Source organism: Sporosarcina sp. NCCP-2331, from assembly GCF_023707945.1.
In the GTDB taxonomy this organism is placed as follows: domain Bacteria; phylum Bacillota; class Bacilli; order Bacillales_A; family Planococcaceae; genus Sporosarcina; species Sporosarcina cascadiensis.
Map to the genome: position 1 here is coordinate 1 of NZ_BRCD01000016.1, position 57,671 is coordinate 57,671.

Genomic DNA, 57,671 nt, shown 5'->3' on the forward strand with positions numbered 1-57,671 from the left:
CCACCCTCCGCTTCAATCCTACTTTTGTTTGTGTAAGTATTTAGTAGGCTCACTGCCATCTTCTAAAATCTGAGAAGTTATGTGTTTTACGTAGTATATAAAGTATTCATGTCTTATTGGCTTGGTTTAAAGCAGGTTTGTATCCATAAGTATGACATGCTGTTTTTGCAGGGTGTGGATCTAGTCTGGTGTTGTTCTGATTTCTTGACTTTGCAGAATGATAAGTATTTCATGAAACGCAACATCTATCGTAAAAAAACTCAAATAGCATGCTCATACTCTCACTCAAATAAAAAGTATTGAAAAACCAGCCAGTGTACCGGAGTGGAAGGCGGCGACTCTGGGAGGATCAGCCCGACAGGTGAGACAACTTGCGGGAGCGAAGCGACCAAGTTGGCTCACCGCGGGCCCTCCAGAACGCGTCCGCCTGGAACGCAGGGTAACGGTCTCTCTCTACTTAACCGTATGCTGGATCACCATGGCCCTCCGGAAAGAGTACTGGCTGAAGCAAGCAATTCACAGGATTGCCGTATTTACAGTTGAGGGCTGAGTAAATGAGAAGAAAGAATGGCGCGGGGTTCTGGCGTTTGATAAACTGATAAAAGAGTTTGCGTAAGGAGGATTTACTAAATTGAAACGAATCACCGGACTACTGGCAGCTTGCATGCTCGCCCTATCTATAGCACAACCGGTCACTTATGCAGAAACAGAAAAGACCTTCAGCGATGAAAGTATTTATGATCTGCTCGTCGACCGTTTCAACAACGGCCTGGGAACCAATGATTTTGACGTCAATGCCCAGGACCCCCATGCTTTTAACGGCGGAGACTTTGCCGGTATCAGCAACAGGCTGCAGCACTTGATTGATATGCATTTCACCATGATCTCCATGGGGCCTGTTTTCAAAACTGCTACATATGACGGCAATCAAGTACTCGATTACACAGAGCTTGAACCGCATTTTGGCACGTCAGAAGAATTCACACAACTGCTTTCAGAAATGCATGAGGCAGACTTTAAAGTCATGGCGGATTTCCCCCTTGGAAACGTCAGTGCCGATCACATCTGGGCTGATAAACTCGCTTCTGCTCCAGCTGAAGAAGGTACCATTGACTGGGACTTGGGCAACACAGAAGTGCAGGATCAGCTGATCGGTGCAGCTGTACAATTTGTCAAAGAGTACAAGCTGGACGGACTCCGTCTGACGAAGCTGAAGCAAGCGGACACAGCATTCCTGGACCGGATGATCGAAGCGCTTAAAAATGAGCGTGAAGGTCTCTATGTCATTACCAATGAAGCAAGTGACGCTTCATTCGACAGCATGCCTGCTGCAGAACGCAGTGACGCGATACAAGAGTCATTCGTTCAGGTAGACCCGGACTCTTCCGCAATGGATCAGTTCTCCAATGAAAATGCGAATAAATTACTTCAATTCGATGATTTGACAGGGCCGCGTTTCACTTACAAAATGGTGGAATTGCGACAGTTCCCGCCAACACGCTGGAAAGTGGCGACTGCAGCACAATTCATGCTGCCGGGTGTGCCGCTTGTGCCGTATGCGACAGAAATTGCTGTAAACGGCAAAGAAGCGCCTGAGTCACATCCTTTCTTTAATTTTAAGACGGATATGGAATTGCATGAGTGGATCGGGGATCTCAATACGCTTCGGAATGATTCGGATACGCTGCGCAACGGGGACTTCCGTATGTTGCACAATGAAGGCGGGTTCACGGTATTTGAGCGTTCATCCGAAAAAGAAAAATGGATTATTGCCATCAATAATACTTCCGAAGTGCAGAGCTTAGAAATTGATCCGGCTGAAATCGGGGAGAAGAAAAAGCTTCGCGGTGTTCTCGGTCAAGATTTAGTAAAAGAGACAAAAGACCATGTGTTCCACGTTGTGCTGGATCGTGAGCTGGCAGAGATTTATATCGTAGAAGAGGATGAAGGGTTCAACACACCCTATTTAATCGCTTCTATTTTAGTATATGTATTCTTCCTGTCATTCCTGTTTGCCATCTTCCGTAAAGGCAGACAGCGCAAAAAAGATGAGAAACTAAAAAGACAGCAGGAAACTAAATAACAATGAGAAAAGCCAGTCCACATAGTAATTTTTGTGGACCGGCTTTTTTTATTGGCTTACTTTATTTAAGAAGAACAGTGCAATGGTGCCGGGTCCTGCATGTGAACCGATAACTGAGCCGATTTGATGAATTTCAATCGCTTTTGGCTGAATGACTTCTTCAATCATTGCTTTGAATTCCAGCGCAGTTGCCTCGTCGTCACCGTGGCTGATGGCGAGTGTCTGCTCCTCGAGATTGCTGCCGCGTTCTTCCATCACTTCGATCATGCGGCGCAGTACTTTTTTTCGTCCGCGGTGTTTTTCGATCGGCACGAGTTTTCCGCCTTCGACGTGAAGCAAGGGTTTAATATTGAGCAATCCACCAAAAAATGCGCTCGCTTTTGAAACGCGTCCGCCTTTTGCCAGGTAATCCAAATCTTCTACGGTAAATAAATGTTCCATATGTGAGGCCATCGCACGAATCTTTCGTTCGATTTCCCGTACATTCAATCCCTCTTCACGCAGACGGACCGCTTCTTTTACGAGAAGTCCATAGCCGAGTGAAGCACAGCGCGAATCAATGAGCACCAGATTCATCGACGGATTGCCTTCTTTTACCTGATCGCTCGTCATGACGGCTGTCTGGTAAGTTCCCGAAAGCTGTGAGGAGAAAGCAATATAGATGCCGTCTTCTCCAGACGCTGCAAGCTCTTTCCATGTTTTCATCAGCAAATCAGGTGAGACTTGTGAAGTTTTCGGCTGCTGTCCCTGGCGGATGGCATCAAACACTTCTTTAGAATTAATTTCCACGATATCATCATATTCTTTTCCGTCGAGCAGGACACTCAGCGGAAACAGTTCTACATCGTTTTCTTCAAAGTAAGATTGAGGCAGGTCACTGGCGCTGTCAGCAAAAATTTTCATTGGAATTCCCCCTTGGACAAATATTCTATTGATTAAGTATGGATTTCTTCAAATTAAGACGCTCTTCGAGAATTAAAGAGATGCCGTCCTGATTATTTGTATCGGTTACTTCATTTGCTATAGATTTGAGACGGTCGATGCCGTTGCCCATTGCGACGCCTACTCCTGCATAGTCGATCATTTCCAAGTCATTATCTTCGTCGCCAAACGCGATAATCCGCTCTTTCGGGATATTCATCCACTTGGAAACCGCGTCAATGCCAACTGCCTTGTTCAGACCATGGCGAACGATTTCGACGATATTGAATGGCGCTCCCCAGCGTCTGTGGTCAATCACTTCCGCATGTATATTTTCCAAATGGCGGCGGATCGGATCGACTGTCTGATCATTGGCCTGGATCAGCAGACTGGTAGGATCCGTTTTTAATGATGTTCGAATATCGCCTTCTGTGATGATTGGATTGCCGAAGCTGAGGATATCGAGGAAACGTTCATCATGATACTGTGCGTAGACATCGTCCATTACTTCCGCCACAATGTTTTCCACTGAAAAATCCTGCATGGCTTCGACCACTTCTTTGACAATCGGCAGTGCAATCGTTTCGTGCATCGTTTTCCATGACGTATCTGTCGGATGATGAACGAATGCTCCATTGAAATTGACAATCGGTGTAGTCAGGCCAAGCTGACGGTAGTATATTTCACTCGCACGGTATGGCCGGCCTGTTGCAATCATGACATGATGTCCCTGCGAAACAGCAAGCTGCAGCGTTTTTTCCGTTTTAGGAGAAATTACTTTTTCATCAGTTAATAATGTTCCATCTAAGTCCAAAACAATCAAATGTGGTTTCAAAGTATCCTCTCCTATTGCTTTATAATATGTTTCAGTCTGCTCATTATATCTTCATAGTTTAGCGCTAATGAGGCGGGTAAGTCAAAAAAACGCGAACAAGGCGAACTTTTTGTTTTCTGGCTGAATTGTTGCTATCCTAAAATAACACTAAAGATCGCAGGAAAAGGGGAATTCGTATGATTATTCGTTCGGAACATTGGCAGCATATCCCGGTGCTTCATATCGTGGAGGAATCCAAAGAGCAGGAACAGCTTCCGGTGGTGCTGTTTTTTCATGGGTTTACGAGTGCGAAAGAGCATAACTTGCATTACGCCTATAATTTGGCGAAACAAGGAATCCGTGTAATTCTGCCGGATAGCATGCTTCATGGAGAACGGGCAGAGGATCTGGATGAATTTCATTTGGCGCTGAAGTTTTGGGAAATTGTTTTGTCCAACATTAAAGAAGCAGGAATTCTGTATGAAGAGCTGAGAACCAGAAACCTGATTGATGGCAGTACGCCAGTTGGTATGGGCGGCACTTCGATGGGCGGACTGACAACATTCGGCTGCCTTGCGAGCTATGAATGGATCAGTGCGGCTTCCGTCATGATGGGTTCACCGGCATTCGTCAAACTGGCGAAAGGACAGATTTCCTATGCAGAACGAGGCGGACGGGAATTGCCGGTTACGCCGGAAGAACGCGAACAGCTTTTTGCGGCTCTTGGCCGAGTCGATCTGTCAGAAAATCCGGATAGACTGAATGAACGCCCGCTGTTCATGTGGCATGGGGAGCAAGATACATTGGTGCCGTTTGAATTAACGAAGAAATTTTATTTGGAGATTCAAAAAAATTATGCAGGTCATCCGGAGCGTCTGAAGTGGATGCCTGATGACGAGGCGGGACATTCTGTTTCGCGTCCCGGGATGCTGGCTTCTGTGGATTGGCTTGCGCAGCATTTGCTTGCAGGAGTGTAAGTTGGTAAGATGAAATCAGAACATAACAGAGAGGAGCATTCCGATGAGCGAAGAAGAAATCAAAGAGTACCTGTTTGGCGCGTTGGAGAATGTTATTGATCCCGAGCTGGGTATTGATATTGTGAACTTAGGTTTAGTCTATAACGCAGAGCTGCTTGACGAAGGTGTGGCTAAGATTACGATGACGCTGACTTCCATGGGCTGTCCGATGGGGCCGCAGATTGTAGCGAATATCAAGCAGGAACTGATGGAGCTGCCTGAGGTGAAAGATACAGAAGTAGATATCGTCTGGAACCCGCCATGGTCCAGAGAAAATATGTCACGCTATGCTAAAATGGCGCTCGGCGTACGATAATAAGCAATCCAAACCATACTCAATGTAGTATGGTTTTTTGTTTTAATGAAGTGAAAAGGCTACGTTGTGTTGGTCATGGGATTTTCGCTTCAGGCGGGGACGCTTTCCGCGGGCATGGCCTCAGCCGCTTCCCTCGCTTCGCTCAGTCTAGGGTCTTCGGCTCGTGCTGTTCCCGCAGGAAAAGCCGTAACGAAGAACGGCTTTTGCGAGCATAAGCGAAGCGTTGGGAGCACATCTTTGCATTTCGCCCCGCCCTCCGCTTCAATCCTACTTTTTTATGCAAGTACAAAGTAAACTCATTGGCGTTATCTAAAATCTGAGAAGCTTTGTGGTTCACGTAGTATATAAAGTATTCATGTCTCATTGGCAAAGTTGAAAACTAGTAGCAACTTATTATCCCTTACTGGTTCAGAGATTAATGCAATAATATCTTTCAGATTTTAAGGGGCTGCACCAAAATCTATTCTTGACAACCTGTCACGTATGTATTGCGAAAATCATGTTGCAGTTTGGAAGGGAGTGGATTTAGTATGTGCGGATTTTCGTTGCTCGATTTTGCAAACGCATTAATCAAAAGAATTTAAGCCTTTGCAGGATCATAAGTAATGCATGAAATACCACGCCTATCAAATAACCTCAGATACTATGCTCATACTGCCTGCTCACACAAGAATATTTGAAAAACTAGCCAGTGTACCGGAGTGGAAGGCGGCGACTCCGGGAGGATCAGCCCGATAGGATGAGACAACTAAAGGGAGCGAAGCGACCAGTTGGCTCACCGAGGGCCCTCCGGAACGCGTCCGCCTGGAACGCAGGGAAACGTTATCCTTACACTTACAAGTTCTCCACTTAATAAAGAAGGAAATGCCAAACTTTGTCGAATAGTATGAATGTGAAGTGTAACCATACGTACTAGGGGGAATAGGAAAATGTCAGTTAAAACAGCGGATTTATGTGATGATTTCATTGAGGAACTGCAGGTGTGCACGGTGGAGTTCAAATCGTACGGCAAGCACAAGCGGTTCTCGGGGCCGATCTCAACCGTCAAAGTTTTCGAAGACAACGTACTCGTCAAAGAAGCTTTGCAGATCATCCCGGAAGGCAACGTGCTGGTGGTGGACGGAGGAGGTTCGAAGCGCTGTGCATTGATGGGGGATATGCTCGGCGAAATCGCGCAGGACCGAAAACTTGCGGGTATTATTATTTATGGGTGCGCCCGGGATACAGCGGATCTCGGAACGCAGGAGATCGGTGTGATGGCGATTGGCAGCATGCCGGTGAAAAGTATTAAGCGCGGGGAAGGTCAAACAAACGAAGTGCTTCATTTCGGAAACGTGGAATGGGTGCCGGGTTACTACGTCTATGCAGATGAAGACGGGGTAGTCCTAGCACCGCGAAAATTAGTCTGAGCCTTACAGCCACTTGCCTTGTGTGAGTGGTTTTTTGCAGGAAACCATCCCATTATATCCGAAGCAAAACAATTTACTTTCATCTGAGGATGAATTATAATTGAATTAATCAAAGATAGTCAAAGTCAAATAAATGAAAGGTGGATGTTTATGCGTATGGACGGAATGCAGGAAGACCAGCGCTCGCCTCTGGAGCAATTTGGACGTAATCTTGTAGATGAAGTAAAGAATGGAAAAATGGATCCGGTCATTGGTCGGGATGAAGAAATACGGAATGTCATTCGGATTTTATCGAGAAAAACAAAAAATAATCCCGTATTGATCGGGGAGCCGGGTGTCGGTAAAACGGCCATCGTGGAAGGACTCGCGCAGCGTATTGTCAAAGGTGATGTGCCGGAAGGATTGAAGGACCGCCAGATTTTTGAATTGGATATGAGTGCTTTGATCGCGGGCGCCAAGTATCGGGGAGAATTTGAAGAGCGGCTGAAAGGCGTATTGAAACAAGTGAAAGAGAGTAATGGAGAAATCATTTTATTCATTGATGAAATCCATACAATAGTCGGAGCGGGGAAAACGGAAGGCGCGATGGATGCGGGGAATATGCTGAAGCCGATGCTTGCCAGAGGGGAATTGTACTGTATCGGTGCGACAACGCTTGATGAGTACCGGATGTATATCGAGAAAGATGCAGCGCTTGAACGCCGGTTCCAGCAAGTATTGGTGCGTGAGCCGTCTGTGGAAGATACGATTTCGATTTTGCGCGGATTGAAAGAACGTTTTGAACTGCACCACGGCGTACGGATTCATGACAGGGCGTTAGTTGCGGCGGCAACACTGTCGGACCGCTATTTAACAGAACGTTTCATGCCGGATAAAGCGATTGACTTGATTGACGAAGCAAGTGCAATGATCCGGACGGAAATTGATTCGATGCCGCAGGAGCTGGACGCGGTGACACGGCGCATCATGCAGCTTGAGATTGAAGAGCAGGCGCTGCGCAAAGAGAAAGATACGATGAGTCAGACCCGTCTTGCAGCTTTGCGTGAAGAATTGCAGGAACTGAAAGATTCTTCGAAAGATATGCGCGAGCAGTGGGACAGTGAAAAAGCTTCATTAAAAGAAGTGCAGAGCAAGCGGGAAGAACTGGACCGTTACCGCAGAGAACTGGAAGAAGCGGAAGGCCGTTTTGATTTGAATAAAGCCGCTGAATTGCAGTACGGCAAGATTCCTGTTTTGGAAAAAGAGTTGAAAGCATTGGAAAGTCCGCTGGAAGACAGTAAAGAACTGCGGTTATTGCGTGAAGAAGTGACAGAGGAAGAAATTGCTTCAATTGTGGCACGCTGGACAGGCATTCCGGTGACGAAATTGGTGGAAGGCGAGCGGGAGAAATTGCTTCGTTTGCATGAAACGTTGAAAGAACGTGTCATTGGGCAGGACAATGCGGTACAGCTGGTGACTGAAGCAGTCTGGCGTGCACGTGCAGGAATTCAGGATCCTAATAAACCGATCGGCTCGTTTCTGTTTCTGGGGCCGACGGGTGTCGGTAAGACGGAACTTGCGAAGACATTGGCTGCGACGCTGTTTGATTCGGAAGATCATTTTGTGAGGATCGATATGTCGGAGTATATGGAGAAACACAGTGTGTCGCGTCTCGTCGGGGCACCTCCCGGATACATCGGCTATGAAGAAGGCGGTCAGCTGACGGAAGCAGTTCGGCGCAATCCATACGCTGTTGTGTTATTGGATGAAATCGAAAAAGCGCATCCGGATGTCGCAAATATTCTGCTCCAGATTTTAGACGACGGACGGATTACAGACAGTCAGGGACGATTGGTGAACTTTACGAATACGGTCATCATTATGACATCAAATATCGGCTCGGCTTATTTATTGGAAGGGAATCTGGATGAGGAAGACCATGCAAAAGAAGATTTGATCATGGCGGAACTGCGCCGTCATTTCAAACCGGAGCTGCTGAACCGGATGGATGATATCATTATCTTCCACTCTTTGACGAATGATTCATTTAAAGCCATCACTCGGAAAATGCTTGGCGATTTGGTTGCGCGCCTGGCCGAACAAGATGTGCTGTTAGTGTATGACGATGAGGTGCTTGACTGGATTGTCAAAGAAGGAGCGGATGCAGATTTTGGTGCACGTCCGCTGAAACGTTTCATCCAGCGCCATGTGGAAACGAAAGTGGCGAAAGAAGTCATTAAAGGCGGCATGCAGGAAGGCGAACAAATTCATTTACTGATGAAAGACGGGGAATTAGTTGTTCAGGTTGGACAAGTGTAACCATATAAAAAAGCGTAGGCACATAGGTGCTTACGCTTTTTGGCCGTCTATTACACGTCTGCCGGTGACTCGTCTGGAATAACTGCTGTGATAATCAGAACCAATACAGCTAATACGATGGAGACGGTAACGCCCGCCATGAAGTCGAATTCAGTACCTACAATTGAACCAGCAACATAGTTCAACATGGAAACTAATAAGAACGACCAAACAAATGTCATAATATATTGCATGATTTTCACCTCGGTTAGTCTATTTCAAAGTACATCATACCATAGCCCATCCAAACGATGAAATGATAATATGATCTATTTTTGACGAAAAAGTGTCCTTGTATTGAAAAACGTCCGATTTTCTTCTATAATTAACACCAGGTACTAATAATAGATGATAAGGAACGGAGTAGATGAGATGAGAGCAGGATTGTTAGGAATGGGAAAATATAATCCGCCGCAGATCGTAACCAATGAAGACTTGGAAAAACGCATAGATACATCTGATGAATGGATTCGTTCACGGACGGGGATAGAGGAACGGCGAATTGCTGATGATATGATAAATACTTCCGACATGGCATTTGAAGCAGCGAAGCAGGCATTGGAATCAGCTGAAATCAGTGCAGATCAGCTTGGCTTGATTCTCGTTGCGACGGTAACGCCCGACTATTCGTTCCCTTCTGTTTCTACGATGATACAAGAACGTTTAGGTGCAAAACATGCGGCGGCAATGGATATATCAGCAGCTTGTGCAGGATTTATGTATGGTGTTGTAACTGCCAAGCAGTTCGTTGAATCTGGCACCTATGATTATGTACTCGTAGTAGGCGTTGAAAAACTATCAAAGATCACAGACTGGGAAGACCGCAATACGGCTGTTCTTTTCGGTGACGGTGCCGGTGCAACAGTTGTCGGTAAAGTGAGCGGAGACAGAGGAATTCTTTCATTTGAGCTGGGTGCAGACGGAACGGGCGGAAAGCATTTGCGCCACGATAAATTCATTGAAATGAACGGCCGTGAAGTATTTAAGTTTGCTGTTCGCCAGATGGGTGAGTCTGCGCTGTCTGTTACAGAGAAAGCAGGTTTGACGAAAGATGATGTGGACTATTTAATTCCTCACCAGGCAAATATCCGTATCATGGAAGCAGCGCGAGAACGACTGGGACTGCCGGTTGAAAAGATGTCAAAGTCCGTTCATAAATACGGCAATACATCTGCTGCATCGATTCCGATTTCATTGGTCGATGATCTGGCGGAAGGCCGCGTCAAAGATGATGATGTAATTGTCATGGTTGGATTCGGCGGCGGCTTGACTTGGGGCGCGCTATGTATAAAATGGGGTAAGTAAAGAAAAATAAACAATAAAGTTAACGATAGAAAGGAAGTTTGAACTTGGAAAAACGACGTGTAGTGGTTACAGGTATCGGCGGTGTGTCACCAGTAGGAAATACAGCTGAGGACTCATGGAATGCAGTAATTGAAGGGAAATCAGGCATCGATATCATGACCCGTCTGGATCAGGAGAAATTCCCGGTGCGTGTGATGGCTGAGGTCAAAGATTTTGATATCGAGCAGTTTGTTACACGTAAAGATGCGCGTAAGATGGACCGCTTTACACACTATGCGGTCGCTGCGTCATTGATGGCAATGAAGGATGCTGATCTGGAGCTGGATGATGAGACTGCACTCCGCACAGGTGTGTGGATCGGTTCCGGAATCGGGGGCATGGAATCACATGAAACACAATTCAACACGTTTCTTGAAAAAGGCTATCGCCGGGTCAGTCCATTTTTCGTTCCGATGATGATCCCGGACATGGCGGCAGGACAAGTATCCATCTTCACCGGTGCAAAAGGAATCAACTCTTGTTCAGTTACGGCATGTGCTTCCGGTACAAATTCTATCGGTGACGCATTTGAAGTTATTCTTCGCGGAGACGCAGATGTGATGATTACAGGCGGGACAGAGGCGCCGATTACGTCACTTGCTGTTGCAGGTTTCATTGCAAGCACTGCGCTTTCATTGAATGAAGATCCCGTGAAAGCATCCCGTCCATTTGATAAGGACCGCGATGGCTTTGTCATGGGGGAAGGCGCCGGGATCTTAATTCTGGAAGAGTATGAACATGCAGTAAAACGCGGGGCAAAGATCTACGCAGAAATCGTAGGCTACGGTTCGACTGGAGACGCGCATCATATTACGGCTCCTGCACCAGGCGGAGAAGGCGGCGCGCGTGCGATGGTCCAGGCGCTGCAGAAAGCGGACATCGAGCCGAATCAAATCGATTATATCAATGCGCACGGAACAAGTACGCCGTATAACGATTTATTCGAAACGATGGCGGCTAAAACAGTATTCGGTGATCATGCCTATAAACTGATGATGAGCTCGACAAAATCGATGACAGGCCATTTGCTTGGCGCTGCCGGCGGAATCGAAGCAATCTTCACCGTGAAAGCTCTTCAGGAAGGCATCATCCCGCCGACCATCCATTATGAAACTCCGGATCCGGAATGTGATTTGGATTACGTCGTAAATGAAGCGCGTAAATCAAATATTACTTATGCGATGAGCAACTCGCTTGGGTTTGGCGGTCATAACGCTTCATTAATATTTAAAAAAATATAATAAAAAACGGAAAGGGCCACTGCGGCTCTTTCCGTTTTTTGCATGCTCGTCTAAAGTGGGCTCCTCCACACATATAATGAAAGAAAACAAGAAAAGGCGAGGATCAGTGTGACACGTTTTCTGGCATTTATCTGCAGTTATTGTGTGATTGTCGTATCAACGGCTAATCTGCTTTTCTACTTAAACTACTCTGCGATGGGCTATACCTATCAACAAATCCTGCTGTTCATGCTGCAATCGGCGGATTTCACTTTCCTGCTGATCGCGAGTTTTATATTGCTGCTTACCGTCTGCGTCCCAAGCCCATTGCGGCTTCCATTCTCTTAAGAGTAGCAGAAGCGATATCGTTGGCTTTTTCAGCTCCGCGGTCCAAAATAGCGTCCAGCTCAGGAGAATCAATCAGCTCGTAATACCGCTTTTGGATCACAGCTAAATGTTCATTAATTGCTTCTGCAACGCCGGCTTTAAACGCTCCATAGCCTACACCCTTATATTTTTCCTCTAATTCAGCGATGGTCTTTCCGCCTAATGAAGATTCGATGATCAACAGATTGGAAACACCCGGTTTGTTTTCCACATCGAACTTCACAACGCCTTCCGAATCTGTCACCGCACTTTTGATTTTCTTTTCTATTTCTTTCGGCGTGTCCAAAATGGTGATCGTTGCCTTTTTATTCGCATCCGATTTACTCATTTTCTTCAGTGGATCTTGTAAAGATTTTATGCGTGCGCCATTTTTAGGAATACGAACGGCTGGAATGGTCAATACTTTTCCGTAGCGGCTGTTAAAACGTTCCGCTAAATCGCGCGTCAGCTCAAGATGCTGCTTCTGGTCTTCGCCGACAGGAACGATGTCGGTGTTGTACAGAAGAATATCAGCAGCCATTAAAGGAGGATACGTAAGCAATGCGGCCGATACACCTTCCGCACCATCTGATTTATCTTTGAACTGTGTCATGCGCTCGAGTTCTCCGATGTAGGAGACGCACTGCATGATCCAGCCGGCCTGTGCGTGTGCCGGAACTTCGGACTGGATGAAGAGTGTGGACTTCTCCGGATCGATGCCGCTGGCAATGTACGTGGCTGCGAGGGCTCTGATTGCTTTCTTCAGCTCATCCGGTTCCTGCTGGACAGTGATAGCATGCTGGTCAACGATGCAGAAGATGCAGTCTTCGTCGTTTTGCAGCTCGACGAATTGACGGAATGCACCGATGTAGTTGCCGAGTGTGATGACGCCTGTAGGCTGAACGCCTGAGAATATAGTTTTCATTTTTGTTTCCTCCTGGTTTTATGTTGTTTTAAAAATGTACGCATATAAGGTTTTGGGCATGGGGATTTTCGCTTCAGACGGTACGCTTTCTGGAGGGCCCGCGGTAAGCCGACTTGGAGAGCAATGACGTGCTCCTAACGCTGCGCTTTTACTCGCAAAAGCCGTTCTTCGTTACGGCTCTCGCTTTGCTCCCCTAAGTTGTCATCACCTGTCGACCTATCCTCCCGGAGTCGACCGTCTTCCGCTTCAATCCCTAATTTTTTGTGGTGAAATACTTAGTTTAGTTCGCTGTAGCTATTATGCATATAAATTCTCAAATCTAAAGATGAAGTTAAAAGTTCGAAATCAATCCAAACTTGCATCGATATGATTCAAGACTGCAAACAAGTTAACTTTTGGATTTAAAATATGCTAATGAGACATGAATACTTTATATACTACGTGATCCACAAAACTTCCCAGATGTTAGACAGCTGCAGTGAGTTCACTACATTCCCTCACAACAAAACATAGGATTGAAGCGGAGGGTGGGGCGACTCCCGGAGGATCAGCGTGCGTCTTGAGACCCCGCAGGCAGCGTCAGCGGACGAGGAGGCTCAAGCCACGCCCTCGGGAAAGCGCCCCACCTGCAGTGAAATCCCAAACTGGATAATAATTAATCCAAACCCGAATTAAGACTGAAAAACGGCATAAAAAAACATCAGTCCTCCCTGTAAATAGGGACGATTGATGTTGGGAACCGTGGTACCACCCGAATTGCTTTTGTAAAAAGCCGCTCTGTTCCGTTAACGCGGAAGACGTGATGGAGTACTTGTGTTCATCCATCAGGCTCGGGATCCCATTCTTTTTGGGCGATTTTGCTTGCTCACACCTTGTACAAGCTCTCTGGAAAAATCGCGGCAAAAATACTTTTTCCTTCAATGCCGTTGTTTTATTACCTAAAAGTATATCGGCTTGCGCTGATAATTGCAACTTCCTGAAAGTATTTCTGATTATAATGAAACCTTTCAGTACATCTGTACGTACTATAAGAGAGAGAAGCAGCAGCAGATGAGAAATCTAAATGAGAATCCTACTAATTTTATTCAGCAGGTTTAATTCAAATCAGTATGGGGTATAAAAAGAGAAGATGTTCATTTATTGCTGAAAACATCTCGATTTATCGAAGGTCCATTAAAAAATATCCAATGCAAAAAATCTTCAAAAGTTTTTTTGAAAAACTATATTAATTGAGAATGAATATGTGTATAATGAGCAGTATCAACATAAATTATAATAATTCTAATTAGAAATTTAAACATATCAAATCTAAATGAGCGTAAGCCGGGAAAGGACGTGTCAGGAATGGGTGTAACACTTTATACATCGCCTAGTTGTACATCTTGCAGAAAAGCAAAAGCATGGTTGGAGGAACACGAGATTCCTTATACAGAGCGTAATATCTTCTCTGAACCATTGAATATTCAGGAAATCAAACAAATTCTTCGCATGACGGAAGACGGGACAGATGAAATTATCTCTACACGATCTAAGATTTTCCAAAAGTTGAATGTCGATGTAGAAAGCCTTCCGTTGCAGCGTTTATATGAATTAATTCAAGAACATCCAGGTCTTTTGAGAAGACCAATCATTCTAGATGAAAAAAGACTTCAAGTAGGGTACAATGAAGATGAGATTCGTCGTTTCCTACCGAGAAAAGTTAGAGCCTATCAGCTGCTCGAAGCGCGGCGTATGGTAAACTAATCTAAATACAAAAGCTGATAGGGATGACACACTGGATACATTTGTGCCTATCAGCTTTTTTGAATTGAATTTCCCTTGGATTCCTCTAGGATTTTCGCTTCAATGCTTAGGCAAATGAAATAAACCCTTTCGAATTCGGTTTGGCAGACATATAGTAGAGTAAGCATTGCATGCGAGTAAATTATATAACAGGGGAAGGCCTGTTTTACAGAAGGGAGAGATAAGGGATGGAAATAGAGAGAATTAATGAGAATACGGTAAAGTTTTATTTATCATATGGAGATATAGAGGACCGCGGCTTCAGCAAAGAGGACGTATGGTACAACCGCGAAAAGAGCGAAGAGCTTTTTTGGGATATGATGGATGAATTAGGGGACGACACAGAGTTTGAAGTGGAAGGTCCGCTATGGATTCAAGTCAATGCGATGAATGAGGGAATTGAAGTGATCGTTACCCGGGCGCATCTGCCGAAGAACGCTGAAAGTTCGCAATTTCCTTTTGGCATTGAAGATCCGGAAGAGTTATTTGATCCAATTTTTGACGCAATCAATGAAACAGAAGAGGAAAATGAAGAAGTGCAGCTGACGGACCGATTGTACATGTTCCATGAATTTGACGAACTGATTCCTCTTGCGGCTAAGATGATCTCTTTAGAAGACGAGTTCGAAACTCAGCTATATGCTTTCGAAAATCGTTACTATCTTAACTTGCGTTTTGATTACTCTCTCATCGAAACGAAACGTGCCAAAGATATTGCCAGCATGATTTCAGAATTCGGTTCACCATCTAAATTGACGATACACCGTTTAGAAGAATACGGTACTTCCGTCATGGCGTCTGATGTATTCAAACAAGTTGATAAATATTTTGCATAATACACTGAAAAGCTACCAATATACTGGTAGCTTTTTTTAGTGAAATAAAATGCTTGCTAAGTAATCTGAAAATTTGTAAGATAAAGTGGAGAGGAGAGTGAAGTCCTTGTTGACAGCTCATACAGCTGAAGGGGAACTAGTCATCCTAACTAGAAGTCAATCCCTGGAAAGCTTGAGAGAACGGCGTAAACAAGAATCCTTTTATTGTCCCCAATGTAAAGAACAGTTGATTTTGAAAGTCGGTGATCTGGTTATTCCGCATTTTGCCCACTATCAGCAGTCATCCTGCCGAAATAGCTTTTCGGAAGGTGAATCTCCGGCACACTTGCTAGGTAAAAGTCAGCTGTATGAATTTTTCTCGCACCATACACCCGCTGTGAAGCTCGAACCGTTTCTGCCAGACATACAGCAGCGGCCGGATTTGCTCGTCGTGTGGGGCGATACAGAAGTTCCGGTTGAATTTCAATGCAGTACCATTTCCCCTTCGCTGGTCCGGCAGCGAAATGCAGGCTATTATCTATTGAATATGCTTCCTGTCTGGATCATTCTGACACCCCAGTCGGTCCAAACTCCTTCAGCTGACATTCTTACTCTTCGATTATCTTCATTTCTTCAATTTTTTATTCGGCAGATCCCTAACCGAATGTCCGTCCTTCTTACCTATCATCCTCAAAGTGAACGATTCCACTATCTCAGCCCGATTATTCATTTACAAGGTTCGACATATGCTGCCCGGCATCTGACATTGTCATTGCATAAACAGACCGTTCCGTTTTCCCTTCCTTCGTCTCCCAGCCAGACAGATATCCGCGAGCTTGCCCTTCATTATCAGTCTGCCCGCCGAAAATATTTGCGTACCGTCATTGCATATAATCAAAAGGGCATACACAATCAGTTTTTACGGGCATGTTATGAAATGCGCATTCAGCCGGTTCAACTGCCTGCCTGGATCGGAGTGCCTGTCCAAGGTCAGGAAGCATTCAGGCAATCGGACTGCGAGTGGCAATTATTATTTGTCGCAGCTGTCCGAGAAACGAGAAAGTCACCTGATCAGCTTAATACGTCATTTTTTCATACATTCATTAAGCAATTCGATGGCGAACCCGACGATCTGCTGGCTGCCTGCCGCTCATATGGAGACTTTTTGCGCGAAGAACGCATAGATATCTACCGTATGGATCGATTTACAGATGGGGATTTTGTTTACGAGGTCCTTTCAGGGCGATTTCTTGCAATGTATGCAAAGAATTGAGAAAATATAATGGATTGGAATTACGTTGAATAGGCTGAAGGAGGAATTTGATTGACGAATGATAATAAGGTATTGACTCGCGATGAAGTGGCAGAGGAAGAAACATGGCGTTTGGAAGATATTTTCAATTCCGATGAAGCATGGGATAAAGAATATCTGAAAGTAGAAGAAATGGTGAATGAAGCCGAAGAATACAAAGGAAAACTCGGTGACGGTGCCAGAACGCTTTTCGAAGCACTTACTTACCGTGACAAATTAGCGGAGCGTCTGCGCAGATTGTACACGTATGCTCATTTGAAGACGGATCAGGATACAACGAATAGCTATTATCAGGCGATGGACGGCCGTATTAAGACATTGGTTGTCAAAGTCTCCACAGCACTTTCTTATTTCACACCCGAATTACTTTCTATTGATGAAGAGCAGCTGAATCAAACGATTGAATCCCATGAAGGTTTGCGTTTATATAAGCAGGAGTTCAAAGAATTGAATGCAGAACGCGCACATATCCTTTCATCAGAACAGGAAGCATTGCTTGCGCAGCTTTCAGAAGTGACGGGAGTGCCCGCTGAAACATTCAGTATGCTGAATAATGCCGATTTGACGTTTGGCATGGTGAAGGACGAAGACGGCAGCGAAGTACAGCTGACGCATGGCCGTTACTCACGTTTCTTGGAAAGCAAAGATCCTAAAGTACGGGAAGCTGCTTTCAAAGAGATGTATTCAAGATATGGAGAGTTCAAAAATACATTCGCTTCTACATTAAGCGGAAATGTCAAAGCGCATAACGTCAACGCAAGAATCCGAAACTACAGCTCTGCACGAGAAGCGGCGTTGTCAGGCAATCATATTCCGGAACAGGTATATGAGAACCTTGTGACAACAATCAATAAAAATCTGGATTCACTGCACCGCTATGTTGCTTTGCGCAAAAAAGTTTTGCAGACCGATACACTTCATATGTGGGATATGTATACGCCGCTCGTAGAAGATACGGAAATCAAATACACCTATGAAGAAGCGAAAGAGACGATGCTTGAGAGCTTCCATCCGCTTGGCGAGAACTATAAGTCCATTGTCAAAGAAGGACTGGAGAATCGCTGGGTGGACGTGCGCGAGAACAAAGGTAAGCGTTCAGGCGCCTATTCTTCAGGTTCATATGGTACGAATCCGTATATCCTCATGAACTGGCAGGATAATGTGAGCAATCTATTTACGCTGGCACATGAATTCGGGCACAGTGTACACAGTTATTATTCCCGTGAGAATCAGCCGTTTATCTACAGCGGTTATTCCATTTTTGTAGCAGAAGTAGCTTCTACAGTGAATGAAGCATTGCTGAACGACCACTTATTGAAAGTGACAACAGATGAAGATCAACGTATTTATCTGCTGAACTATTGGCTGGACGGATTCCGTGCAACCGTATTCCGTCAGACGATGTTTGCAGAGTTTGAACAGTTGATTCATAAGCTGGATCAAGAAGGCGTGCCGTTAACGGCTGAAAAATTAACAGAAGAGTATTATGCTCTGAATAAGAAATATTATGGAGAAGCGATAGTTAGTGATGAGGAAATCGGTCTGGAATGGGCGCGTATCCCTCACTTCTACTATAACTATTATGTCTATCAGTATGCGACTGGTTACAGCGCGGCTGTAGCATTGAGCAAACAGATTCTGGAAGAAGGACAGCCGGCAGTCGACAGATATATCACCAATTTCCTGAAGGCAGGTTCCTCTGATTATCCGATTGAAGTGCTGAAAAAAGCCGGAGTTGATATGACATCTGAGCAGCCGATCGAAGATGCATGCCGTGTATTTGAAGAGCGTTTACATGAACTGGAACAGCTTTTGGCTAGAAGAGGGTAATAGGTTCCGGGGCATTCGCAAGGTCTTGTCGAAAGGTGGGACATGCGAAGGAATACGGGCTTAATTTGTTGAAGTTATATGCAATTTGTGATATGGTATGGGTGTGGAATAAATCACATACCAAACATACACCCCTTTTGTTTGAACGTGAACATTTCTCCCATTCCCTTTGAAAAAGAGCATTCACTCCCCCCCAGGAGTGAGTGCTCTTTTCTTTTGATCCGGAGAATTTATAACATGCTGGTTTGTTTGCAGAGTGTAGAATTAGTTGGTATGGTTTCGTTGCTCGACTTTGTATTATGTTTGAGCGAAGTGTGAGTTTGCAGTATGAATCTGCTTCGGCGTTGAGGGATTGCCTTACGCAGTGAGCCTACTGGCGAAGAGCATGCCAGCAGTCTCACAGCCACGGCCGACCCCGCAGTTGCGCCTACGTTGGTGTAGGGAATGTATGACATACTGCATTTTTACAGAGTGTGAGTTTAGTTAGTGTTGTTCCCGGTTTCTCGACCTTGCAAGAAGTTTGAATGGGGGATGTGTTTGCAGTTTAAATCCGCTTCGGCGCTGGGGGATTGCCTTACGCTGTGAGCCAGCTGGCAAAGACCACGCCAGTTGTCTCACAGCACCGGCTAACCCCGCAGTTGCGCCTTCGCTGGTGTGGGGAATGTATGACTTGCTGCATTTTTACAGAGTGTGAGCTAAGTTAGTTTTGTTCCCGTTTCTCGACTATGCAAATGCATTGATCACAAAAATCTTAGCCTCTGTAGAATGATAAGTAATGCATGAAAACAGTACTTATTATAACAATCTAAGACGGTATGCTCATATTGTCACTCACATAAAAAGTTCTGAAACATCAGCCTAGTGTACCGGAGTGGAAGGCGGCGACTCCGGGAGGATCAGCCCGATAGGATGAGACAACTAAAGGGAGCGAAGCGACCAGTTGGCTCACCGAGGGCCCTCCGGAACGCGTCCGCCTGGAACGCAGGGAAACGGTATTCTACATCACAACCATCCTTTAGACTGCGGCTCTAATTTGATAAATAAATACATATTTTGTAAACAGGACCTACTATCAAACAAAAAAATACCCGGGATAATAAACAAATATTATCCCGGTTTTGAATAAGTGCTATTTAATTAATGAACAATTCGGCTGCTTCTTGCGCCAAAGGGTCCGGTCTTGAAAAGGGATACGTTCAATTTGCTGCTTCAATAAGCGCTTCTTTAACTCACGCTCAGCTTCTTTTTCTGAAATGTGATAGATTTCCGCAACCTCTTTTGTCGTCAGCAGATCAAAGCGATTGAACAATGAACTGATCGGCGGCGGGATATCCGGTAAAATTTGCTGGCCAATTAACTCCTCTAAGATTTGCTCATAGATTGGATAATCGTAAAGACCGCTCACTTTTAAGCCTTCATCTTCAATATTGCTATTAAAGAATACGAAAGTCGGCGCTTCATCCACTTCCATTTCATTTCCTAGAAACATATCGACCTGCAACGCGCGGCGTGTCTCTTCGGATGTAAAATCAACGATAAATTCATCGACATCCAAATTAATTCGTGCTGCTATTTCTACCAGAACAGAAAATGATGCCACATCACGATTCTTCATGAAAGAATACTCCAATAAGCAGGAAAGGTAGCGAAAACCGGCACGCTTTCCCTGAAACTCTGCAGCTTTTACGGCAATGCTTGGAAAGCATGGGTTTGAACGCTTCGATGAAGAAGGATCATTTGTGTCGGCAAGCTGCGGTATATTCAATTTATTCATGGGCGTGCGCAGTGCGATTCTAAGCGTAAAATAATGATCATATTCGACTTGCAGTTTACGCAGAAGCGGTTGGAGCGACCAGCAGTCTTTGCAGTAAGGATCCAAAAATACATAAAGTTCAATCGGTTTAGCTGAAGCAGAATAGTGTAACGTATCATCAATAACAGTTAGATAGTTCACTGGTCTTCCTCCTCGTTCCTATTTACCATATGGTTGGCTGTTAAGACAAGGCGCTGATAATAGACATTTCGAAGCGGTCCCTCCAGTCCCACTTCATCCATTGCTTCTTCCATGCACGCAAGCCAGGCTTGGGAGCGGGCAGGCGTTATGGGGAAAGGCATATGTCGAGCTTTCATCATGGGATGGCCATGTTCATCTGTATATAAGTTAGGGCCGCCTAAATATTGTGTCTGGAATTGTTTTTGTTTCCGAACAGTTTCGGATAAATCGTCAGGAAATATCGGGTAGAGATCCGGATGTACCGCGACTTTTTCGTAAAAGCGATCAATCATTTCATGTAACCTTTTTTCGCCAATCTCTTCGAAAGGGATAACAGGTTTTCGGGTCATTACATTCACACCCTTTCGTTCTTCTGTCTCCTTATTCTATCAACGAACGATTTTCTATACAAATAAAAGAACTTATTCGTGCGCATTGTTATATAGCAGACGCTGGCTGTTTGACGTACAACGATGCCATTACACCATCTGTCCGTAATAGTTCATGACTTTTTTGACGTATTGCTGGGTTTCTTTAAATGGAGGGATACCGCCGTATTTTTTTACGTTTCCCGGACCTGCGTTGTAGGCAGCCAATGCTGTTTCGACATTGCCAAATTGATTCAGCATATTTTTCAGATATTTGGCGCCGCCCATAATATTTTGTTTCGGGTCAAAACGATCCGTTACTCCAATGAATTTCGCCGTGCCAGGCATGAGCTGCATAAGTCCTGCCGCACCTGCGTGACTGGTGACATTATTGTTGAAATTGGATTCTTGCTTGATGACAGCTGCAATCAGTTTTTCCGGCAGCTGATATTTTTCCGCCGCCTGCTTAATAATATCCTCATAACGCCCATTATATGTCCCAGCTGCCGCCGGCTGTGCAGTAATCGCGGACAACGGATTCTGCATAGGAACGGCAGGCATCGAAACAGGCGAATACACTGGATTTGAGCCCTGATAAAGCAGGCTTTCAGGCAGTGCCGCCACTTCAGAGCCGAGTGCTCCGCCACTGTCCACCATAAGCTGCGCGAGCATAGACTGGAACTCATTCGAACTTCCGGAAGATTGTGTACTGAAGGATTGAACCGCTCCGAGAGTTTGAATAGCGTTTATTTCCAGAAGCATCCGCATATTTTGTGTGTCCAGGTTCATACTTTCTCCCCCTATTTTGTATTTCAATTAAAGTTTATTGGTCGATTATATCTATTATAGCAACTTCTAACCCAGAATGTACAATAACAAAATGCAACTGAGTGTGTCATATGGTAGACTGAACGTAAAGACATCAATTAAGGAAGTGATCCCTGTGGATAGTAAAAATAAAATAATAAAAACGGTACAGCAGGACAATGAGATACAGTTCATTTTAGCCCCGGAAACTGAGTGGCCGTTAGGTTCGCCGACTGGAAAAATGCTGACCGACACAGACCGACAATCTTTCGTTTATGTATTTGATCATGAGTCGGGTTATCGTTATGCGTATTTTCAGCAGGACAGCTGGAATGGTCTGGTGGAAATGCTGCTGAATAAGTACGATCCCGTTATCGTATGGAACGATGAGAAAATTCATTTAGATGGTGCGTTTGAAGAATTAGAGGCTTTAGTAATGAATATTGAGGGAAATGATAATTATGGTGAGACATTCAGTGCGGCCGTTGAAGAAGTTTTCCGGCCTGTGCTAGAACAGGTATAATTGCGAATGGTAATGGAATATCAGAAATCACAGAAAAAGAAAGGAAGTGACTTAATGAAATTCACTATTCAGTCGCGAAACGATGAGATTTCGAATAAGTTAATGAAGGAAGCGCGCGTATATTTGCGGGATTTCGGCTTAAAGTATGACGAGGAGGAACCGGATATCGTGCTGTCGATTGGCGGTGACGGAACCTTGTTGCATGCTTTCCATAAATACATACACCGGTTAGACAAAACATCATTCGTAGGGATCCACACAGGGCATCTTGGATTTTACGCGGATTGGAAGCCTTCAGAGATAGAGAAATTAGTCATTTTAATCGCAAGACAGGAGTATGAAGTCATCGAGTATCCGCTGATTGAGGTGACGATCAATTATCGTCATTCCGAAAAAAGTGCTTCTTATCTGGCTTTGAACGAGTCAACAGTTAAATCGCCTGAAGTCACGCTGGTGATGGACGTTGAATTAAACGGCGAGCATTTCGAACGTTTTAGAGGAGATGGTCTGTGCATGTCTACGCCATCGGGTTCTACGGCTTACAGCAAATCGCTTGGCGGCGCGATCATCCATCCGTCATTGCCGTCCATGCAGCTGACTGAAATGGCATCGATCAATAACCGGGTTTTCCGTACGGTCGGTTCTCCGCTGATTTTGCCTGATCATCATATTTGCACGCTGACACCGGTAAAAGGACCGGATTTCATGGTAACAGTCGATCATTTGCAATTGCTTCATAAAGACGTAAAATCGATTGAGTACAAAGTTTCGAATGAAAAAATGGGCTTTGCCCGTTTCAGACCTTTCCCATTCTGGAAGCGCGTCAATGAATCATTCGTGGCGAGTGATCTGCGTTTTGAACGTGAAGACGATGAAGCAAAGAACTGACCGTTTATTTCAACTCGAATTTGAAGCGCGGAAAGAAATGTTGCTGCGTGAATTCCTGTCGAAAAATGATATTTCAAAAACCACATTAACAGCGATAAAATACGAAGGCGGACAGATTTTAGTGAACGGCGAGGTCCGGAACGTCCGCCATTCTTTGCAGCTCGGCGATCGAGTCACGGTACAGTTTCCACCCGAACAACTAAGTGAAGGTCTGAAGCCCGAATACGGAAAACTGTCGATTTTATATGAAGACGAAACGATCTTATTGCTGGATAAGCCAGCAGGCCAGAGTACGATACCTTCTCGTAATCATCCGACGGGGACGCTCGCTAATTTTGTTTGCGGTAAATTTGAATCAGAGGGAATTTTATCGACTGCCCATATGGTGACAAGACTGGATACAGATACTTCTGGTGTAATCTGCGCAGCGAAAAATCGGCATATTCATCATTTATTGAGCAAGCAGATGAATCAGCAGCTGTTTCACCGTAGTTATACAGCATTTGCAGAAGGGGCCGGATTTCCTGCCTGGATGACAATCGAGCAGCCGATCGGCAGAAAAGAAGGCAGTATTATCGAGCGGACAGTACGGCAGGATGGGCAGTATGCAAAAACAGATGTTAAGTTTTTGGGTAATTATGTAAGAGAGTCATTTCCTTTTTCGGCAGTGGAATTAACACTGCATACGGGGAGGACTCATCAAATCCGCGTTCATCTGCAGTGGGCGGGCCATCCCTTAGTCGGCGATAATCTATACGGGGCTGTGAATCACTCATTTCCAAGGCAGGCGCTGCATTGTTCATCAATCAGTTTCCTTCATCCGCTAACGAATGAAAGGATGAAATTTGATAGCGCATTACCGGAAGACATGCAGCATTTTTTACAGAGCAGTGAGAGTATTCAGCTGTAAAAAGAATTAATTTCCCGGGGAATAATAGAAGAATATAGTGTAAACTGTAAATGCGGAAGGGAAGGTGTGCCTCATGACCAATCAACCAGAAGAAATGAAAAACGAAGTGGTCTTTGATGAAGATAGCTTGCGTGAATTACTTTTAAAAGAAGATATCCAGTCATTTAGACAAGAATACTTAGCCCTTCATCCATATGACAGAGCAATTTTTTATGAAGAAGTCAGTCCCGAACTTCGAGAATTGATGTATTTTTACTTATCACCAAAAGAACTTGCTGAGATTTTCGAGACAAGTGAAATTGAAGAAGATGAATACAAAGAGTTCCTTGAGGAGATGGACGCGACTTATGCCGCAGAAATGATCTCGTATATGTTTGTGGATAATGCGGTTGATGTCCTGAAAGAACTTGATAAAAAGCAAGTCGTCAGCTATCTGACACTGATGGATCAAGAGGCGGCAATTCAGATTAAAGCCCTTCTACATTATGAAGAGTACACAGCCGGATCGATCATGACGACAGAATTTGTTACGGTTCCTGAGAATTCAACTGTACGTTCTGCTATGACGATTCTGCGCAGTGAAGCACCCAGTGCGGAGACTATTTACTATGTCTTTGTCGTCGATGATCATCAGCGTCTGAACGGCGTTGTGTCATTGCGTGATCTCATTATTGCAGATGAAGATACGATTATCCGTGATATTATGAGCGACCGAATTGTCAGTGTATCTGTTTCGGATGATCAGGAAGATGTAGCCAGAACAATTCAGGACTATAATTTCCTGGCCGTTCCTGTTGTCGATTTTCAGCAACATATTTTAGGAATCATCACAGTCGATGATATTATTGACGTCATAGACGAAGAAGCTTCCGATGACTATTCCAAACTTGCCGGTGTATCGACAATGGATACATTTGATAAAAACTCTCTTTCCGCAGCAAAGAAAAGGATTCCTTGGCTGATTACATTGATTGTACTCGGCATGCTGACGGCAAATTTAATTGATTTATTTACGGAAACTATTTCTCAAGTAGCTCTGCTGGCAGTCTTTATTCCGCTGATTGCGGGTACTGCAGGGAACAGCGGTACGCAGTCGTTAGCCGTTGCTGTCCGGGGTATTGCTACACGGGATATTGAAGATGAAAGCAAGCTGAAATTACTGATAAGAGAAGCAGGCACCGGGCTGATTACGGGGTTAGTCTGTGCAATATTTGTTGTATTGCTGATATTTGTGTGGAAACATGAATTAGTCATTGCTCTGCTCGTAGGTACAGCTACACTAGTGTCGATCTTTGTTGCTACAATATCGGGATCATTCATTCCGCTGTTCATGCATAAGATCAAAGTTGATCCGGCAGTGGCCTCCGGACCCTTTATCACCACATTGAATGACGTTATCAGTATCATCATCTATTTAGGCCTGGCTACAGCATTTATCAGCTCCTTGTGAGCGGTAAATGCTTTTTTTATGGTGCAGGATTTCGCAACCGGAACGTTAGGCTAATTGCTTACATATGCTAAACGAAAAGGATGTGAATGATATGCGTAAGGAAGAACCGCTGCTGTTTATTCAGAACCCGGTCATTCGAAAATTCATCTATACGCCTGCAGTGGAAGAAGAAAGCACGTCAATTTTTGAAATGGAGAATGTACGGGAGGATGTGCAGGAGGACGTTCGGCCGGAGACTGAAGAGGTAATAGAAGAACAGCCGTCTGCAGTCAATTTGAATATTCAGCACAGCTTGGATTTTTTGAATCATTCATTTCGTAAAGAGCTCTACCAGCCGATTGAAATCGTAACAGAAGAAGGAGTCAATAAAGGGAGGATTCTTGAAATAAAGGATGGATACCTGTCCATGCAGGAAAATGATGAGACAATTTCAATTGAGATCAAGGACATTCAAGAAATAAAATGGAAACAGCAATCATTCGTTATATAACAAGTAAAAGGCGAACCCATTACGGGTTCGCCTTTTGTATCGCATTGCAAGCGGTACTGGTTAAGAATTAATCTTCGTCACAGAAATCAATAAAGACGTCATCTATACATTGGACACCGCAGAAACAGTTCAAGTCGACAGTTAAACAAGTATTAGTTGGTCCGAAACCGTCTACTTGGCAAATTTTCTCATAACAAATTTTTCCGTTGTTAGTGATGTCGAATGGACGATTGTTTTTCAAAGGCTGTAAAACTTGAATCGTAGCACAGCAAGAGTCGAATACTTTCTGCACTCGGAAGAACACAGATACACAGCTTGTTGATGCCGGCTGAGGATTTGGTCTTCTGCCGCCGATTTCATCATCAGCTGAGCCTCTTGGATTTGGAGGATATGGACGATTGCTTTTACCGCCGCGGAATACCGCTTTAAAATAATCTCCATTGCCTGTCAATAAACTGAACACACGCGTATTGACGCGGCCGCGGGCTGGGCTGACTAAACTGCCGAGCGGAGCCATAAAGCAATCCGTATCACATTCTACACAATCCACCTCCGGACTAGTACTCTGGACGCGCTTGATGAAACGTAATACCTCACAAATACAATTGGACTTACTGCAACAGCCGTGATGATCTCTTCCACTTTCTGTTCTTTCACATCCCACTAAATCCACCTCCTGTTTGTCTTTCTCTATACTTTATGCCTGGTGGAGCAGGATGACAGGGCGTTTGCACAGGGATGCATAAATCAACTTGATTTATTCCATACTGTCTGGAAAGGAGGAGATATCCTTGAAACGAATAAATTTACTGCTCATTGTACTCATTTTATTGGCGGGATGCAGTGAACTTGGAACGAAAGTGGAGAATAATACGGATTATCAGAAGGAGCAGCTGGAGAAGATTTTGAAAGCGGATGATCATGTTAAATTGGCGGTTGCCCTTATTCATGAAAAAGAGATTATCGCAGGCATACGGGTGAATACTTTTTCCCGCTTCCAAAAGAAAAAAATTGCCGCTGATTTGAAGAAGAAGATTGAAAAAGCGTACCCTGATTTGAATGTCACTGTTTCCGCAGACAGTAAAGTGCTTCTAGAGACAGAAAAACTGATGGATAAAAAGGAAAAAGATCAATACGGAAAGAAGATAAAGGAAATTAAATCCATTGTAAAGGAGCAAACTTGATGGAACAACAAAAGTATGCCCATTTAGAGAAAGAACTATCACCCAAAACACCTCTTCTTAAAAATATCGTCAGGGCTTTTTTGACAGGCGGATTGATTTGTCTTATCGGCCAATTTATCGCTCTCTTCTATATAACCTATTTTGATTTTACCGAACGCACGGCAAGTAATCCGACTGTAGCGACTATGATCTTTATTTCCATGCTGCTGACCGGGTTTGGTCTGTATAAAAAGATTTCGCAATTTGGCGGAGCGGGCGCAGCTGTCCCTATTACGGGTTTCGGCAATGCTGTCGTCTCTTCTGCGATTGAGCACAAGTCGGAAGGATACGTGCTCGGAGTTGGCGGAAATATGTTCAAACTGGCGGGTTCCGTCATTTTATTCGGCGTATTCTCGGCATTTGTAGTGGCACTGATTAAAACTATTTTAGTGAAATTTGGTGTCGTGTCATGGTGAAGAATGGCACGCTGACTTTTTCAACTAAACCAAGCATTCATTCAGCCGGGGTGACAGCAGGTCCTTTAGAAAATAAGAAAAGCATTTTTGCCAAGCAATTTGATAAAGTTTATGAAGATGAAAGATGTGATTTACCGACCAATGAAGACGGCCACAGTCAATTGATGTACGATGCAGTAATGATTGCGCTGAGCAAAGCTAAAAAAGATGTGCAGAAAATAGACTTCTTTCTGACGGGTGACTTAGTAAACCAGATGACTCCTTCGAATTTCACGGCGCATTCATTGGAAATCCCGTACATAGGATTATTCTCGGCCTGTGCTACGTCTGTTTCTTCCATGATCACAGGCGCGCTGTTCACGGAAGCGCAGCAGGCAAACTGGATAGTGGCCGGTTCTTCAAGCCAGCATAATGCAATCGAAAGGCAGTTTCGCTACCCTTTGGAGTACGGTTCTCAAAAAGGAGCGACTGCCCAGTGGACGGTTACGGCAGCAGGAGCTGTGCTGATCGGTAAAAACAAACCCGGATTGCCGTCAATTACATGTGCAACAGTCGGAAAGGTAGTGGATATGGGAATGACGGATCCCTTGAATATGGGATCGGCGATGGCGCCTGCGGCAATGGCTACATTATCCAGTCATTTGACGGGTCACGGAAAAACCATTGACGATTATGACACGATCATTACAGGTGATTTAGGCAGCAACGGTTTCAAAATCTTTAAAGCTCTGGCGAATGAAGCCGGACTGCCGCATACGAAAAACTTCCGGGATGCCGGAGAAGAGTTTTATGGAAAAGACCCTTCATTTATGGCCGGTGCCAGCGGATCAGGCTGTTCGGCTGCTGTTTTCTTTTCCGATGTCTATGGAAAGCTCTGTGCAGGCGAGTATCAGCGGGCACTTCTGATAGCAACAGGTGCACTGCTGTCCCCGTTGTCCTATCAGCAAGGTGATTCGATTCCTTGCATCGCACATGCAATAGAAATAACTGCAGGCGAGGTGGCGGAATGATATCCATTTATATTACCTCTTTTATAGTAGGAGGCTTAATTTGTGTCATTGGACAGCTGCTGATGGATGTGGGGAAACTCACACCTGCCCATACATTATGTACGCTCGTCGTCACGGGATCGATTCTTGACGGAATTGGCTGGTATGAGCCACTGATTGATTTTGCAGGTGCCGGTGCAACCATTCCTATCACTTCATTTGGCAATGCATTGACACACGGTGCGCTGGCGGAAGCTGAAAAACACGGTTTAATCGGGGTAGTCACCGGCATGTTTGAAGTAACCAGTTCAGGTATCAGCGCAGCGATTATTTTTGGTTTGATCGGCGCCCTGCTTTTTACGTCAAAAGGAAATGTATAAATACAAAACGCCCTCTCCATTTCTTACTTCTCTGCATACGATAGAGAAGAAGGAAGGAGGGGTTTTTATGTTTGGTTGCTATCCATCTTACGGTCCGGGTCAAGGTCCAGGTTATGGCGGCGGAGGCTGTGGAGAACGGTATGGCGGTTCTTCATTCGTTTTAATTGTCGTTTTGTTTATTTTGCTGATCATCGTTGGCAGAAGTTATTTCTGCTGATTATCGCGGACAAAAGCGGTATCTAAGGAGGAGTTCTGAGAATGAATGATTCATTTTTTCGCAAAATAGAATCCAAGACAGGCGTCCCGATGGAAGAAGTATTTGCTTTAGCCAACGCTATTCAATTTGCTGATTTTAAGGATGAACATCAAGTACGAAAGATCGTACAAAAAGTGGGGCAGGTAGCGAGAAAAGATGTACCGCAGCATGTCGAAGATGAATTGGTCAACTCGATCATCCAAAGCGGAAAAGGACTGAATATGAACGATATAACGAAGATGCTGGGCGGCAATTAATTAAATTTTCAAAAACAGGTTTAAGGCCGATATGAAATGGATATACTATAAACAAAGAATACATTCTTAGGAGGTGCACGTCATGGGATATATTTTACCGATCCAGCCGTTTCAGTCACAGCAATACGCCGAACGAATGAATAATGAACGTCATAACTTTGCTTATATCGGCCGGGTAAGTCCGGTACGTCTTCAAAATGAAGAATCAAGCTATTGGGAAGACGTATTAGAAGACGAGGATCGACAGCGTAGAGAACAAATGGAAGAACGGAACATGAAGCGTCGTGTACCTCGACCATTAGTGAAAAAAGGACCCATAGCTCCCAATCCAGCTCAATTATCACCAGAGATTGCTGAAGTGGTCGGAAAAGGTCTAGCCGTAAACGCGTATGTGTGAGAAATCTAAAATACCCCTGTCAGCTGCGTGCTGACAGGGGTATTTTAGTTTCTTTTCAGTCGTATTTCAGAATTTTTTCCATAGCACGATGGGGGATATCAGCATCCATGAACTCCGGTGAGGTCACGGCATATCCTAGTTTTTCATAGAAAGGCACGGCATAGGATTGTGCGTTCAGCAGAAGTTTTTTCATGGAGTTTTCCCTCGCATGTTCTTCCAGTGTATTCATAATCATATTACCGAAATGTTTGCCGCGGTGTTCCGGCAGTACGCATATTCTTTCGATCTTGCCATGTGCATTGACGAGACCCCGCATACGGCCGGCACCAATCGGTTGATCTTCTTCATCATATACGACAAAATGTGTTGCGTCTGTATCATACTCGTCCAATTCTAAATGCAAAGGCACTCCTTGCTCATCCACGAAAACTTTTCTGCGGACAGCGAATGCATCCTGCCTTCCCTGCTCATCTGTAACGATCTTCACTGTGATCAGCAAATCAAGCATCCCGATCCAGTCGGAAAGTTTCATACACTGTCCATGAACCATCCTCCAGTTGATAGAGTAAATGGATCCGGTCGATAACTTCAGAATAATCAACACCAACCATTTTTAACTGGTTGATGACATCATCATGCTCGCCTGAAGTAAGATTTTGTGCAATCGTGACATGCGGTACAAAGGCATAATTGGATTCAGCGTGATAGAAATTGGAGTTTAAGTCTTTGTGTAAATTAAGCAACTCATCGTTCGGCGTAACCTTGAAGTAAATCGTATTTGTAGTCGGAGCGAATGAGCTGACTTTTGTAACATTTAACTCAAAAGGACTGTTTTTAATCGTAATTTCTTTTAAAGCCTTTGCTACTTCTTCAATTTCCTCGTCATTCGCTTCAAACGGTTCTTTCAGCGTCATATGCGGTGTGATGAGTGAGTAATGCGGGTCGTACCGCTTGCGGTAGCCGTTTGCCAAGTCTTGAAGTTTCTTTGTAGGAAATGCAACAATACCGTATTTCATTTAAGATTACCTCCTCGTGAATTGTTTCATTTATAGTCCATCTATTCCATTATATCAGAAAATAGCCTAACTTGTCTTCAATAACTCTAGATACTGTTAATTTGTAAGAGTGCGCGGCGGATGTCAGGCTGCCAGGATTTCCATGTGTGACCGCCTTCAAGTTCCTCATAGAAATAAGGAAATCCCTTCTTTTCGATCAGCTCGTGAAGTTCGCGGTTCGGAGTTAAAAAGTCCAGTCTGCCGTCTGCGGTTGTCGGGACGTAGGTCTCTTCTTTTCCGATTACATGATAAATGGACAGGGCTGCCGGATTTTTTATAGATTCTACTGCTTCGAGTATCTGTTCATTCACAAATGGGGAATGCAGCACAACTTTGCCGAAACAATTAGGATACTTTGCAGCTGTCAGCAGAGAAATGGAAGCGGCCAATGAATCACCGATCAGCATCCGGCCTGCACCCATTTGGTATGTTGGATAGCTTTCATCAATATACTGAATTAACTCATGCGCAAGGAAACGGATATAAGCTTGGTGGCGGTCGCCTTCCGGATGATACATTCGTCTGCGTTCGGCAACTGTTTTATAAGGAATCCCTACGATAATAGCCGGTTCAATCAATTCCTCCTCCATTAATTCATCTGCGACACGTCCGATTCGGCCAAGCTGAAAATAATCCTTTCCGTCAGATGCGATGATGACATTATGCTTGTATAAAGGGGAGTAGCGGGAAGGTAAATACAGCAGCAATTCCATTTCTTCCTGCAGTTCCTTGCTGTAAAAGCGAATTTCTTCTATCTTGCCAGGGTTCATTTTGTACGACCTCCAGAAATAATGTACACTAAGTAGATATCATACCGATAACTAACAGTGAAATGCCAGTGAAAAAAGTTATTGGCAGGAAAGAGAGGGGATATTATATGGTTGCAGGTAAAAATATTGTTCATTCAGATATCGTAACGGCTGCTGCGAAGGATGCGTTGATCCGCCGGGGAGTCAAAATTGAGGATATCGCAAAAATCGTTTATGAAATGCAGGTGCCTTATAATAAAGGGCTGTCTTTGGATCAGTGTATTGATTCGGTTGAAAATGTTTTGCGCAAGCGGGAATTACAGCATGCAATTCTGGTCGGCGTAGAATTGGATGAAATTGCGGAAAGAGGCCAATTATCTGCCCCGCTGCAGCAAATTGTGGAGTCGGATGAAGGTCTGTTCGGAGTAGATGAGACGATTGCGCTGGGAGCGGTTTATACATACGGCTCTATCGCAGTTACGACTTTCGGTCATCTAGATAAGAATAAAATTGGTATCATTAATGAACTGGATACGAAAAAAGGAATTGGTATCCACACATTCCTTGATGATCTGGTGGCAAGTGTAGCAGCGTGTGCAGCTTCAAGAATTGCTCACAGAACCCGCGATTTGCAGGAAGCCGGACTGACTTTCGAAGACGTCCGGAACGGTGACGGTCAATAATCAAATGAACGCACAGGCGCTGCCCAATGCAGATCTGTGCGTTTTTTATATAGGCATCAGTAATAATAATTCTTCAACAGCTGTTCACAGCGTACGTCGATCTATAGCACCGAAGTGAGTTCAAACTGCAAACACACACCTCATTCAAACTTCCTGCAAAGCCGAGCACCGAACCCACGCTAATTAAATCCATACTTAGAAAAAACTGAATGACATTTATTACACTGCGCCTCGAAAGGACAACTGCAAGGAAGTCGAACTTATTAACTATGAAATTATGAAATATATTGACATTCTGAAGCGCTTTCATGGTAGAATGAATTTGTCTATGACGACTACTAGAAAAAAGGGGAGATTGTGACATGAAGAAAAAATCTATTCGCCTTTTGGCACTGGTTTCTATGCTTGCTCTTCTTGTTTTAGCAGCTTGCGGTACCGACAAAGCAGCTGACGGAGACAAGGACACGAGTGCTGGAGATGGAAACAAAGATGAAGGCAAGACCGAACAAGAATACAAATTCCTGAGCTTGTTAACAGGCGGAACACAAGGAACTTATTATCCATTAGGCGGTTCATTTGCTGAATTTATCGGAGAAGAAACAGGCATCAAAACAACAGCTGAAGTTTCTCAGGCATCAGCTGCAAACATGACAGCGCTTAAAGACGGCGACGCTCAAATCGCGTTCGTTCAGACTGATATCGCGTATTATGCTTCAAAAGGTGAAATGATGTTTGATGGAGAAGTAATCGACGAAGTATCTGCAGTCGGTAACTTATATCCTGAGACTGTTCAATTGGTTACATTGAAGAAGAACAACATCACAACATTTGAAGATTTAAAAGGTAAAAGTGTTTCTGTAGGAGCTCCAGGTTCAGGTACTTACGCGAACGCTGAGCAATTACTTGAAATCCACGGTCTTTCAATGGACGACATTAAGCCTCAGAACCTGGACTTCGGTGAGTCACAGGAAAGTCTGCAGGCTGGCCAGATCGACGCTGCATTCATCACTGCAGGTACGCCAACAGGTGCGGTTGAAGGTTTGAACGCAGTTGCTGAAGTATTCATCGTACCAGTTGAAGATGCAAAAGCAGACGAGTTAATCGAAAAATATCCATACTATGCAAAAGAAGTTATCCCGTCCGGAACTTACGGTTCAACGGAAGATACTCCTGCAGTTTCTGTAGGTGCAATGCTTGTCATGCAAAATGATATTTCTGAAGAGCTTGGCTACCAGATCACAAAAGCAATCTATGAGAATGCTTCTAAGATCCAGCACGCTAAAGGCGCTTTGATCAAAGCGGAAAACGGTTTGGACGGTATTGGTATTCCAGTACACCCGGGCGCACAGAAGTACTTTGATGAAGTAAAATAAGCGAACGTATCAGGTGTTTGAGATGAGGGACAGGGACGGTAAAGCAAAATGCTTTGTCCGTCCCCTTCTTCATTCTTAATTGTGAAAATAGGAAGGGATAAGCGGATGAAATCTCTGTTAAATATTCTTCTGCTGGCGGCCCTGCCGGTTGGTGCCGGGTTGATTTTTTTGTTTTATCCATTTAAAGAAGTAATTGTACTTGAAGAAGTACGGAGCGAAAAACCGACATCTTACTTTCTTTCATTACATACAGACCGCCATTTCCAAGTAAATTATATTCACTCCATTCACTTGTCCAATGTGAAAGAGCAATATAAAATAACTGAAAATGAGAAGCTCCGTTTCGAATTTATGCAGTATGAAGACGTAGCCATCGGATTGCCCGGTTACGCAGAAAAAGGCGAAACTTTAGAGGTTGAAGATGGTATTTATACGCTTACATTCGAAGATCGTGTGATTGATTCTTTTGTTCTGTATGTAGGCAGAGTGAATACCGACTTGTCTTTACGCTACGAACAGAGGGATTATCACTTAAAGGATCATCTTCAAAAAGGTCAATCCTATGATTTTCATGTAACAAAAGTATCGAATTTTGAGTGGTTGAGAGGAGTCAGAATAGATGGCGAGAAACAAGGATAGGGAAGAAGAAATTTCGAAAATGTCTGATGAAGAGATGAGTACGCTTTCAGAACAGGAACAGCTGGAAATTCTTCAAAAATATGATCCTGAATCCAATACACGAGATTTAAAAGGAATTTTAAGCAAAATAGTGTTTTTTGGCTTACTGGCATTTTCTATTTTTCAGTTATACACAGCGATCGGTAAACCATTTACTGCGCAAATCCAACGTTCCATTCACTTGGGATTTGCGTTGTCGCTAATCTTTTTATTGTTCCCTGCGAGAAAGAAAATTGGTATACGCCGTGATAAAGTGCCGTTTTACGATATTATTTTATCATTGCTCGCTATTGTTGTGGGCTTATACTGGCCTTTATTTATGGATGATCTAGTTTACCGTGTCGGGCGGGTGTCCGATATTGATTTGATTATAGGTATACTGGCAATACTATTGACACTGGAAGCAGCAAGACGTGCTGTAGGTCTGCCAATCACGATAATTTCCGTTGCATTCTTGATCTATGCTTTCTTCGGTCCGTACTTCCCAGGGTTCCTGGCCCACCGAGGACAAAGTGTAGAAAACCTGGTCCAATTAATGTTCTTTACAACAGACGGAATCCTCGGTACACCGATCAGTGTATCCGCGACCTTCATTTTCGTATTCCTGTTGTTTGGGGCCTTCTTGGTGAAGACGGGAGTAGGGAACTATTTCAATGATTTGGCGGTTGTGTTAGCCGGCCGTCTGACCGGGGGACCTGCAAAAGTTGCCATCTTCTCCAGTGCCCTGCAAGGAACGATTTCGGGTAGTTCTGTAGCGAACGTTGTCGGGTCCGGTTCTTACACGATTCCAATGATGAAAAAGCTTGGTTACCGCAAAGAATTTGCCGGCGGAGTTGAAGCGGCAGCTTCGACAGGCGGACAGATTATGCCGCCGATCATGGGGGCAGCAGCATTCCTGATGGTTGAGTTCATTGGCGGAGTAACATACTGGGAAATTGCGAAAGCAGCAGCGATCCCGGCGTTATTGTACTTTACAGGAATTTGGATTATGACGCACTTTGAAGCGAAACGTGTTGGATTGGCGGGAATGGATGCTTCCCAGATTCCAAATAAGAAAGAAACGCTGAAGAAAATATATCTGCTGCTTCCGATTCTAGGGATTATCGTGTTTTTATTAGCAGGTATACCTACGATGAAAGCGGCGTTATTAGGTATCGTTTTGACGATTGTTGTCAGTTCAATCAGTAAAGAAACGAGAATTGGAATTCGTGATATGATTCAGGCGCTTGTTGACGGGGCACGAACAGCATTGGCTGTCGCAGCTGCGACTGCTTGTGCGGGGATCATTGTTGGAGTTGTCGTGAAAACAGGGTTGGGATTAAGTCTGGCAACCGGTTTGATTTCAGCTGCCGGCGGTAATATATTCCTGACGTTATTCTTTACGATGTTAGCTGCGATCATTTTAGGAATGGGATCGCCTACAACTGCAAACTATGTTATTACGTCTACAATTGCAGCACCGGCAATTATTACCCTGCTGATGCTTGATATGCCGCCTGGCGCAACTGTGCCAATCGTGGTGGCTGTCTCTGCACACTTATTCGTGTTCTATTTCGGTATCATTGCCGATATCACGCCGCCGGTGGCACTTGCCGCATTTGCAGCGTCTGGGATTTCGGGCGGAGATCCGATCAAGACAGGTGTGACATCTGCGAAACTGGCAATTGCCGCCTTTATCATTCCGTATATGTTCGTATTTAATCCCGCGATGCTGATGCTGGATTCGAGTGTTACGGAAATTGTATGGGTGACCTTTACAGCGATTGTGGGAATGGTGGCGATTGGAGCCGGGATGATTGGTTTTTGGTATCTTAAATTAAACTTGATCATGCGAATCGTGACAGTAGGTACTGGGATGCTGTTGATTTATCCAGAAACCTTAACAGATATTATTGGTTTAGTGCTATTCGCTATCTTGATGGCATGGCAGTTTATTAGTCATAAAAAACAAAACCCGTCCAATATGGTAACGGACTAACATAAAAAACTTGTCTGATTAACTGAAAAGTTGAGCAGACAAGTTTTTTTATCAATTGAAATACGAAGTATCTGAATAAATAAATAAGCGCATAAATTAATTTGTGAGTATTGAACTATTTACGTTAATACGTAAGATAGCTTGCTAGTCTAGTTATGTCAGCTGTAAAGTGGAAACGAATGAAATCAAACATAATAATGTATGAAAGTCAACAAGCCGAAGGTCTATAATTAACTAAATTCATTTTGGACTAATTACGCAGTTTTGCCCAAGCTGATTCTGTCTATACTATATATAAGCAAAACGATAACAAATACTGAACTACATACCGCCAATGAAAAAAAGCTTTTTAAAAAAGGAGTGTATCAACTATGGAGAATCAAGACATCTGGTTTGAAAATTTATTTGAAGGTCATTTAGCACACGGGATTAATAAAGAACGAATCAGCGAGTTGGATCATGAAGAATTTTTGTATTTTGAGCAGGCGCAGTCAGAAGAATCTGTAACACATATGCAGTAAGCGAAAAGGAGTGTTTCAACTGGCAAATGTAAAAGTGGTATATGAAAGTCGGTAATTTTTCTGCGCAGATCAGGGAAATTACCGATTTTTAATTTGTCTATTTACAATGAATGAAGAAGATGCTATTATAGTATTTGTGCTTATACAAGATGACTTGTTTATCACAGTATGCACATAGCAGTTCAATTCGATTCCTTAGCTCAGCTGGGAGAGCGCCACCTTGACAGGGTGGAGGTCGCTGGTTCGAGCCCAGTAGGAATCATAGGTGCCAAACCTAAGTTAATTACCGTCGGAACAACGGTTTTTAACAATAAGAGACCCTATTAGGCCGGATGCCTAGGGGTCTCTTTTCTATATTATAATGAAAAAATTATTGTTCCTCAAAATAAAATCTGCACAAAAAACGGTTCTCGACTAATTAGGGGTTTCGTTGCTCGACTTTGCAGGAAGTTTGAATGAAGTGTGAGTTTGCAGTTTAGACCTGCTTCGGCGCCGGGGGATTGCCTTACGCTATGAGCCTACTGGCGAAAAGCGTGCATCACTGCCTTAATTTCTGCAAAGAACGCAGAAATTAAGGCAAAGCGAACCCTTAGCTGTTCGCTTGGCTCACCGAGGGCCCGCAGGACACGCGTCCGCCTGGAACGCAGGGAAACGGTCACTTCCCACTTACCATATACTCTACAATTACAGTCAAATCTCAAACTGCTCAGGTAATAGAATGTCAACCACATGTATTGGTAAAGAGCCTTAATTAAAAAATGTATAAAACATTTCCACGTCGGAGGTTAATTTTATGAAAAGAAAACAACAAAAATCTAACACAACGGAATACACTGTTCAGGAACAGGCCGAGCTGCTGCCGTTTTTACTGCAAGTTATGTCAAAAAGCAGCCGGAATTCTGTTAAATCCGTTTTGACGCGCGGTCAGGTCATGGTGGACGGCCAAACAGTAACACAGCACAATCATTCTTTACAGCCGGGCCAGAAGGTTGAAATACAAAGTAATAAAGCCGCTCTCAACGTGTCCAAATTAGCAGGCGTATCCATTCTGCATGAAGATGACGATATCATCGTGATCAATAAGGAGGCGGGAATGCTTTCTGTTGCTTCTAATACAAGAGAACAGGAGATGACCGCATATCGGCAGGTAACGGAATATGTACGTAGAATTCATCCTGAAAACAGGATTTTTGTGGTGCACAGACTGGATAAAGACACATCAGGCGTGATGATGTTTGCCAAGAATGAAAAAGCTCAGCAAACGCTGCAAAATTCTTGGAATGAGTCAGTAAAGGAGCGGATGTATACCGCGCTGGTACAAGGCAAAGTGAGGAGTGCTTCAGGCACAATCGATTCCTGGTTAACTGAAAACAGTGCGTTCAAAGTCTATTCGAGCCAGTATGATAATGGCGGACAGCGCGCAATCACTCATTATAAAAGAATTCAGGCTAATAAAGAGTGTTCATTGCTGGAAGTTTTGCTTGAGACAGGACGGAAAAATCAAATTCGCGTGCATATGGAAGAAATAGGTCACCCTGTGTTGGGCGATAAGAAATACGGATCAACGAGTAATCCGCTGCGAAGATTAGGTCTTCATGCGACGGCATTGTCCTTCCTGCACCCGCGGACTGGTGAATTAGTTCGATTTGAAGCGGCAGTCCCGGCGATGTTTATCACTCGATCAAAATAAATATTTCACATTGCAGTCCTCGCAGAAGATCTATGCCTGCGAGGACTTTTTTTTATCGCGTTATTCAAATAATCATTTGATTAACCTGATTGACAATAATAATTGGATTGAATATACTGAAAGTAATCAATCAAACGAGTGATTGAATGTTCTTTGTAACTGAGCATGGATGGAGGGGCTGGTTGAATGGCTACTGAGAAAAACGTATATCGTCTGCAAAATTTATCATGCACAAGCTGTGCGGCGAAATTTGAAAAGAATATTCGGCAGATCGTTTCAGTGGAAGATGTGCAGCTTAATTTTGGAGCATCCAAACTGACTGTTGCCGGAGATGCTTCGATTTCGCAGTTGGAAGAAGCGGGCGCATTTGATGGTATTAAAGTATTCCCTGAAAAACAGCGAATTATTAAACAGCATGTGCCGTTTTGGCAGAAGCGTGAAAATCAGACGACGATTGCCGCGCTTGTTCTGCTGGTGGCAGGATATGCTGTTTCTTCAGTCAATGGAGGGAATACGTGGCTGTCAATCGGACTTTTTGCGCTGGCGATTCTAATCGGCGGCTATAGTCTGTTAAAAGAAGGGCTGCTGAACCTTACTAAGTTAGAGTTTGACATGTCAACATTGATGACTATTGCGGTCATCGGGGCAGCTTTAATTGGTGACTGGGCAGAAGGAGCCGTTGTCGTATTCCTGTTTTCAGTCAGTGAGGCACTAGAAAGCTATTCCATTGATAAAGCGAGAAGTTCCATCAGCTCACTTATTGAAATTGCTCCTTCCACAGCCACCGTGCTGCGAAACGGCAAGGAATTTGAAGTGGAAGTAGAAAATCTTCAAATCAATGATGTGATTCTGATTAAACCGGGTCAAAAGATTGCGATGGACGGCGAAGTGATACAAGGAGATTCATCTGTTAATCAGGCGGCTATCACCGGAGAATCCGTGCCGGTGCATAAAGTGCCCGGTAATGAAGTTTTCGCCGGCACGCTCAATGAAGAGGGGTCGCTGCAAGTGCGGGTGACGAAGCTCGCGGAAGATACGACGATTGCAAAAATCATTCATTTGGTGGAAGAGGCACAGGCGGAAAAAGCACCGACACAGCAGTTTGTCGATCGCTTTGCAAAATATTATACCCCAGCTATCCTGGTGATTTCTTTATTGATTATGATTATTCCGCCGCTGGCAATGGGCGGTTTATGGAGCGAATGGTTCTATAAAGGCCTTGTCGTTTTGGTAGTCGGCTGCCCATGTGCGCTGGTCATCTCGACTCCTATCGCCATTGTCACAGCGATAGGGAATGCGGCGCGCAACGGTGTGCTGATTAAAGGCGGTATTCATCTGGAGGAAACGGGACAGATTACAGTCATCGCATTTGATAAAACAGGGACTTTGACAGAAGGACGACCCGAAGTGACGGATATTGTATCGGTTTCTTCATTGACAGAAGAGGAACTGCTGGTGCAGGCAGCTTCTATCGAAAAGTTTTCTCAGCATCCGCTTGCCGCATCCATTATGCGTGCAGCGGAAAAGTTGCCGAACCGACTGACAGAAGCAGAAAACTTCCAGTCGATTACGGGCAAAGGCGCAAAAGCAAATCTGGACGGCAGGCTGGTCTATGTCGGCAGTCCAAATCTGTTCAAAGAGCTGAATGAAATTGAATCAGTTTATGAACAACAGATACTTGAGCTGCAGCAGCAAGGCAAGACGGTCATGATGGTCTGGTCGGAAACAGGCCTTGATGGCATGATTGCTGTGGCGGATCAGGTCCGCAAAAGCAGTCTGTCAATCATTGAAAAGCTGCATCATATGGGGATTGAAAAAACCGTCATGCTGACAGGCGATAATCAGTCCACTGCTACCGCAATCGGCAGACAATTAGGGCTATCTGAAGTGAAAGCAGAATTGATGCCGGAAGATAAGGTAGCGATGATTCACTCACTTGGGCAATACGGCAAAGTGGCAATGGTGGGAGACGGAGTCAATGATGCACCTGCTTTGGCGAGTGCGAATATCGGAATCGCCATGGGCGGTGCAGGAACAGATACAGCACTCGAGACGGCAGATATCGCATTGATGGCGGATGATCTGGAAAAGCTGCCGTACACGATCAAACTCAGCAAGCGCACAAGGCAAGTCATTCTGCAGAATATCTCAATAGCACTCGGTTTAAAAGTGATCGCGTTATTGCTGATCATCCCTGGATGGCTGACATTGTGGATGGCGGTAATGGCTGATATGGGCGCGACGGTGATTGTTGTATTAAATTCTTTACGCTTGATGAGAAGCAAATGATAACAAAAGATCTGCGCTAAAATCTGTTCTTGGCAACCCGTCACGTGCAGCAGTGTGTGGATTTAGTGGCGTGGTGACGATGCACGACCTTTTATGTAGTTTGAATGAGTTATGAGTTTACGGTTTAGCCCCGCTCCGGCGCTGGGGGATTGCCTTACGCCATGAGCCTACTGGCGAAGAACGCGCCAGCAGTCTCATGGCAACGGCCGACCCCACAGTTGAGCCTTCGCTGATTTGAAGTATGAACATCATGCTGCTTTTTTACGGAGTGCGAGTTTAGTTGGTGTGTTTTTGTTTCTCGACATTGCAAATGCATTGATAAGAATCTAAGTCATTGCAGATTAAAAAGAATCGCATGAAAATCATACCTTTTATAATAGTCTCAAATAACATGCTCATACTGCTACTCACATAAAAAGTCCTGAAAAACCAGCCTAGTGTACCGGAGTGGAAGGCAACCTAAGTACGCCGCGTCCTGCGGCAACGGTTGCATGACTCACTTCGTGTGAGCCCGCGGCTAAAAACACTCCGGGAGGATCAGCCGGATAGGATGAGACAACTAAAGGGAGCGAAAGCCTTTACGAAGAAAGGCTTTTGCGAATAAAAGCGTAGCGTTATGAGCACAGTTTGCCTTAATTTCCGCAAAGAGCGCAAAAATACGGCAAAGCGAACCCTTCGCTGTTCGCTTGGCTCACCGAGGGCCCTCCCGAAAGCGTCCGTCTGAAACGCAGGGAAACGGTCTCCTCTCACTCACGCTAAATTTCGCAATCACAATAAATCTCAACCTGCTCATCAATTAAACTGTCAAGCACACGTTTTCATGAAGACCGCTGACAAAGAACTCCGGACATTTTACATCGTTCGGAGTTTTTTCTTTTGGCCAACATGTTAGAATGAAGGAAGTACGAAAATGAGGAGCGTGGATGATGTGTGCATGACAAAAGAGGACTTGGATATCATCATGAGCAAACAGAAAGCGTATTATGTTTCCGGTGTGACACGCAGTATATCTTTTCGAAAAATGATGTTGCAGAATTTATACGACGCGATTCAGCGTCATGAAAAGAAGCTGATGGAGGCATTGCATAAAGATTTGCGAAAGCCTTCTTTTGAAGCATATGTGACAGAAATCGGGTTTGTATTATCGAGTATTACCCATACTATGAATCAACTAGAAGAATGGATGGCGCCTGAAAAAGCAAAAACGCCGATTCATCTGCAGCCTGCTACCAGTTTTATTGTGAAGGAGCCTTACGGGAGTGTTCTGGTAATTGCGCCTTTCAATTATCCGTTTCAGCTGCTGATTGATCCGTTGATCGGTTCCATTGCAGCAGGGAACTGTACCGTATTGAAACCATCTGAAGATACACCGCATACGTCTGAAGCTGTGGAAAAGTTGATCACGGATACGTTCCCATCTGACTATATTCACCTGGTGCAGGGCAGAAAAGAAGAAACACAGCTATTGCTGCAAGCGCCATTTGACTATGTGTTTTTCACAGGCAGTGCAAATGTCGGTAAAATCGTCATGAAGGCCTGTGCGGAGCGTCTGACGCCTTTAACGCTTGAACTGGGCGGGAAGAGCCCGGCGGTGGTCGATCATACCGCTGATATTAAGAAAGCGGCAGAAAAAATCGTCTGGGGAAAATTCCTGAATAATGGACAGACGTGTGTTGCGCCTGATTATGTTCTTGCAGATACTTCCATCTACAATCAGCTGCTGGAAGAAATGAAGAAGGCGATTAAAAGATTTTACGGTAAAAATGCACAAAACAGCGCAGACTATGGTCGTATCGTCAATGAACGCCATTTTCACCGACTGGCAAACATTCTGGAGGAAGATCAGTCTTATATCTTAGAAGGCGGGCGCACAGATGCGGAAGATTTGTATATCGAGCCGACGATTTTGGGTATATCCGGTTGGGACCGGGCGAGTATGCAGGAAGAAATTTTCGGACCCATTCTCCCGCTTATCCCTTACGATGATCTGGGAGCAGCAATTCAGCAGATCAGCATGCAGCCGAAGCCGCTTGCTGCTTATTTCTTCACAGAAAACGACAATGCCGCCGATCACTTCATCGAGGCACTGCCGTTCGGCGGAGGGTGTATAAACGATACGATTTCACATGTCGGCAATATTCATCTGCCGTTTGGGGGTGTCGGTCCGTCCGGTATGAATCAGTACCACGGAAAAGCAAGTTTCGATACGTTTACTCATTCAAAATCTATGATGAAGAAAAGTACTTCCGTGACGCTGCCGATCGGCTATCCGCCATATAAAGGGAAATTGTCTTTAGTGAAGCGCGTGATCCGATAACGGCAGTGTAATCGTAACGGTGGTTCCCGTACTCTGGAGACTGTCGACCTCCAGAGTGCCTTTATGATCAACAATAATCTTTTTAGAAATGATCATTCCGAGTCCTGTGCCTTCTTCTTTTGTGGAGAAAAAGGGCTGGAAAATATTTTCAAGGGTTTCTTTGTCCATTCCTTTGCCGTCGTCCTGGATGCGTATGGAAATTGTATCCCCGCGTACATGTAGCGAAAGATCGATAGTACCCTCCTGCTCAATTGCATCACAGCTATTGGATAAGACATTAGAGAAAACTTGCTTTATTGCAGATTCATTGCCATAAAATGAAAGGCCTCGTTCCGGTAATGAAATGGTCTGCGCGATATGGCGCATCTCAAATTCTTTTTGAAATTCTTCTATCGTTGTTCTGAGCGTATTTGTTATAGAGAAATAGGTCTGCTTGTGAAGAGTCGGTTCTGACAAGATTAGAAAATCTGACACGATTTGGTTTACTCGCTTGATCTCCATTTCCATAATTTGAGTGAAAGACGTGTAAGGATTCGTTGAGTCCTGATTCATCATTTGAATGAAACCGGTAATCGCTGTCATCGGATTGCGGACCTCATGCGCCACGACAGCTGCAATCATACTCATTGTCTGCAGTCTTTCGATTTCTAATTTATTCTGCTCCAGCTGAAGACGAGACGTAATATCGCGCGTGACATAGGAAATTGCCATCACTTCATCCTGTTCATTGAAAATCGGCGTCATGCTGATTTCTGCCTGAAAGATTGTTCCGTCCTTCCGCTGTTCTGTAACTTGTTCATCAGTGAAGGATTCACCTTGTTTTAATAATTCGCATCGCTGTCTAACTTTTTCTAATTCAGATTCGGGATAAAATTGTATTTTTTTACCGACGCATTCCTCTAATGTCCAGCCGTACAGCTTTTCGAAAGCAGGATTTCCTGTTATCACCCGGTTGTCCAAATCAAAAACAGAAATAGCATCTTGTGATTGTTTGAAAAAAAGGTCAAAATAGTTATAATAACGAGGTTCGTTGATATACTGTGTAGGCATTTTTCTATACCTCCCGAAATATAATCAAAATTTCATCTTATGAAAAACTTTTACATGTAAACAGCAAAGATGATAAAAATTGGTTATATATATTTTACTTCATTTGAAGCTAAAATACATTTATTTTTTGTAGTTATCACGTTTATCTAACAATCTATTGGAGGAAACTATATGAATACGATTGAACTTTTATCCGTCCTGCCTGTTAAAACGATTATAGGAACTGTCCCGGAAACAGTGACAGACTTGGCGGTGGACTCGCGTGCGGTGCAGGACGGAGGAGCGTTTGTCTGCTTGAAAGGCTATACGGTGAACGGCCACCAATTTGTCAAGAATGCATTATTGAGCGGAGCCCGCCTGATTATCGCGAGCGAACCGATTACGGTAGATGAGGAGCGGACAGCTGTCGTTTATGTAGAAGATTCGTCAAAAGCCATTCATCTTCTAGCGTCCAAGTTTTACGGCTATCCTTCGAAACAAATGAAAATGATCGGCGTGACCGGTACGAACGGCAAGACCAGTGTCGGGAATATTATTCATGATATGCTGCGGCAGTCCGGAGAGGAAACTGCGGTGTCCGGCACGATCGGTTTCAAATTAAATGATATTCTGTATGAAACGGAAAATACAACAACTGACGTGTTAACGACACAGCAAATGATTGCACAGGCTGCTAATGAAGGCTGTAAGTCCATGACAATGGAAGTATCTTCTCACGGTTTGATTGAAGGAAGACTGGCGGGAACAGAATTTGATATTGCCGTTTTTACAAACTTAACGCATGATCATTTGGATTATCATAAAACGATGGAGAATTACAGTGCCGCAAAAGCTTTGTTGTTCGCGCAGCTCGGTCAGCAGCTTGATCAGCAGAAGTTTGCTGTTGTTAATGCGGACGATCCGTGGAGCAGCAAAATGACGGAAGTGACTTCTTTTCCTGTTTTGACGTATGGAATTCGTGTCAAGGCGGCATTTCAGGCAACCTCTATCAACATGTTCTCTGACCGTACAGAGTTCGTGTTGCTTGCGCCGGACGGTACATACCCTGTGACAATGCCGTTAATCGGCGAGTTTAATGTCTATAATGCGCTGGCTGCTGTGGCAGCTCTTTATGCGAAGGGAATGACGTGTGAGGAAATATTGCCTCTGCTCGCTGGCATCTCCACAGTGAAGGGACGTTTAGAGAAAGTCGAAACCTCTTTGCCGCTGACCATTTTCATTGATTATGCTCATTCACCCGATGCGATTGAAAAAGCGATTGCGACGGTGGAACCATTGAAAAAAGATGGCAAACGCCTGCTGTTTTTAATTGGCACGGGCGGAAACCGCGACCGTCTGAAGCGCCCTATAATGGGAGAAAAAGCTGCGGCGGCTGATTATGTAGTCTTCACGACTGATGATCCGCGCGATGAGCCGTATGAATCGATTGTTTCCGAATTAAGTGCGAGTATGCCGCATGATCAATATGCGTGCATCGGTGACAGGGAAGAAGCGGTGCGCCACACAATTGAGATGGCAAATGAAGGGGATATCATTATTTTTGCAGGAAAAGGGCATGAAGACTATCAGATTATCGGCCATACGAAATATCCTCATTCCGACGCGGATATTGCACTGGATGAAGCGCGTAAAAAATTCGGCGGAACTTCCGTTAATTCATAAGGTAAGGGCGTATTGATTTTTTTGGCGAATCAGTGAAAAAACATTGATTTGCCGCAGTATACTCTCTATGATAGAAAACGTAAACATAAAGGAGAGTTCCCACGATGGAAAATAAGATTCAAGATGAAATAAATTCACGGCGCACCTTTGCGATCATTTCGCACCCGGATGCCGGTAAAACAACTATTACAGAAAAACTTTTATATTTTGGCGGTGCGATTCGTGATGCCGGAACAGTAAAAGGTAAGAAATCCGGTAAATTTGCGACTTCTGACTGGATGGAAATCGAGAAGCAGCGCGGAATTTCGGTTACGTCTTCTGTTTTGCAGTTTGATTATGACGGAAAGCGCGTCAATATTTTGGATACACCCGGCCACGAAGACTTCAGTGAAGATACGTATCGTACACTGATGGCGGTGGATGCGGCCGTCATGATGGTGGATTCTGCAAAAGGAATCGAGCCGCAGACGATTAAACTCTTTAAAGTCTGCCGGATGCGCGGTATTCCGATTTTTACTTTCATCAATAAAATGGACCGTCAAGGTAAAGAACCGCTTGAATTGATGGAGGAATTGGAAGAAGTACTCGGTATCCAGTCCTATGCAATGAACTGGCCGATCGGGATGGGGAAAGAATTTCTCGGTATTTATGACCGCTTTAATCAGCGTGTCGAGCTGGCGCGTCCTGATGCTGAGGAAAGATTTCTGCCGATCACTGAAGACGGCGGGCTTGCTGTTGAGCATCCGATGACTGAGACTTCTTATTATAAGCAGGCTCTTGAAGACGTTATGCTGTTAAACGAAGCCGGAAATGATTTTGATGAAGAACGCATAGCAGTAGGTGAATTAACACCTGTATTTTTCGGAAGTGCATTGACTAACTTCGGTGTTCAGACGTTTCTTGAGACATTCCTGCAGTTTGCTCCGACGCCGCAGCCCAGAAAAACACGTGAGGGGGAAGATGTTGAACCGGAATCCGAAGTGTTCTCAGGTTTCATCTTTAAGATCCAGGCGAATATGAACCCAGCACACCGTGACCGTATTGCATTTGTGCGAATCGTTTCCGGACATTTTGACAGAGGTATGACGGTTACTGTGCCGAGACTGTCTAAAAACTTCAAGCTGTCTCAAACGACACAATTTTTGGCGGATGACCGCGAAACTGTCAATGAAGCAGTGGCGGGTGACATCATCGGTCTGTACGACACAGGAAACTACCAGATCGGCGATACCGTAATCGGCGGAAAAGCCAATTTCCAATTTGAAGCACTGCCTCAGTTTACACCGGAACTGTTTGTCAGAGTCTCAGCGAAGAACGTCATGAAATCCAAGCAGTTCCATAAAGGGATTCTGCAGCTCGTGCAGGAAGGTGCGATTCAGTATTACAAAACGCTGCACACGGAAGAAGTAATTCTAGGTGCAGTCGGACAGCTTCAATTTGAAGTGTTTGAACATCGCATGAGAGCGGAATATCATGTGGATGTACAGATGGAGACAATGGGCTCAAAAGTAGCACGCTGGATCGAGAACGAGGAAGAGGTTAAAGAATCGATGGCCGGCCAGCGGGCTTTGCTGGTCAAAGACCGTTACGACCGAAAAGTATTCCTTTTCGAAAATGACTTCGCGATGCGCTGGTTCCAAGATAAATTCCCGGACATTAAACTGTATAATCAACTTTAAATATATTGCCAGCAGACCCGGTAGGATTCGTTAATATCCAGCCGGGTCGTTTGTTAAAATGGCTGCATTGTAAATAAAGTTTGTGTGTGGTTTCGTTGCTCGACCTTGTGGGAGGTTTGAACGAAGTGTGTGTGTAGTTTAAACCCGCTTCGGCGCTGGGGGATTGCCTTACGCGATAAGCCTGCTGGCGAAGAGCATGCCAGCAGTCTCATCGCAACGGCTAACCCCGCAGTTGCGCCTTCGCTGGTGTGGGGAATGGACATCATGCTACTTTTTTGCAGAGTATGAACTAGTTTGCGTGGTTCTGTTTCTCGACCTTGCAAACGCGTTGATTACAAGAATCGTGGCCTTTGCAGAATGATAAGTAGTGCATGAAATACCTTGCTTATCGTAATTATCTCAAATAATATGTTCATACTGCAAACACATAAAAATTATTGAAAAACCAGCCTAGTGTACCGGAGTGGAAGGCAACCTAAGTACGCCGCGTCCTGCGGCAACGGTTGCATGACTCACTTCGTGTGAGCCCGCGGCAAAACCACTCCGGGAGGATCAGCCCGATAGGATGAGACAACTAAAGGGAGCGAACGAAAATAGTGTGCAGAAGGAACTCTGTATTGCCTTAATTTCTGCAAAGACCGCAGAAATACGGCAAAGCGAACCCTTCACTGTTCGCTTGGCTCACCGAGGGCCCTCCCGAAAGCGTCCGCCTGGAACGCAGGGAAACGGTCTCTCTCCACTTATCCGCTCTTTAAACTGTTAAAAGGAAGTTTTCAATTTCATCAGATACATCAGTCAAAGAATTTTCAATTGTTGTAATTTGATTTGATTTCTCCTAGTTCCCATGATGAAAGTAATAGTGACAAATGGTATGGTAGGAAGGTATAAACTTTTCAAAAGTGACAGAGAGGAATAGATGTATGAAGATTAGCAGCTTTTCAATAAAACGCCCTGTATTTACATTAGTCACGATGTTTTTAGTCATCATTTTGGGAGCCGTCTCGTTCTTCAAAATTCCGATGACGCTCATACCTGATTTGAACCCGCCGGTCGCAGTAGTTGTCACCAATTATCCCGGTGCCTCTCCGACAGAAGTAAGTGAGAAAATCACCAAACCACTGGAAGAAAGTTTATCTACCGCTCCTGGTTTGAAATCGATGCAGTCTTCGTCGCAGGAAGGCGCCAACTTAATTTTCCTGCAATTTGACTGGTCTTCCTCAATTGACGATGTGCAGATGGATATTCTGCAGCGAATCGATCAGGTACAGGTTCCAGACGGGGCAAATAAACCCCGCTTCATGAAGTTTGACCCTTCTCAATTCCCGGTTATTCAACTGTCACTGCGTACAGATGATGCCAAAGCGGATATCAGAAGTATCGCTGAGGACTTGGAGAAAGAACTGCGCCGCATTGACGGTGTCGCCAGTGTTAACGTCTCAGGAAAAATCATTGAAGACGTACAGGTGATTTTAGATCCTGATAAATTGAAAGAACATGGTCTTGGACAATCGGAAGTTGTACAAATGATCCAGGCAAGCAATGTATCGATGCCAGGTGATCCGATTGACACCAATGACGGCCGAACATTAACAACTAGAATTATCAGCTCCCTGCAGAGCATTTCGGATATCCGTGACATTCAGCTTGGCGCGAATCCATTTACCGGAGCAAAAATAAAAGTTTCAGATGTGGCAGACGTAGCTATGCTTGAACCGAAAGCGCAGACAGAAACACGGGCCAATGATGAACAGGCCGTTCTAATGTCAGTGTTGCAAGAATCAGGCGCCAACACGGCAACTGTTTCAAAAGAATTTAAAAAATCCTTGGATGATTTATTGAAAAAGGATGCCTATAAGAGCATTGATTCCAATATACTTTTTGACCAGGGAGACTATGTAAAGCTGGCAATCGGAAATATCGGACAGTCACTGATTCTCGGCGGTGTGTTCGCAATGCTAGTGCTGTTCTTATTTTTGCGCGGAATCAAAAGCCCGATAATTATCGGTGTAGCCATTCCTTATTCTGTCATCGTCACATTCGTTCTGATGTATTTTGCGAACTTCTCGCTGAATATCATGACGCTCGGTGCGCTGGCGCTTGGAATCGGGATGCTTGTCGATAACGCCATTGTCGTAATAGAAAATATTGAACGGCATCTAGCCATGGGCAAAGATCCGAAAGTTGCCGCGAATGAAGGCTCGAAAGAAGTGGGAGGCGCGATTACCGCTTCCACACTGACAACTCTCGCTGTATTTGTACCGGTTATATTCATCAGTGGATTAATTGGGCAGATATTTACTGAATTCGCTTTGACGATTTCATTCAGTTTAGCGGCTTCATTAGTTGTGGCATTGACAGTTGTACCGATGCTTGCGAGCCGTATGCTGAAAACGCCGAATAAAAACCTTGATGCCAGAAAACGCCGTTCGAAAAAATGGCAGACATTTGAAACGACAGTCAAGTGGGCGCTTGCACACCGAATTGTTGTCCTGGTTTTAACGACTGTGCTGCTGGGAGCAAGCGGATTCGGTCTATTCAAAGTTGGTACTGAATTCCTGCCAGCAACAGATGAAGGATTCTTCAGTATTAATGTAAAATTGCCGAACGGTTCTTCTCTTGATTCGACAAATGACGTTGTAAAACGCATTGAGGATAAAATCAAGAAAGAAAAAGATGTGGAAGTGTATGTCAGCTTAGTGGGAGGCACACAGCAAAGCATGGCGCAGGGCGGTTCGGAAGGTAATATGGCCGAGGTTTCCGTCAAATTAGTGCCGCTTGATGAACGTGATCGTTCTGTCTTCGAATTTGTCGACAAAGTGCAGCCTAAAGTATTGGATGAAATTGGAGAAGATGCAGACGTCAGCTTCAATATGCAGACGGCGGCAGGGTCCAGCCCGAACACGCTGAACTTCTCGCTGCATGATACCGATGAAGCGCGTTTGGATGAAGCCGTCACTAAGCTTGATGCTGAACTGCGGAAGATGGACTCCGTTACAGAAGTCAAAAATGACTTAGTTGATACAGTTGAAGAAGTGAAAGTGGAAGTAGACCGTCAGAAAGCGTCGGATGCGGGATTGGCGCCATATCAAATTGCGCAGACCGTCAGTGACGTGACACGCGGGGTTTTCGCTACACAGATTGTTTGGAAAACAGGAGAAGTAATTGGCGTGAATGTCAGTTACGATGAAAGCTTCCGCAACGGTGTAGATAAATTGAAAGAGCTTGAACTGAAAACGCCGCTCGATACGTATGTGAAACTGAAAGATGTAGCCAATGTGAAAATTGCTGAAGGCCCTGTGGCGATTCAGCGGGTTGATCAGGCACACTCCATTTCCTTCACAGTGAAGTATCTGTCGGATGAATCTCTCGGTGAAATGACGAAGCGGGTAAACGATCTGGTAGACGATCTGAACTTGCCGAATGAAGTGGAACTTTCATACGGCGGAGACCGCGAACTATTCGAAAGCGCGATTAATGATATGCTGATGGCCATCATCCTGGCTGTTGTCTTAGTTTATATCGTGATGGCTGCACAGTTCGAATCGTTTAAATATCCATTCGTCATCATGTTCTCCGTACCTTTGATGATCATCGGGGTGTCGCTCGGACTTCTGGCGACCAGTACACCGGTCAGCGTGACAGCAGTCATTGGAGTGCTCATACTCGTCGGGATTGTAGTCAACAACGGGATTGTACTTGTTGATTACATCAACCAAAGAAAAGAAGCGGGACTCAGCTCATATGATGCGATTATTTCTTCAGTCAGAGACCGTGTTCGCCCGATTCTTATGACGGCACTCACAACGATTCTGGGGCTCCTGCCATTAGCACTGGCACTGGGCGAAGGAACGGAAATGAATCAGCCGATGGGAATTGCAGTAATTGGCGGACTTATCAGCTCAACATTCCTGACACTCTATATTGTGCCAGTAATTTATAGCTTATTCGATCGTGAAACAAGACGCAGCGCCAAAGAAGTAAAAGCTAAATAATTGAAGCGGACCGGCAGAGAAAGATTTATTCTCCCTGCCGGTCTTTTGTATACAACGTATTGTTGAATAATTCACTGCAGCGGGAAGTATAATGGCATGGATGACATATGGTACGGTTTATGTCTGCGAATATGAATAGACGGCACCTGCACTATTTACAATGCAGAGTTATTATGTTATTATACTTTAAAAGTATCCAATAACTTAATAACTTTTGACGCAATGTCAAGGGGGAGTAGCTATAGGGAAACCTATTTCATAATCGTCAATACATGGCTGTTACGGGCCATCGGTTATGATAGCTGGATTTTGCACGTTAAATTCCGACTTAGCGAGACCTTTGCCTATTATTAGGTGAGGGTCTTTTTATATTGTAAAAAACAGGGAGGAATACCGTTGGATCCGATTTTATTAGAATATGCATGGGTACTCGTTGTACTGATTGTTCTCGAAGGCTTACTGGCCACAGACAACGCCGTCGTGATGGCGGTCATGGTCAAACATTTACCAAAACCGCAGCAAAAGAAAGCACTGTTTTACGGCTTAGTCGGGGCGTTCGTTTTCCGCTTCACTGCATTGTTCATGATTACATTCCTCGTGAAATTCTGGGAAATCCAAGCGATCGGTGCAGCTTACTTGCTAATCATCGCCGGTAAAAATATATACGATAAACTGACCCATCATCAAGCGAATCATCCAAACAAGAAGCCCAAAAAGCAATCAGGTTTCTGGATGACCGTAGTAAAGGTAGAATTAGCAGATATTGCCTTTGCTTTAGATTCCATGCTGGCGGCAGTCGCGCTTGCCGTAACGTTGCCTGAACTGGGGACTTTCCATATCGGCGGCATCAACGGCGGACAGTTTGCGGTTATGCTTCTTGGCGGAATGATCGGCCTGATCATGATTCGTTTCGCAGCAAAGCAATTCGTCGTTTTGCTCGAGAAATATCCGACACTCGAAACGGCAGCATTCTTAATTGTCGGCTGGGTAGGGGTAAAGCTGGTCGTCTTAACACTTGCACACCCTGCATTGCTGATTATTCCGGAGTCATTCCCGCACTCTACTTTGTGGAAATCAATATTCTGGATAGTATTGCTGGTCCTGGCGGGCGGAGGCTATTTGCTGGCTGTCGCGAAACACAAAATAAAAAAATAACTTTAGGCAGTCCCTTCTTTTGCGAAGGGGCTGTTTGTTTGTAAAGCAGTATAAGTGTAAAATATCTGCTAACGCTATCTTTTCTTCGAAGCTTTTGATAAAGTAGGAAAATGGAGTTTCCGTAATGAAAGGAATATGAAAAAGATGAGGCTTTCCAGGGAAGTTTTACATAAATTTACACCGGCACAAATCATTGTGTTCTATTATTTCTTAGCTATCGCTTCCTCGTTTCTGCTGTTGAATCTGCCTGGCGTTTATAAGCCGGGTGTAAAAGTTGCATTCATTGACAGCCTGTTTACTGCTGTGAGTGCCGTCAGTGTTACCGGGCTGACTCCAATCAGTATAGGGGAGACGTACTCTGTATTTGGCCTTTGCATGCTCATGCTCGTATTGCAGCTAGGCGGAATCGGCATCATGTCAATAGGCACATTCTTCTGGCTGCTGGTCAAAAAACGTATTGGCATGCGGGAACGTCAGCTGATTATGGTCGATACAAACCAGTATTCACTGCAAGGGCTCGTCCAGCTGATACGCCATATCATTCAGCTGATTGTTGCGATTGAGCTGGTCGGCGGAGCAATCTTGACATTATATATTTATCGTTTTTATGACTCCTTCAGTGATGCGCTATTGAACGGAATGTTCATGGCGGTATCCGCTACGACCAATGCCGGATTTGATATTACCGGTCAGTCGATGATGCTTTATAAAGATGATTATTTTGTCCAGCTGGTACTTATGGTTTTAATTGTGCTAGGGGCCATCGGATTCCCGGTGCTGATTGAAGTTAAAGCATTCTTTTCAAAAAAAGTGCCGCATTTCCGTTTTTCTCTTTTCACTAAAATCACAACCGCTACATTTGGTTTACTGCTGGTTTTCGGTACCCTGATGATTTGGCTTCTGGAGTCTTTTCATTCGTATAAAGGCATGAGCTGGCATCAGCAGCTGTTTACTTCTTTATTTCATTCCGTATCCGCACGTTCTGCGGGACTGGTCACATACGACGTGACGAATTTCAGTGAAGCAACAGACATATTTGTCAGCCTGCTGATGTTTATCGGTGCATCGCCGAGTTCGGTAGGCGGCGGAATCCGAACAACAACTTTTGCGATTGCCCTGCTGTTTCTTATTAACTTTGCCAGAGGGAATGACGTCATCCACATATTCAAGCGTCAAATTAAATTAATTGATGTATTCCGTTCATATGCGGTGATATTGGTTGCTTGTTTTATGGTAATGGCTGCGCTGTTGCTGCTTCTGTTGACTGAACCGGGCATACCGGTTGTCCCTTTGCTGTTTGAGATTACTTCCGCTTTCGGAACTTGCGGCATGTCGCTCGGTGTCACTTCCGAATTATCAGCCATAGGGAAGCTGATTATCATGGTATTGATGTTTATTGGACGGGTCGGCTTAATTTCATTTATCTACACTTTAGGCGGTAAAACGAATAAAACACCGTATCATTATCCTAAGGAACGTGTAATTATTGGGTGATACTTGAAAAAGCAGGATTGGGAGAATAACATCCCAATCCTGCTTTTTATGTGAATTGCTGTTGCAGTGATGCAAACGTCTTGTCAGACAAATGGAAATACCGTGCTTTCTGACCTGGTGTGTATTGTACAACCAGATAGCCGGGGATCGCTGAAACAGTGAAGTCTTCTTCTAACTTAGCAGCCGTTTGCGTGATGAATACTTGTTTTCGGATCGTTCGATCGGTATGGCCGAGTGATTCAAAATTCTCTCCCAAAATATGCGGAGAGCGGACAAGCAGCTGATTGATTTCATTCAATTGATCTTCTGCCAGCTCCGAATTCCACCAAATCTTTCTCGGCAGGAATTTCTGATGCAGTAAATAATCTATTTTCAGCAAACTGACTGCGATTTGTGTATCGACCTTCAGTACTTCTTTCAAAAAACGTTCCAGCCGGGTGAATAAATCTTCAAATTGATGACCGATCCGAGACCACCCCTGCTTTTCCCAAAATGCGCCAAACAGCTGAAAGAAGTCGAACGGTGTCTCGACCAATTCGGTGACAATATACTCCATCGAATGAATAAAACGACCTGAATTCCAATATTTCTCCAAAATATCTTCTGTTTGTTTGATTCGCAGCATATCATCAAAAGACAGTACATTGTTGGAGACAATTTCATAAGGAGCTGTGTCGATATAACGATAGCCGAATTCTTCTGCTTGAATGCGCAAGCCTGTTCCGCGTAAAAGCTTTAAAAAGCCAAGCTGAAGTTCTTCGGGACGCAATGCAAATACTTCATTGAACGTATCCCGGAATGAGCTATAATCCTCTTCGGGCAGTCCCGCTATCAAATCGAGATGCTGTGCGATTTTGCCGCCTTCTTTAACCATGGTGACAGTGCGTGAAAGCTTCGTGAAATTCTGACGTCTCTTTACAAGTTCATTTGTCAGATCATTTGTCGATTGAACTCCAATCTCAAACCGAAACAAACCAGGAGGTGCTTCTTGGTTAAGAAATTCGATCACTTCGGGACGCATGATATCTCCCGTAATTTCGAATTGGAATACGGTTCCAGGCAAATGTTCATCAATCAAGAACTGGAAGACTTCCATCGCGTAACTGCGGCTGATATTAAATGTGCGATCGACGAATTTGAAGGTCTTGACTCCGTTCTTCATTAAATAACGTATGTCATCCTTAATTGCTTCACGATTGAAATAACGCACGCCGACTTCTATGGAAGAAAGGCAGAATTGGCACGAGAAAGGACAGCCCCGGCTCGTCTCGATATACATGACGCGTGTAGACAGTTGGGGTAAGTCTTCTACGAAACGGAAAGGGGACGGCAATGTGCGCAAATCCAGTTTTGGACCGGGTGCAGTGATTTTCAACGTTTCATTTTCCCGATAAGCAATACCCTGCACGCTCGATAAATCTTTTTTTTCGTCAATCGCGGTTAAAAGATCTTTAAATGTCTGCTCTCCTTCGCCAATGACTATATAATCAATTTCTGGAGTCCGCTCAAGCCATTGGTCATAATCGTATGAGACTTCCGGTCCGCCGCAGACAATAATAGTTTCAGGTCTTGTAAGTTTCAGTAAGCGAATAACTTTCAGGGTTTCTTCTATATTCCATATATAAACACTAAATCCGACAACATCCGGTGAATGTTGATACAACTCAGAAACGATTGATAATGTCGGATCGTTTATCGTAAACTCAGCTAGAATGCATGAATACTCTGGCTCTGCATAAGCTTTTAAATAACGGATTGCGATATTTGTATGTATATACTTGGCATTTAGGGTGGATAAAACGATATTCATGGTAAAACTCCTTATTCCTTTGTAATAGTATAAATAGTAAATTAAAGGTGACTAAGTACCTATTTTTTGTATTTTGAATATGTGACATAATGTTACTTAACAGTTTATATTTCCAATTTTGAAAAACTTCTACTAGGAAACTTTACGACTTATCATCAGTAACGGTTAAGATCTGAACGAGGGGGTTGTAATTTGGTAATGCATTCAGTGGGTATCGATAAATTTCTGGAAAGTTCTCTTTATAAGATCATGATCAATAAACACGGCGACATTCTCGGCATGACTAATGCATTGAAAGGTTTGACGAATCAAGATAATGAGCCGAAACACATTTCAGATTTATTTGATGTTGACCTTCTTGAAAAAATTGAACTGCACCTGATGGATCGAGATTTTCAGCGCGGGCATCTCCAAAATGGATTAACCGGAAAGCTTCTTCTTAAGAAAAAAACTTTTGCATCTTGCTATATTATATACCAGCCGCAAAGCGAAAGGGCAATTATCACGATAAAAACTTCAGAGCAAAAAAGGGAATTTTTTAAAGTATATGAAAATGCTTTTCAGGAAGCAGATATTCCTATGGGTATCTTCAATGAATGGGGTTTATTTGTATCGGTCAACGATCGGTTTAAAAAACTGGATTTTTATCGTGATACAGGTTTACTGCATCTTAAAACTTTCCTTAAAGCACTTCATCATGAAAATGAATTTTGTATTGCGACCCATATACGCAATACACGTAAAAATGGTCTAACTCAATCGAGATGGGCATATCATGGCAAAAATCAAACCTGCTATTATAATATCACCACGCAATTAGATCAAGCGACAGATTTATTTGTCATAAAATTGATTGATGTGACCGAAGAGGAAAATTTATTAAGGTTATTGGCCCACTCAGACCAATTATCCACGACAGGTGAAATTGCAGCGAGCGTGGCACATGAAATTAGAAATCCTATGACAACTCTACAGGGATTTCTTCAGTTATTAGAGCATGAAGTAGAAGGAAATGCACAGAAATACGTCATGATCATTCAAGAGGAAGTTAAGCGAATGAATGATATTCTCAATGAAATGCTGAGTCTCTCGAAGCCTTCCACAGACGTAATGAGTCTGTTCTCCTTAGATTCGCTAGTCGATGAAGTACTGCTTTTATTGCGTCCAAAAGCCTTACTCGACCAAATTAATCTAGTGTATGAAAATTTTATCGAAGAACCATTGCTGATAAAAGGCAATCCAAACCGTATAAAGCAAATATTCGTCAATCTTATTAAGAACTCAATGGAAGCGATGGATTCCAGCGGTACGCTCACTGTGAACTTGTATGAAGGGGATGCCAAAACTGTGGATGTGATGATCGCTGACACGGGAACCGGCATGAGTCCGGAAATACTGGAAACTATTTTTTTACCATTCGTTACTTTGAAAGAAGGAGGGACCGGCTTAGGACTCCCTTTTGTTAAAAAGACAGTGAATGAATACGGAGGAAACATTTCTGTCAAGAGTGAGGTAGGCAAAGGTACAGAATTTCTCATATCTTTTCCGCGTGCCATTTTAGCATCTGAGAGCGAGATAGAAGACAAGATTGTATCCTTTTCCTGAACATATTATAAAAACCCGATCACCAGGTGATCGGGTTTTTACTATTACTTAATT

The 57,671-nt window shown here is 44.1% G+C and carries 51 protein-coding genes, 1 tRNA gene and 1 other annotated feature (1 of these 53 running past the window's edge); of the genes, 38 read left to right on the forward strand and 14 right to left on the reverse strand.

Features of this window, described 5'->3' with window-relative positions; genetic code table 11:
* The first annotated feature begins 631 nt into the window (after positions 1 to 631).
* Positions 632 to 2,083 (forward strand): alpha-amylase family glycosyl hydrolase, encoded by a 1,452-nt coding sequence (locus tag NCCP2331_RS10520; protein WP_251670557.1) that lies wholly within the window; start codon positions 632 to 634, stop codon positions 2,081 to 2,083.
* Positions 2,084 to 2,131: 48 nt separating this feature from the next.
* Here NCCP2331_RS10520 and NCCP2331_RS10525 read toward each other — a convergent pair whose 3' ends face one another.
* Positions 2,132 to 2,986, reverse strand: a complete 855-nt coding sequence (locus NCCP2331_RS10525) for a DegV family protein (protein WP_251670559.1) — start codon at positions 2,984 to 2,986, stop codon at positions 2,132 to 2,134.
* A 25-nt stretch (positions 2,987 to 3,011) separates the two neighbouring features.
* Positions 3,012 to 3,839 (reverse strand): Cof-type HAD-IIB family hydrolase, encoded by an 828-nt coding sequence (locus NCCP2331_RS10530; protein ID WP_251670561.1) that lies wholly within the window; start codon positions 3,837 to 3,839, stop codon positions 3,012 to 3,014.
* Positions 3,840 to 4,015: 176 nt separating this feature from the next.
* On the opposite strand from NCCP2331_RS10530, the gene NCCP2331_RS10535 reads away from it, so the two are divergent.
* From NCCP2331_RS10535 to NCCP2331_RS10550, 4 genes are all read left to right on the forward strand, one after another.
* Positions 4,016 to 4,795: a prolyl oligopeptidase family serine peptidase gene (locus tag NCCP2331_RS10535; RefSeq protein WP_251670564.1), complete on the forward strand. Its 780-nt coding sequence runs from the start codon at positions 4,016 to 4,018 to the stop codon at positions 4,793 to 4,795.
* A 43-nt stretch (positions 4,796 to 4,838) separates the two neighbouring features.
* The gene (locus NCCP2331_RS10540) at positions 4,839 to 5,150 is read left to right on the forward strand and encodes a metal-sulfur cluster assembly factor (protein ID WP_153720621.1); all 312 of its coding nucleotides are present in this window, start codon (positions 4,839 to 4,841) and stop codon (positions 5,148 to 5,150) included.
* A 929-nt stretch (positions 5,151 to 6,079) separates the two neighbouring features.
* Complete coding sequence (gene rraA / locus NCCP2331_RS10545; RefSeq protein ID WP_251670565.1) at positions 6,080 to 6,559, forward strand: ribonuclease E activity regulator RraA; 480 nt, start codon at positions 6,080 to 6,082, stop codon at positions 6,557 to 6,559.
* A gap of 156 nt (positions 6,560 to 6,715) precedes the next feature.
* Complete coding sequence (locus NCCP2331_RS10550) at positions 6,716 to 8,857, forward strand: ATP-dependent Clp protease ATP-binding subunit (RefSeq protein WP_194841029.1); 2,142 nt, start codon at positions 6,716 to 6,718, stop codon at positions 8,855 to 8,857.
* A 50-nt stretch (positions 8,858 to 8,907) separates the two neighbouring features.
* Here the strand turns inward: NCCP2331_RS10550 and NCCP2331_RS10555 are convergent, their stop codons facing one another.
* Complete coding sequence (locus NCCP2331_RS10555) at positions 8,908 to 9,090, reverse strand: YjzD family protein (RefSeq protein WP_153720618.1); 183 nt, start codon at positions 9,088 to 9,090, stop codon at positions 8,908 to 8,910.
* A gap of 178 nt (positions 9,091 to 9,268) precedes the next feature.
* Here NCCP2331_RS10555 and NCCP2331_RS10560 point away from each other — a divergent pair, with 178 nt between their 5' ends.
* Both NCCP2331_RS10560 and fabF read left to right on the forward strand, forming a co-directional pair.
* Positions 9,269 to 10,201 carry a beta-ketoacyl-ACP synthase III gene (locus NCCP2331_RS10560; protein ID WP_153720617.1) on the forward strand — a complete coding sequence of 311 codons (933 nt, stop codon included), beginning with the start codon at positions 9,269 to 9,271 and terminating at the stop codon, positions 10,199 to 10,201.
* A 44-nt stretch (positions 10,202 to 10,245) separates the two neighbouring features.
* Complete coding sequence (gene fabF / locus NCCP2331_RS10565; protein WP_153720616.1) at positions 10,246 to 11,481, forward strand: beta-ketoacyl-ACP synthase II; 1,236 nt, start codon at positions 10,246 to 10,248, stop codon at positions 11,479 to 11,481.
* Positions 11,482 to 11,764: 283 nt separating this feature from the next.
* Here fabF and trpS read toward each other — a convergent pair whose 3' ends face one another.
* A complete protein-coding gene (gene trpS, locus NCCP2331_RS10570; RefSeq protein WP_153720615.1) occupies positions 11,765 to 12,751 on the reverse strand; it encodes a tryptophan--tRNA ligase in 987 nt (328 codons plus the stop codon).
* 715 nt (positions 12,752 to 13,466) lie between these two features.
* Positions 13,467 to 13,681, reverse strand: a binding site (T-box leader).
* 414 nt (positions 13,682 to 14,095) lie between these two features.
* Here trpS and spxA point away from each other — a divergent pair.
* From spxA to pepF, 4 genes are all read left to right on the forward strand, one after another.
* On the forward strand, positions 14,096 to 14,494 hold the full coding sequence (spxA, locus tag NCCP2331_RS10575; protein WP_009765721.1) for a transcriptional regulator SpxA: 399 nt from the start codon (positions 14,096 to 14,098) through the stop codon (positions 14,492 to 14,494).
* A 227-nt stretch (positions 14,495 to 14,721) separates the two neighbouring features.
* The gene (gene mecA / locus NCCP2331_RS10580) at positions 14,722 to 15,369 is read left to right on the forward strand and encodes an adaptor protein MecA (protein ID WP_153720614.1); all 648 of its coding nucleotides are present in this window, start codon (positions 14,722 to 14,724) and stop codon (positions 15,367 to 15,369) included.
* Between the two features lie 106 nt (positions 15,370 to 15,475).
* A complete protein-coding gene (locus tag NCCP2331_RS10585) occupies positions 15,476 to 16,621 on the forward strand; it encodes a competence protein CoiA (RefSeq protein WP_251670567.1) in 1,146 nt (381 codons plus the stop codon).
* A 51-nt stretch (positions 16,622 to 16,672) separates the two neighbouring features.
* Complete coding sequence (gene pepF, locus NCCP2331_RS10590) at positions 16,673 to 18,490, forward strand: oligoendopeptidase F (RefSeq protein ID WP_153720612.1); 1,818 nt, start codon at positions 16,673 to 16,675, stop codon at positions 18,488 to 18,490.
* A gap of 1,129 nt (positions 18,491 to 19,619) precedes the next feature.
* Here the strand turns inward: pepF and NCCP2331_RS10595 are convergent.
* From NCCP2331_RS10595 to NCCP2331_RS10605, 3 genes are all read right to left on the reverse strand, one after another.
* Positions 19,620 to 20,444 (reverse strand): DsbA family protein, encoded by an 825-nt coding sequence (locus NCCP2331_RS10595; protein ID WP_153720611.1) that lies wholly within the window; start codon positions 20,442 to 20,444, stop codon positions 19,620 to 19,622.
* Positions 20,441 to 20,833, reverse strand: a complete 393-nt coding sequence (locus NCCP2331_RS10600; protein WP_153720610.1) for a globin domain-containing protein — start codon at positions 20,831 to 20,833, stop codon at positions 20,441 to 20,443. The genes NCCP2331_RS10595 and NCCP2331_RS10600 overlap by 4 nt, the downstream gene beginning before the upstream one ends.
* 129 nt (positions 20,834 to 20,962) lie before the next feature.
* Positions 20,963 to 21,634 (reverse strand): lytic transglycosylase domain-containing protein, encoded by a 672-nt coding sequence (locus NCCP2331_RS10605; protein ID WP_251670631.1) that lies wholly within the window; start codon positions 21,632 to 21,634, stop codon positions 20,963 to 20,965.
* 160 nt (positions 21,635 to 21,794) lie between these two features.
* On the opposite strand from NCCP2331_RS10605, the gene NCCP2331_RS10610 reads away from it, so the two are divergent.
* The 5 genes from NCCP2331_RS10610 (at position 21,795) to NCCP2331_RS10630 (ending at position 25,919) form a co-directional block, all read left to right on the forward strand.
* On the forward strand, positions 21,795 to 22,181 hold the full coding sequence (locus NCCP2331_RS10610) for a UPF0738 family protein (RefSeq protein WP_251670569.1): 387 nt from the start codon (positions 21,795 to 21,797) through the stop codon (positions 22,179 to 22,181).
* A 54-nt stretch (positions 22,182 to 22,235) separates the two neighbouring features.
* Complete coding sequence (locus NCCP2331_RS10615; RefSeq protein ID WP_153720607.1) at positions 22,236 to 23,069, forward strand: NAD kinase; 834 nt, start codon at positions 22,236 to 22,238, stop codon at positions 23,067 to 23,069.
* The gene (locus tag NCCP2331_RS10620; protein WP_285835518.1) at positions 23,008 to 23,979 is read left to right on the forward strand and encodes an RluA family pseudouridine synthase; all 972 of its coding nucleotides are present in this window, start codon (positions 23,008 to 23,010) and stop codon (positions 23,977 to 23,979) included. Before NCCP2331_RS10615 ends, NCCP2331_RS10620 begins: the two co-directional genes overlap by 62 nt.
* A 73-nt stretch (positions 23,980 to 24,052) precedes the next feature.
* On the forward strand, positions 24,053 to 25,429 hold the full coding sequence (mgtE, locus tag NCCP2331_RS10625) for a magnesium transporter (protein ID WP_153720605.1): 1,377 nt from the start codon (positions 24,053 to 24,055) through the stop codon (positions 25,427 to 25,429).
* A 91-nt stretch (positions 25,430 to 25,520) separates the two neighbouring features.
* Positions 25,521 to 25,919 carry a hypothetical protein gene (locus NCCP2331_RS10630; RefSeq protein ID WP_153720604.1) on the forward strand — a complete coding sequence of 133 codons (399 nt, stop codon included), beginning with the start codon at positions 25,521 to 25,523 and terminating at the stop codon, positions 25,917 to 25,919.
* 67 nt (positions 25,920 to 25,986) lie between these two features.
* On the opposite strand, the gene NCCP2331_RS10635 is transcribed toward NCCP2331_RS10630, so the two are convergent.
* Positions 25,987 to 26,583, reverse strand: a complete 597-nt coding sequence (locus NCCP2331_RS10635; RefSeq protein ID WP_153720603.1) for a CotY/CotZ family spore coat protein — start codon at positions 26,581 to 26,583, stop codon at positions 25,987 to 25,989.
* A 127-nt stretch (positions 26,584 to 26,710) separates the two neighbouring features.
* On the opposite strand from NCCP2331_RS10635, the gene NCCP2331_RS10640 reads away from it, so the two are divergent.
* The 7 genes from NCCP2331_RS10640 to NCCP2331_RS10670 all read left to right on the forward strand — a co-directional run bounded on the left by NCCP2331_RS10640 (position 26,711) and on the right by NCCP2331_RS10670 (position 29,837).
* On the forward strand, positions 26,711 to 27,103 hold the full coding sequence (locus NCCP2331_RS10640) for a YhcN/YlaJ family sporulation lipoprotein (protein WP_194841020.1): 393 nt from the start codon (positions 26,711 to 26,713) through the stop codon (positions 27,101 to 27,103).
* Positions 27,103 to 27,558 (forward strand): stage V sporulation protein AC, encoded by a 456-nt coding sequence (spoVAC, locus tag NCCP2331_RS10645; protein ID WP_153720601.1) that lies wholly within the window; start codon positions 27,103 to 27,105, stop codon positions 27,556 to 27,558. The genes NCCP2331_RS10640 and spoVAC overlap by 1 nt, the downstream gene beginning before the upstream one ends.
* Positions 27,552 to 28,568 (forward strand): beta-ketoacyl-[acyl-carrier-protein] synthase family protein, encoded by a 1,017-nt coding sequence (locus NCCP2331_RS10650; RefSeq protein ID WP_251670571.1) that lies wholly within the window; start codon positions 27,552 to 27,554, stop codon positions 28,566 to 28,568. Before spoVAC ends, NCCP2331_RS10650 begins: the two co-directional genes overlap by 7 nt.
* Complete coding sequence (gene spoVAE / locus NCCP2331_RS10655; RefSeq protein ID WP_153720599.1) at positions 28,565 to 28,927, forward strand: stage V sporulation protein AE; 363 nt, start codon at positions 28,565 to 28,567, stop codon at positions 28,925 to 28,927. Before NCCP2331_RS10650 ends, spoVAE begins: the two co-directional genes overlap by 4 nt.
* A 67-nt stretch (positions 28,928 to 28,994) precedes the next feature.
* Positions 28,995 to 29,144, forward strand: a complete 150-nt coding sequence (locus NCCP2331_RS10660) for a YjcZ family sporulation protein (protein ID WP_153720598.1) — start codon at positions 28,995 to 28,997, stop codon at positions 29,142 to 29,144.
* 41 nt (positions 29,145 to 29,185) lie between these two features.
* Complete coding sequence (locus tag NCCP2331_RS10665) at positions 29,186 to 29,440, forward strand: stage VI sporulation protein F (protein WP_153720597.1); 255 nt, start codon at positions 29,186 to 29,188, stop codon at positions 29,438 to 29,440.
* Positions 29,441 to 29,522: 82 nt separating this feature from the next.
* Positions 29,523 to 29,837, forward strand: a complete 315-nt coding sequence (locus NCCP2331_RS10670; RefSeq protein ID WP_251670574.1) for a hypothetical protein — start codon at positions 29,523 to 29,525, stop codon at positions 29,835 to 29,837.
* Positions 29,838 to 29,892: 55 nt separating this feature from the next.
* Here NCCP2331_RS10670 and NCCP2331_RS10675 read toward each other — a convergent pair whose 3' ends face one another.
* The 3 genes from NCCP2331_RS10675 to NCCP2331_RS10685 form a co-directional block, all read right to left on the reverse strand.
* On the reverse strand, positions 29,893 to 30,387 hold the full coding sequence (locus tag NCCP2331_RS10675; RefSeq protein WP_251670576.1) for a GNAT family N-acetyltransferase: 495 nt from the start codon (positions 30,385 to 30,387) through the stop codon (positions 29,893 to 29,895).
* A complete protein-coding gene (locus NCCP2331_RS10680) occupies positions 30,338 to 30,853 on the reverse strand; it encodes a YjcG family protein (RefSeq protein ID WP_153720595.1) in 516 nt (171 codons plus the stop codon). Before NCCP2331_RS10680 ends, NCCP2331_RS10675 begins: the two co-directional genes overlap by 50 nt.
* An 86-nt stretch (positions 30,854 to 30,939) precedes the next feature.
* Entirely contained in the window at positions 30,940 to 31,662 is a 723-nt protein-coding gene (locus NCCP2331_RS10685) for an alpha/beta hydrolase (RefSeq protein WP_153720594.1), read from the reverse strand.
* Positions 31,663 to 31,769: 107 nt separating this feature from the next.
* Between NCCP2331_RS10685 and NCCP2331_RS10690 the strand changes: the two genes are divergently transcribed.
* From NCCP2331_RS10690 to NCCP2331_RS10730, 9 genes are all read left to right on the forward strand, one after another.
* On the forward strand, positions 31,770 to 32,324 hold the full coding sequence (locus tag NCCP2331_RS10690; protein ID WP_251670578.1) for a phosphatidylglycerophosphatase A family protein: 555 nt from the start codon (positions 31,770 to 31,772) through the stop codon (positions 32,322 to 32,324).
* Positions 32,325 to 32,686: 362 nt separating this feature from the next.
* The gene (locus tag NCCP2331_RS10695; RefSeq protein WP_153720592.1) at positions 32,687 to 33,697 is read left to right on the forward strand and encodes a TAXI family TRAP transporter solute-binding subunit; all 1,011 of its coding nucleotides are present in this window, start codon (positions 32,687 to 32,689) and stop codon (positions 33,695 to 33,697) included.
* Positions 33,698 to 33,802: 105 nt separating this feature from the next.
* The gene (locus NCCP2331_RS10700; RefSeq protein ID WP_251670579.1) at positions 33,803 to 34,336 is read left to right on the forward strand and encodes a DUF1850 domain-containing protein; all 534 of its coding nucleotides are present in this window, start codon (positions 33,803 to 33,805) and stop codon (positions 34,334 to 34,336) included.
* The gene (locus NCCP2331_RS10705) at positions 34,317 to 36,353 is read left to right on the forward strand and encodes a TRAP transporter permease (RefSeq protein ID WP_228550969.1); all 2,037 of its coding nucleotides are present in this window, start codon (positions 34,317 to 34,319) and stop codon (positions 36,351 to 36,353) included. Before NCCP2331_RS10700 ends, NCCP2331_RS10705 begins: the two co-directional genes overlap by 20 nt.
* A gap of 371 nt (positions 36,354 to 36,724) precedes the next feature.
* Positions 36,725 to 36,874, forward strand: coding sequence for a hypothetical protein (locus NCCP2331_RS10710; protein ID WP_194841018.1), 150 nt, complete (start codon positions 36,725 to 36,727; stop codon positions 36,872 to 36,874).
* Between the two features lie 189 nt (positions 36,875 to 37,063).
* A tRNA-Val gene (locus tag NCCP2331_RS10715) sits at positions 37,064 to 37,136 on the forward strand.
* A 531-nt stretch (positions 37,137 to 37,667) separates the two neighbouring features.
* Positions 37,668 to 38,564 (forward strand): RluA family pseudouridine synthase, encoded by an 897-nt coding sequence (locus tag NCCP2331_RS10720; RefSeq protein ID WP_153720590.1) that lies wholly within the window; start codon positions 37,668 to 37,670, stop codon positions 38,562 to 38,564.
* Between the two features lie 186 nt (positions 38,565 to 38,750).
* Complete coding sequence (locus NCCP2331_RS10725) at positions 38,751 to 40,853, forward strand: heavy metal translocating P-type ATPase (RefSeq protein ID WP_251670581.1); 2,103 nt, start codon at positions 38,751 to 38,753, stop codon at positions 40,851 to 40,853.
* Positions 40,854 to 41,781: 928 nt separating this feature from the next.
* Positions 41,782 to 43,170 carry an aldehyde dehydrogenase gene (locus NCCP2331_RS10730; RefSeq protein WP_376776820.1) on the forward strand — a complete coding sequence of 463 codons (1,389 nt, stop codon included), beginning with the start codon at positions 41,782 to 41,784 and terminating at the stop codon, positions 43,168 to 43,170.
* On the opposite strand, the gene NCCP2331_RS10735 is transcribed toward NCCP2331_RS10730, so the two are convergent.
* Positions 43,147 to 44,220: a two-component system sensor histidine kinase NtrB gene (locus tag NCCP2331_RS10735; protein WP_251670585.1), complete on the reverse strand. Its 1,074-nt coding sequence runs from the start codon at positions 44,218 to 44,220 to the stop codon at positions 43,147 to 43,149. The genes NCCP2331_RS10730 and NCCP2331_RS10735 overlap by 24 nt on opposite strands.
* Positions 44,221 to 44,391: 171 nt before the next feature.
* Between NCCP2331_RS10735 and NCCP2331_RS10740 the strand changes: the two genes are divergently transcribed.
* The 5 genes from NCCP2331_RS10740 to NCCP2331_RS10760 all read left to right on the forward strand — a co-directional run bounded on the left by NCCP2331_RS10740 (position 44,392) and on the right by NCCP2331_RS10760 (position 54,202).
* A complete protein-coding gene (locus NCCP2331_RS10740; protein ID WP_251670587.1) occupies positions 44,392 to 45,882 on the forward strand; it encodes a UDP-N-acetylmuramoyl-L-alanyl-D-glutamate--2,6-diaminopimelate ligase in 1,491 nt (496 codons plus the stop codon).
* A 104-nt stretch (positions 45,883 to 45,986) separates the two neighbouring features.
* The gene (locus NCCP2331_RS10745) at positions 45,987 to 47,561 is read left to right on the forward strand and encodes a peptide chain release factor 3 (protein WP_153720586.1); all 1,575 of its coding nucleotides are present in this window, start codon (positions 45,987 to 45,989) and stop codon (positions 47,559 to 47,561) included.
* A gap of 920 nt (positions 47,562 to 48,481) precedes the next feature.
* Positions 48,482 to 51,553, forward strand: a complete 3,072-nt coding sequence (locus NCCP2331_RS10750; protein WP_251670588.1) for an efflux RND transporter permease subunit — start codon at positions 48,482 to 48,484, stop codon at positions 51,551 to 51,553.
* A gap of 396 nt (positions 51,554 to 51,949) precedes the next feature.
* On the forward strand, positions 51,950 to 52,708 hold the full coding sequence (locus NCCP2331_RS10755; protein ID WP_251670589.1) for a TerC family protein: 759 nt from the start codon (positions 51,950 to 51,952) through the stop codon (positions 52,706 to 52,708).
* 144 nt (positions 52,709 to 52,852) lie between these two features.
* On the forward strand, positions 52,853 to 54,202 hold the full coding sequence (locus tag NCCP2331_RS10760; protein WP_251670635.1) for a TrkH family potassium uptake protein: 1,350 nt from the start codon (positions 52,853 to 52,855) through the stop codon (positions 54,200 to 54,202).
* Between the two features lie 46 nt (positions 54,203 to 54,248).
* Here the strand turns inward: NCCP2331_RS10760 and NCCP2331_RS10765 are convergent, their stop codons facing one another.
* Positions 54,249 to 56,012: a B12-binding domain-containing radical SAM protein gene (locus NCCP2331_RS10765; RefSeq protein ID WP_251670590.1), complete on the reverse strand. Its 1,764-nt coding sequence runs from the start codon at positions 56,010 to 56,012 to the stop codon at positions 54,249 to 54,251.
* Between the two features lie 198 nt (positions 56,013 to 56,210).
* Between NCCP2331_RS10765 and NCCP2331_RS10770 the strand changes: the two genes are divergently transcribed.
* Entirely contained in the window at positions 56,211 to 57,617 is a 1,407-nt protein-coding gene (locus tag NCCP2331_RS10770; protein ID WP_251670636.1) for an ATP-binding protein, read from the forward strand.
* 44 nt (positions 57,618 to 57,661) lie between these two features.
* Here the strand turns inward: NCCP2331_RS10770 and NCCP2331_RS10775 are convergent, their stop codons facing one another.
* Positions 57,662 to 57,671, reverse strand: partial view of a hypothetical protein gene (locus NCCP2331_RS10775; RefSeq protein ID WP_251670591.1) — the 3' portion only. The gene runs 644 nt beyond the window's last position; 10 of the gene's 654 nt are visible here — the last part of the coding sequence; the start codon falls outside the window, past its right edge — the gene reads right to left on this strand; the stop codon is at positions 57,662 to 57,664.

Coding starts and splice junctions, on each gene's coding strand:
- NCCP2331_RS10630 (WP_153720604.1), top strand. CDS start 25,521: ATGCGTAAGGAAGAACCGCTGCTGTTTATTCAGAACCCGGTCATTCGA.
- NCCP2331_RS10690 (WP_251670578.1), top strand. CDS start 31,770: ATGGTTGCAGGTAAAAATATTGTTCATTCAGATATCGTAACGGCTGCT.
- NCCP2331_RS10750 (WP_251670588.1), top strand. CDS start 48,482: ATGAAGATTAGCAGCTTTTCAATAAAACGCCCTGTATTTACATTAGTC.
- NCCP2331_RS10665 (WP_153720597.1), top strand. CDS start 29,186: ATGAATGATTCATTTTTTCGCAAAATAGAATCCAAGACAGGCGTCCCG.
- NCCP2331_RS10555 (WP_153720618.1), bottom strand. CDS start 9,090: ATGCAATATATTATGACATTTGTTTGGTCGTTCTTATTAGTTTCCATG.
- NCCP2331_RS10770 (WP_251670636.1), top strand. CDS start 56,211: ATGCATTCAGTGGGTATCGATAAATTTCTGGAAAGTTCTCTTTATAAG.
- spoVAE (WP_153720599.1), top strand. CDS start 28,565: ATGATATCCATTTATATTACCTCTTTTATAGTAGGAGGCTTAATTTGT.
- rraA (WP_251670565.1), top strand. CDS start 6,080: ATGTCAGTTAAAACAGCGGATTTATGTGATGATTTCATTGAGGAACTG.
- NCCP2331_RS10680 (WP_153720595.1), bottom strand. CDS start 30,853: ATGAAATACGGTATTGTTGCATTTCCTACAAAGAAACTTCAAGACTTG.
- NCCP2331_RS10740 (WP_251670587.1), top strand. CDS start 44,392: ATGAATACGATTGAACTTTTATCCGTCCTGCCTGTTAAAACGATTATA.
- NCCP2331_RS10705 (WP_228550969.1), top strand. CDS start 34,317: ATGGCGAGAAACAAGGATAGGGAAGAAGAAATTTCGAAAATGTCTGAT.
- NCCP2331_RS10560 (WP_153720617.1), top strand. CDS start 9,269: ATGAGAGCAGGATTGTTAGGAATGGGAAAATATAATCCGCCGCAGATC.
- NCCP2331_RS10670 (WP_251670574.1), top strand. CDS start 29,523: ATGGGATATATTTTACCGATCCAGCCGTTTCAGTCACAGCAATACGCC.
- spxA (WP_009765721.1), top strand. CDS start 14,096: ATGGGTGTAACACTTTATACATCGCCTAGTTGTACATCTTGCAGAAAA.
- NCCP2331_RS10765 (WP_251670590.1), bottom strand. CDS start 56,012: ATGAATATCGTTTTATCCACCCTAAATGCCAAGTATATACATACAAAT.
- mgtE (WP_153720605.1), top strand. CDS start 24,053: ATGACCAATCAACCAGAAGAAATGAAAAACGAAGTGGTCTTTGATGAA.
- NCCP2331_RS10695 (WP_153720592.1), top strand. CDS start 32,687: ATGAAGAAAAAATCTATTCGCCTTTTGGCACTGGTTTCTATGCTTGCT.
- NCCP2331_RS10760 (WP_251670635.1), top strand. CDS start 52,853: ATGAGGCTTTCCAGGGAAGTTTTACATAAATTTACACCGGCACAAATC.
- NCCP2331_RS10660 (WP_153720598.1), top strand. CDS start 28,995: ATGTTTGGTTGCTATCCATCTTACGGTCCGGGTCAAGGTCCAGGTTAT.
- NCCP2331_RS10710 (WP_194841018.1), top strand. CDS start 36,725: ATGGAGAATCAAGACATCTGGTTTGAAAATTTATTTGAAGGTCATTTA.
- NCCP2331_RS10745 (WP_153720586.1), top strand. CDS start 45,987: ATGGAAAATAAGATTCAAGATGAAATAAATTCACGGCGCACCTTTGCG.
- mecA (WP_153720614.1), top strand. CDS start 14,722: ATGGAAATAGAGAGAATTAATGAGAATACGGTAAAGTTTTATTTATCA.
- NCCP2331_RS10650 (WP_251670571.1), top strand. CDS start 27,552: ATGGTGAAGAATGGCACGCTGACTTTTTCAACTAAACCAAGCATTCAT.
- NCCP2331_RS10535 (WP_251670564.1), top strand. CDS start 4,016: ATGATTATTCGTTCGGAACATTGGCAGCATATCCCGGTGCTTCATATC.
- NCCP2331_RS10525 (WP_251670559.1), bottom strand. CDS start 2,986: ATGAAAATTTTTGCTGACAGCGCCAGTGACCTGCCTCAATCTTACTTT.
- NCCP2331_RS10725 (WP_251670581.1), top strand. CDS start 38,751: ATGGCTACTGAGAAAAACGTATATCGTCTGCAAAATTTATCATGCACA.
- NCCP2331_RS10735 (WP_251670585.1), bottom strand. CDS start 44,220: ATGCCTACACAGTATATCAACGAACCTCGTTATTATAACTATTTTGAC.
- NCCP2331_RS10600 (WP_153720610.1), bottom strand. CDS start 20,833: ATGACCCGAAAACCTGTTATCCCTTTCGAAGAGATTGGCGAAAAAAGG.
- spoVAC (WP_153720601.1), top strand. CDS start 27,103: ATGGAACAACAAAAGTATGCCCATTTAGAGAAAGAACTATCACCCAAA.
- NCCP2331_RS10540 (WP_153720621.1), top strand. CDS start 4,839: ATGAGCGAAGAAGAAATCAAAGAGTACCTGTTTGGCGCGTTGGAGAAT.
- NCCP2331_RS10550 (WP_194841029.1), top strand. CDS start 6,716: ATGGACGGAATGCAGGAAGACCAGCGCTCGCCTCTGGAGCAATTTGGA.
- NCCP2331_RS10720 (WP_153720590.1), top strand. CDS start 37,668: ATGAAAAGAAAACAACAAAAATCTAACACAACGGAATACACTGTTCAG.
- trpS (WP_153720615.1), bottom strand. CDS start 12,751: ATGAAAACTATATTCTCAGGCGTTCAGCCTACAGGCGTCATCACACTC.
- NCCP2331_RS10685 (WP_153720594.1), bottom strand. CDS start 31,662: ATGAACCCTGGCAAGATAGAAGAAATTCGCTTTTACAGCAAGGAACTG.
- NCCP2331_RS10620 (WP_285835518.1), top strand. CDS start 23,008: ATGAATCATTCGTGGCGAGTGATCTGCGTTTTGAACGTGAAGACGATG.
- NCCP2331_RS10700 (WP_251670579.1), top strand. CDS start 33,803: ATGAAATCTCTGTTAAATATTCTTCTGCTGGCGGCCCTGCCGGTTGGT.
- NCCP2331_RS10615 (WP_153720607.1), top strand. CDS start 22,236: ATGAAATTCACTATTCAGTCGCGAAACGATGAGATTTCGAATAAGTTA.
- NCCP2331_RS10675 (WP_251670576.1), bottom strand. CDS start 30,387: ATGGTTCATGGACAGTGTATGAAACTTTCCGACTGGATCGGGATGCTT.